The organism is Chitinophaga japonensis (assembly GCF_007830125.1).
In the GTDB taxonomy this organism is placed as follows: domain Bacteria; phylum Bacteroidota; class Bacteroidia; order Chitinophagales; family Chitinophagaceae; genus Chitinophaga; species Chitinophaga japonensis.
The window spans coordinates 288,358-346,028 of record NZ_VLLG01000005.1; the positions used below are offsets into that span (position 1 = coordinate 288,358).

A 57,671-nucleotide genomic window follows, 5' to 3' on the forward strand; every position below is an offset into this window, starting at 1 on the left:
TGTTGCTGTGGCTGCCGGGATGCCTGTTATTGTTAAACAGAATAGCCAGACATGAACCGTTTGTATAGCAATATATCCGTCATAAAGCGTATCCTCCAGATGGAGGTGCATATGCTGCAACGCACAGCTTTGCTGCCCGCGCTGCTGGGTATTCTTTTCCTCTCCGGTGCTGCTGCGCTGTTATACGGGCGCCATGTAATGGTAGCGCACAAAGCAACGCTGGACAGCATTCACCAGGATTACCAGTTGCGGTATGATGAGTTGTACGGGCAGTTGCAGGCGGATACCAGCACGCCAAAGGGCAAAACAGCATACATATCCGCCACGCACCCGGCAGTGGTGGATTACCGCCTGCACCGCACCGTGTACCACCCCCCGGCCCCGCTTTCCCTGATGGCCATAGGCGTAAGTGACATGGCCACCTGGTACTACCCGGTAAGCGTAAGGGGCGGCTACGTGCCTGCAGAGGAAAAAGTGAGCAACCCGGAGCATTTGCAGACAGGCAACTTTGATGGGGCGTTCCTGCTGGTGTACCTGCTGCCGCTGATGGCCATCTGCCTGAGCTACAACCTGCTTTCACAGGAAAAAGAGCAGGGCACTCTCTCATTGTTTGTAGTACAGAAAGGCAATATCACCGGCGCCCTGCTACTGCGCCTGCTGCTACGTTACCTGATGCTGATGGCGGCCATTGTGCTGATATCCCTGGCCGGTGTGCTGCTGGCTGTGCCACAGCAGGGCTTTCCCTGGCGGGACTTCCTGGCCTGGACAGGCGTAGCGGCGGCCTATATGGCGCTGTGGATGGGCATTATCTGGTTCATCCTTTCCTGGAATGCATCCGCGGCCGTCAACATCATCGCCATGCTGGGTGCCTGGCTGCTGTTGCTGGTAGTCATCCCCGCCGCCACCCGCCTTACGACAGACAGCCGTTATGCGGATGATACCGCCGGCAATGCCTCCCTGCAAAGATCCATTAAGTGGGAAACCTGGGACCTGCCGCAAAAACATCTGCTGGACAGTTTTTATGCCGTGTACCCGCAATACTTTAATGCTCGTGCATATGATACGGGAACTACCAACCTCCGCCACGCCATGGCCTATTACGAGTTGGTAGAAAGGCGTATGGAACGTGTCCTTTCCCGGCAGGATACGGAGCGCCGCCGCAACATGCAAGCCGTGGCCGCCTCCTGGCGTTATAACCCGGCCGTATATACGCAGGCTTTGCTGAACGGCATTGCCCGTACCGATGTAGCAGACTACGCCTGGTTCCATAACCGGGTGGCAAGCTTCCACTACGGCTGGAAACAATTCTTTTACAATATGCATTTTAACGATCTGCAGTTCACGGCCGCAGACTATAAAGCGATGCCTGTTTACCATCCGGCCTACGATCCCGCCGGCCCTGCGCGGTGGATGCAGGGCATATTGTACCTGCTGCTGCAGGCTGCTGCATGGCTGCTGGCGGGCATACTGGTATTATTATTACATACAAATCCATATACATGAACAAAACGTTACTTATACAGGTATGTTTATGCAACATAGTCCTGTGCGGCTATGCCCAGCACAAAAATGACAGCCTGCGCCGCCAGCGCCTGCAGGAGATTGTTGTGCAGGAAAAGAAAAGAGCGCTGAAGGCCGACAGCATGGCGCCGATGCTGCGCCTGCAGGGCCGGCTGCTGGAAACGCCGCAAAGCATTGTAAGCATCAGCAGCGAGCTGATACGCCAGCAGGGCGCGCTGGTAATGAAGGATATTGCGCGCAATGCCAGCGGCGTCAAGTTCGGGTATAACAGCTCTGTATTTGACGCATCTACCGTAGTAATGGTAAGAGGCTTCAGCTCCCAGACCTTTGTAAACGGCATGCCGCAGCGCAGCGCAATGGGTGGGCTGATAGACGACGCGGCCATTATGGAACGGGTGGATTTCATTAAAGGGCCTGCGGGCTTCCTGCTTTCTTCCGGGGAGCCGGGAGGCAGCATGAATATTTCCACCAAAACGCCCCGGCTACAAAAGATACGGCTGCTGGAAGTATCCGGCGGCAGTTTCGGAATGCTGCGCGGCGCTGCCGACATTGGCAGCGCCATAAAGGACAAAGGCTTCTCTTACCGCCTGAACCTTGCTTACCAGCAACAGAACAGCTTCATGGATTTTATTAAAACAAAAAAGTATGTGGCCGCACCCGTGCTGCAGTACAACTTCAGCCGCAATACCTGGCTGCTGGCAGAGTATAATATTATCCGCGCCACGGCCGACGGCGGCAGCAGTGTTGCCAAAGTAGGCAGGGAGGAAGAGGTGCTGAAAGACCGCATTGGCAATAATTATGCGGGCGATCCCGGCCTGCCGCAATCCTACACCCAGTCGCAGAGCGTGCGCATGCTGCTCTCCCACCGGTTCAATGAGCGCTGGCGCCTTTCCGTGCAGTCCAAATACACAGTAACGCCGATGGAAGTATGGTACCTGATGTCCGACAACTATTCGCCGGTGAATTTTGACAGCACCAACATCACCCGGCGCATGCCCGTGTTCAGCAATATTACCGGCCGCGTAGCCGCCGTGCAGGCCTATGTGAACGGCACGTTCCATACCGGCAGCCAGGTACAGCACAACCTGCTGGCCGGGGTGGATTACAACTACAGTAAGGACCAATTTGCCAACGCTTACGGTAAAAATACGTTCTCCTTTGACCGGACAAAACCGCAATACGGGCTGAACACAGACAGCGTGCGCATGCTGAACGACCCCCTTCTTATACTGCGGGAAAACAACTGGCTGTCTTTCTTTGCCTATAACACCACTCGCATTCGCAAAGGCTGGCTGCTGAACTACGGGGGCAGGTTTACGGTGAATACGCCGGTTACCATAGACCCCAGCAAACCCGCCCGCGATGAAACCGCTTTCTCTCCCCGCCTGGGCGTTACCCGTCTGCTGGGTGAAAACACGTCGGTATATGCCATATACGATCAGTCCTTCATACCACAAACAGGGGCTGACTTTGAAGGCACCCCCTTTGATCCGCTGCGCGGCAACAGCATTGAAGTAGGCGCCAAGCGGGAATGGTTCCAGCGCAGGCTCATTACCAGTTTGGCCGCTTATCGCATTATCAAGAACAACCTGCTGGTAACGGACCTGGAGCACCGGGGCTTCCGCAGGCAGATAGGGCAGGCTACCAGCACCGGTGTGGAGTTAGATATTACCGGGCGCATTTCCAACAGGCTTTCCGTATCGGCCAACTACGCCTATACCCATGCCATTACCAGCAAGGACGCCAGGAAGGAAAATGAAGGCGCCCGGCTGGCCTTTATACCGGAGCAAATGATCAACTCCTGGCTGCAGTATACCATTCCGCTCAACGAAATATCCCGGCTCAGCATCAGCGCAGGGCACAGCACCGTTACAAGGAGTGGCACCTACACCCGCAACGTATACCTGCCCGGCTATACGAAGTTTGACGCGGGCATTGCCTATGATGCCGGCAAATGGTATGTGCGCGTGGTGGCGGACAACCTTACCAACAAGCGCTACTTTTCCAGCGGCGATATACTGGATGTATCGACGGGCTCCATTTACCCGGGCGTAAAGGCCTACTATTACACTGAAGGCGAGCCCCTCTCCTTTAGAACTTTTGTGGGCGTAAGACTATAACCTTTGGACATAGATTGCAATCGGGGATAATGCCGAAACCCCATAATAAGTAGGCGTTAACATCTAAAAACTCTATTTTATGAAAGAAAATCAAGTAAATCAGCTCAGGCTGAGCCTCGACGACCTTAAAATTGACAGCTTCGTGACCAGCATTGACAGTGAAATGAATATGCGCCTGGCAGGTGGTCTGGCCGGACTGAGCCACGAAACGCATACCGTTCCTTCTACAGATGACGAAGGTCACCTGTGCACGACTGTTATCTGCGACTAAGCACAGACAGATTTTTAGTGCAACAATATGTGCCACACCGCTGAGGTGTGGCACATTTATTATTCGCCTTTAATAAAACATTGTTGCAGCAGCATCCTTGTTTGTGCTATAATAGCTTCCTGTACCTGTATACGCTCCTCCTCTCCCGCTTGCGCAAAATGCGCATATAATGTTTCATCCATTACTGTTTGTAGCTTTTTGCCAGTCGCCAGCGTGCTGAACAAAGTGGCCGTGAGCCGGCCGGCCGGGAAAGCGGAAATACCGGCTTCGTGGCTGTACAACAGGTAATAATAACTGCTGCTGTCCGGCGCACGGCACAGCCGTGCGTTATGCACCGGGATGAAAACGGTTTGCAGAAAATCCGTTGCCGGCAGTTGCAGCAGTTGTTGTGCGGATGCATGCAGGAGTTCCCGCCGCTTTTCATAGCACAGCCATCCTTTATGCTGCACCCACATTTCCGTAAAGGATTGCTCAAACAGAAAGCAGTCCTGTGCAATGATGCGCTGCTCCGGCGGCAGCGCCGCTATTGCCTGCGGCAGTTGTGCGGTTAATGCGTGTATATCGGCGGCTGCGCATAGGGCGGCAATATCTGCCCCATGCTGCTGTAAATGCAGGAAAGTGTTTTTGTAGTAACGGGCAAACAGTTGCCGCTTTACCTCGCCCGGGGCATACAGGGGAGCTGTATGGAACCGGCTGTCAGCACAGATAAGGGGATGCGTAACCACGTCTGCCCGGCAAGGCATTAATGCGCCCAGCAGCATATAGCCTACCCCTGCCATGCCGGAAAACAGACCGGGGTCTGCATTGTTGCCGGGGATATATTCGTTATAGACGCCATGCTGCCGGTAGTAACGCACGGCTGCCAGCGCAAGCTGCTGTGCGGCCATACGAAGCGCCGGCTGCTGCAATACGGCGGCTGCCTGTTGCAGAAAGGCAGCCACGCCGCCGTAGCCGCTGCACAGGGTAAAATCGCCGCGTTTCAACTCCCGCGCATCCCGCAGGCAGCGTTGCACGGCTGTCTGCGCCTGCTGCAAGTACGCATCTTGTTGCGTTACCTGCCAGGCGTACAATCTTGCCAGGCCGATGCCTGCCGCGCCATGCGCCCAACTGTTCACATCGCTGGCGTATTTCCTGAAATCGGATACCTGCCATTCCATTATATCCGATTCATACAGGCGGGTACTGGTAAGGCGCAGGTCCAGCCAGTTAGCGGTTGCCGGGTCGTAATACTGCATTTCATACCGGAGCGCTTCTTCAGCCAGGTAGCGCAGCCCTTCGTCCCTGAAGTACTGCGCTGTTTGCAGCAGTGCATAGGCAATGCCCGATGCGCCGTGAGAGAACCCGGCCAGGCAGTCGTAGGATTTTTTGATGTGGCCCCACCGCAGGCCCTGGGGAGCAATGCGGGCATGTTGTATCATCTTATCTATCAGCTTCCGTATCAGCTCCGGCAACCGCTCATTTTTCGTATGTGCATGCAGGTAAGTAAGTATCCATATATTGCCGGCATGACCGCTGAGAAGATCGTCCTGCGTTACATGCTCCAGTATGCCCTGCTCAAAATACGGCAGCAGGTCCAACGCCCTTCCCATATAGGCGGCATTTCCGGTGGCTTCATACATTTTTACGCAGAGGTATAGCAACCCTGTAGCGCCGGTATACAGGATAAAATATGCCGGCTGAACAATGGAGGGATGCTGCAGCAAAGCAACTGTGGCCGCTTCGCAGACCTGCAGGTATTGCGGCTCGCGATAGTGCTCATACAACCGCAGGTAGAACAGGATGATGCCCGCACTACCGTTAAAAAGGGTTGTGCTGTCGGTTTGTCCTTCCAGATTGGCATGAATGGCGGCCGGCTGTATATGGGGTAAAAGCATATCCGCTATGCGGAGCAATTCCGTTTCTACCTCCTGCTGCTGTTCATGCGTCCATGCCTGCATAAATATGCTCCATACATTTAAGGGTGAAGAACATAATATAGGCCTCGTCCAGGTTGGATATGCCCAACCGGTTATGCCCCATATGCATAAAGCTGCCAATAATGGGGCGAAGCTCCGATGCCGTAAAGCCCAGCGCCCGGTACTGGCAGAAGATCTCCCGGTTGTGTGCAATGAAAGTTTGCAGGTGCGGCTCCGCATTGTCCTGCTCCATTTCCCGCCACAACTGAAAGGTGGCAGCCGTCAACGCAGGCGCATAGACCGCAAATCGGTCGTGCAGCATCTGCATGTAATGTTGTTCCTTCGCCTGCGCATCCTTTGTATGGCCATACAGGCGGGGCAGCCATCCCTGTATGAAATGGCGGCAAATATCCAGCGCGCTTGCTTCCTCTTCCCGCAACGCATACAGCAGGGCCATATTGAGGCGGATAGCATGCAGCAACGCAACGGAGTTATCCCAGTCCGGCGTGTCATGTATGTGCTGTAATACATAACGGGATGAGGCTATAAACTGCTGCTCCGCCCAGCCTATGCTTTGCGCATTGCCGTAGCGCTCCGTTTCCGGCTGGTAAGGAATGTACTGTAATGTATCATTAGGCAGCAGGGGCCTGCTCCTATACTGCGTATCATCCCTTTGCGAAGGATGCTGCGCAAAAAAGCTGCGGGCAGCGGCTTCCTGCAATGCCTTTACGGTTTGCACCGCTGCTGCTTTTACGTGTATACGCAGGCGTATGTGCGGTCCGCCATCCCAATAGCGGATAAAAAAGGCGTTCAGGCCGGAGCTCTGCAACAGCGGCGTTACCAGTTGGTTCAGCAGCACGTGCGGATGGCCTGCATAGAACAGGTGAGCGGATAACCAAACATTTTCCATATTGTCAGCATTTATACCAGTGCAACATATACTCCGTTACAGTGCTTGCAGGGCCATGCTGCTGTAAATGAGCGGCATGCGGCAGCATTTCTTCCAGGTAACAGTACGCTCCTGCCCTGCCCAGCAATTTTTTTAACAGGATAACCAGCAGCGGCTGGGTAAAACAGATGTACTGTGGTTTGTAATCATCGCGTTGCAGCCTGCTTTGCGCGCCGGGCTGTGCCTTGATATAAGGCGATTTCAGGAAAAGGAACACGTGCTCCGGCAACCCGTGCCGCTCCCTCCAGCCTTGCAGGCGCAGGAAATACGCGGCATCTGTTTCTCCTTGCTGCTGCTCCGGTACAGCAGCGGTTTTTACAAGCCAGCCCTTTCTCCTGATCACTACCTGCTTCTCGAAAACGATGCGCGGCTTTAGCTGCACATCGTCCTGCGGGGTAAAGGCGGCAGCGTGCTGAAGATCCACCGCCGCTATCAGCCTGCGCAGCGGCAGGCGCGGCTCCGGGTTAAAATGGGCCAGCAACCGGTAAAAGTGGGAACGGCTATAGAACGATTCCAGGCAAAGGTCGTAGGCAAATATTTCCTTGCGCTCGCCTGCATGGTACAGTGAAAGCAGGTCCGTATCGCTGTTATACTGCACAGTCACATCCCGGAGGGATACCTGCCGGTTAACCGGGTAGTTATTATTGCCGCCCGGCATGCATATTTCATAAGGCAGCAAAGGCGGGTGTATGTTGGCGTTAAAGGTAGAGCCGTCGTTCAGTTCCATCATCATGCAGTCAGGTTGCAGGGAGGTGTTCCATTCCAGGAAAGCATCCGCTACGGCAGGATCAAACAGGTGGAGAAAACGCCCGGCCACTTTTCCCATACCTGGCAACAGGGCGTTGACAACGCCATGCAGCACGGGCTCGCCGTTTTGTGGCTCATTGTAAAACTGTACGAACAGCCCACGGGCAATCCCCCTGGCAGCGCTCGCGGCAGCCTGCGCGCTGATGTCTATCAGCGAAGGGTGCAGCTTAAGCTGCATGGTATCCGGTATGGGCATAGGTTCCAGTAAAGGGTTGCCCTTTCCCTGCTGCGCTGCCGCCTGTTTCTTTTCATGCAGGTAATAAGCATGATAAAAAGCGGTGACGGGCATGGTATGCGCAGCGTCAAAATGCTGCAGGAAAAAATGGCGCATGCGCTGCCGCTCCTCCTGCAGGGTATCCATTGGTTCCAGCAGCGTACACAGCTTGTCTGCCTTTTGCAGAAAGAGCTGCACGGCTGCCGCAGGTAGTTTACCGCTTTCCTGCGTACAGGCGTCTTCATAAAAAATATCCTGGGACATAAAATAGCGGGGCGCAAAGCGATCCACTTCGAATGCGGATGTGGATGATGCTGCACCGGCAGCGGCTGTTACGGTAGCAGTATCCGGCGTTGCCGTTATTACGGGCAGCCCTGCCTCCTCCTGCAGGGCGCACAGCATCTTATTCAGCGTTGCTGCAGTTTCATCCAGCAAGCGGCGGCGCTGCATCACGTCTGCGCCCGCATAAATACCTTTCCACTCCGCCAGCAGCTCCAGCAGCCGGTGCAGGGCCGCTGCCGCAGGATATTGACGGATATGCGGCATCAGGAAACGGGCCAGCGCCGCATCCCAGCCCGGATCTACGCCGGAGCAGCCAATGCCCGGCTCCAGGAAGCCGCTGGCCGATAGCTTTTGCAGAAACGCCTTGATGCTTTCCCGGTCCGTATCAGGTATGTGCTGCGCCAGTATATCCGTCAGCGCTCCACTGGCCAGCGTGCCGTGTTCCTGCAGAAAGCCAAACAGCCACAGGGGCAGATTACGGGCTGGCATGCGCTGAAAGGCCTCCACATTAAAATAATTGACCAGGAAGCACAGTTGTTCCTCTTCTTTGACGGCTGTTACATTCAGCTTTACCTCCAGTATCTCGTTCAGCACCGGGTGGTGAATCATCAATGAGCGGATGTAGGCAAACAACCCGTTATTCAGCCGTATGTGGCTGTCAATGCCCGCATGAACAGCGGGTTGCTGAAAGCCGGTCAGCTCCGGTCGCAGGGTGGCCGTACCGGTATAGGTGAACGTGCTGAAAGGCGATGTTTTACCCGCCATACGCGTAATATAACGGAGCAGGCTATACTCGTTTTTCAGCTCCCGGTTCCTGAATGCAGCGGGGTCTGCAGCAGCAAAACCGTCCAACTGACCGTACAGCACGGGGCTGGACAACAGTATGCCGCTGCGCAACAACTCCTGCTGCGCCCAGGCCTGCAACTGCCGCCGGCTACGGATAATATGCTGCTTAAAGGATTTCTCCCAGGCCCGCAAAAGGGACTGCTGCTCCTCATGCAACTGTAAGTACGCCTGCAGGGCGGCATGCAAAGCAGGATCTTTATCCTGGGCTATCCACATGGCGGTAGCGCCGGCGGGTATTTTACCGTTATAGATATTCCGTTTAAGCTGCAGCAGGCGCTGCCTTTCCTTGTGATCTTCCGCTGCCTGCACGGTGGTAAACAACTGATCGCACAGCGCATCCCGTTGTTGCTGTAATTGAGCGTTCAGTTGGGACGTTGCCGTTATATGAGTTGATATACCGGGCATGTGCAGGGTATCCAACTCTCTGAAGGGCATGGAAGCGTAGCGTACCAGTGCGTATGGAAATATTTGCAACGTCATAGGGTAGTATTTAAGAATGAATAGTGAAAGGTGAATTCACTTTTTTATTTTCCCAGCTCCAACTGGTTCCTGACCAGGTGATAGTATGCGCCGCCGCTGGCTGCGAGCGCATCGTGCGTACCGGATTCCACGATGGCGCCCCTGTCCACGACCAGTATCTGGTCCGCATGCCGTACGGTGCTAAGGCGGTGCGCTACCACCACCACCGTCTTACCCTTAAAAAACTCCTGCAGGTGGTAAATGATGGCGCGCTCATTATGCGCATCCAGGGAATTGGTGGCTTCATCCAGCAGCACGAGGGAAGGGTTGCGGTAAATGAGCCGGGCTATCAGCAGGCGCTGTGTCTGTCCTTCGCTGAGGCCGTAGCCGTCTTTGCCCACATAGGTCTCGTAGCCAAAAGGCATGGCGCTGAAAAAATCATGGATGCAGGCCATTTTACAGGCTTCCTGCAGGCGTACGTGATCCTTTTCTGCAGCGCCGGCAAAGATGTTATTGGCAATCGTGTCGCGGAACACATGGCCGTCCTGCATTACTGCGCCGCAATGGCGCCGCCAGGCTTTGGCCGGTAGTTCCTGCAGGGGCCTGTCCCCTACCCATATATCGCCCTGCGCGGGCTGGTAAAATTTCAGCAGCAGCTTCAGCAGCGTGGTCTTGCCGCTCCCGCTCAGGCCTACAATGGCGGTAACCTTGCCCGCGGGTATGGTGAAGTGGATGTTATTCAGCACCAGCGGGGAATGCCGGTGGCCGTAGCGGAAGGACACGCCGGAAAGGCGTATATCCTTTCCTGTTACCATCTCCGCCGGCAGCTCCGTTTCCGGGCCCGGGTCCTCATCCGGCTCGCCGTGCACTTCCCACATGCGGCGCATGCTGAAGCGGGTGTTCTGCACGGCGCGTATAAAATCCGTGAGCTGCGTTACCGGCGCATTCAGTTGTCCGCAGATGTAGGTAATGGCTAGCATAGCGCCCAGGGTGAGCTGCCCGTTCACCACCAGTATGGCGGACAGGCAGGTGACCACTACGTTCCGGGTCTCGGTGATGAACAGGGCGGTGCCCTGGATGAACTGGTCCAGCCGCAGGCTTTCGAGCTTCACGGCAAAGGAGCGTTCCTGCAGGGCCTCCCATTGCGCGCTTTTGGCAGCTTCACTGCCGGTGAGCTTTATTTCCTGTATGGCGGAAAATATTTCCAGCAGCGTATTCTGGTTGGCCGCCAGCACCTGGAAACGCTTCTGGTCCAGGCGGCTGCGCTTTTCCCGGAAAGCGCCCACCCACAATATGCCCGCAACTGCGCCGGCGGCAAACAGCAGGAACACCTGCCAGTTGTAGTACAGCAGCATGCTCCCCAGCACCAGCAGGGTAATGACGGACAGCACGAAGGTGACAAAAGAGGAGGTCAGGAAATCCTCCACCCGTTGGTTGTCCGTTACCCGCTGCATGTTATCCCCGGCCTGCCGGTTCTCGAAAAAAGGGAACGGCAGCCGCATCAGCTTCTGCAGGAAATCCTTCAGCATCACGATGCTTATGCGCGCGCCCAGTTTCAGCAGCAGCCTGGCACGGATAAAGTCCATCACCATGCGGCCCAGGAACAGCATCAGTTGTCCCAGGCAGATCAGCAGCAACAGGGACACCTGTTGCTGTTTAATGCCCTTGTCCACGATGGCCTGCGTGAGCAAAGGCGTGAGCAGCGAAAAAAGACTGGCCAGCAGCAGCGAGGCCATGACCGGCAGCAGGCTTTTGCGGTGCGCCTTCAGGTAAGGCAGCAATGCCCGCAGGGAGGGCGGCTGCACCGGTATTCTTTCCGCTGCATAAAAAGCATGTGTAGGCTCCAGGAATAAGGCCCGGCCATAGCCGGATGCCTCCTCCACCTGCCAGGCAGCCATGAAATCCGGTATGGAGTAGCGGCTGCGCCTGCCCAGCGCCGGGTCGGCTATATGCACTTCCTTTTCCGTGATATGGTAGAGCACCACGAAATGCTGCTTGTCCCAATGCAGGATGCAGGGCAGCGGCGCTTTTTTGGCCAGCACTTCATAGGGCAGTTCTGCCGACAGGGTCTTGAACCCCAACTGTTCCGCCGCGGCCATCATGTCTGCAAAGGTGACGCCCTGCCGGGATATCCTGCAGGCATTCCGCAGGTATTGCAACGGGTAGGCGCGCCCGTGATACGCGGCGATCATCTGCAGGCAGGTGGGCCCGCAGTCCATGGCGTCGGATTGCCGGTAAAACGGAAAGGGTTTTCGATGGGGTAGTTTTTGAAACATTGTTGCAAAAATAAATTAATAATGAATAATGAACAATTAATAATTGCCATAAGTGATGTTACACTTACATTTAGGCTTCACATCGCTGTGATTATTATTAATTCTTCATTGTTAATTATTAATTACTATGCGAAAAACACTTTTCCTCCTCCTCAGCTTATGGATCTGTGCCACCGCAGTAAGGGCGCAGCAAAAGCAAACGCCGGACCAGCTCTTCGGACCGCTCTTTAAAGCCGTGCAGTTGTCCGGTGTTTTCCCGGACAATAAGACCTTTGTGGACTGCGTGCCCAAAACAAGCCCGGACAGCATTATGGCCCGGTATGAAGCGCTGCGGCAGCAGCCGGACTTTGACCTGGCGGCTTTTGTAACGGCTTATTTCGAGGTGCCGGAACCGGTCACCCAGGCCGGCATAGCACAGGGCCAGGCCTCACCGGTAAAAACGCATATCCGGCACCTGTGGAATGTGCTGCAAAGAGACCCGAACACCACCACGCCCTACGGCTCCCTGCTGCCCCTGCCCTACCCTTACATTGTACCCGGCGGCCGCTTCCGGGAGATCTATTACTGGGACAGCTATTTCACCATGCTGGGACTGGAAGAAAGCGGGCGCATCACCATCATAGAGAACATGATCCGCAATTTCGCTTTCCTGCTGGACCGCTACGGGCATATTCCCAACGGGAACCGCACCTATTTCCTCAGCCGCTCCCAGCCCCCTTTCTTCTCCCTGATGCTGGGCATACTCGCCAAACACAAGGGAGACAGCATTTACGTATCCTACCTGCCGCAAATGGAAAAAGAATATGCCTACTGGATGGACCGCTCCGCCCCTACCCGGCACGTGGTAAAAATGCCGGACGGCAGCCTGCTGAACCGGTATTATGACCGGGACAATATTCCCCGGCAGGAATCCTATAAGGAAGATGTAGCCATAGCGGCCGCCGCGCAGCGGCCTGATGCAGAGATATACCGGGAGCTGCGCTCCGGCGCAGAAAGCGGCTGGGACTTCAGCAGCCGCTGGTTCGGCAACGGGAAGGACCTGCATACCATCCGTACCACGGCGCTGGTGCCGGTAGACCTCAACTGCCTGCTCTGGCACCTGGAAAGCACGCTGGCCAAAGCCTGCAGCCTGGCAGGGCAGCAGCAAAAAGCAGCGGAATACACGCAACTGGCAGGCAAAAGAAAGCGCAGCATAGAACGGTACTGCTGGTCTGAAAAAGCCGGCTGGTACCTGGACTATGATCTGCCCAACCGCCGCCACTCCCCGGAACAGACGCTGGCCGGCATGTTTCCCTTCTTTACCGGCATTGCCGCCAGGAACAGGATCAAACCGGTGCAGGAAAACATCCGCACGGCTTTCCTGCAGGCCGGCGGCGTGGTAACCACCTTAAAAGCTACGGGACAGCAATGGGATTACCCGAACGGCTGGGCGCCGCTGCAATGGGTGACCATTACCGGGCTGGACAACTATGGCGCCAAAGCGCTGGCTAAAAACATAGCGGAAAGATGGGTGGCCCTCAACATCAAAGTGTACCGCTCTACGGGCAAGCTGATGGAAAAATATAACGTAACGGACCTGAGCCTGACCGCCGGCGGCGGCGAATACCCCACGCAGGACGGCTTTGGATGGACCAATGGCGTACTGCTGAAGCTGATGAAGCAGTATGACATTCAGGTGGAGTAGTGTTTCCGGACAGCGCCTGCCAGGGTTTGCAGGGACGGCACCAGCTCCGGCGCATTCCACGTACTGCCCATCGCTATCCTGAAATATTCCTGGTTGCCCGTAGTGGAAAAATCCTCGCTGCTCATAATATCAATGTTCCAGGTGCGCATTTCCGCTGCAAATGCCCCGGCGCTGAGCTGTTCCGGCAGCTTTACCCAGATGTGGTAGCTGCCGGGGAACGTGCGGTAAGGAAGGTCCTGGAAAATGTTCTTTACTTTCTCATACAGCAGCTCCGCGATATGCCTTTTTTCCGCGATCACCTGTTGCAACAGGTCGCCCTGTACCAGGTACCGGGCAAAAGCGCTGAGCAGCCCCGAACTGCCGCTGGTGGTGTACCGGATAATGCTGTCCACCCCCTGGAGAATATTGCGGGGATAAACAATATGCGCCACCCTCACAAAAGGATTGAACACTTTGGAGAAGCTGCAGATATACAGGGTCTTGTCCGGCATCAACTGGAGGAAGGTAGGCGGGGGCGACGGATGCAGGAAACGGTAGGCATCGTCCTCTATCACATATACATCGCGGAACCGCTTGATCACCGTCACAATATCACGCCGCCGCTGCAGGGACATCACACTGCAGGTGGGGTTGTGAATGGTGGGCTGCAGGTATACCAGCCGGGTATTGCTGCTTTGCAGGTGCGCCTCCAGCGCCTCCGGTATCATGCCCTGCGCGTCGCAGGCAATGGTATGCAACCGGTAACCCAGCTCATGCGCGCTGGCCTTAAAGGAAGTATAGGTAAACTCTTCGATGGCGGCCGTTTCCTCCATATTGCGGAACCAGGTAAGGATGCAGTGCAGGGCGCTGTTGCCGCTGCAGGTGGTGATCACATCAGACCGGTACCGGAGGGTGTCCGGGGGCAGCTCCAGCCACTGGCCTATTTCCTGCGCCGCTGCCGGCGCCGGCCGGAAGGAAGGAGGTGTTAACATACCGTATTTCTCCTGTTCCGGTAGGCCTTTGATATACTGCTGGAAAATATCCGCCTCTTTTTTCACAGAGGGATAATTGAATCTAAGGTCGAGCATAAAATAAAAATACCATAAAAAAGGGAAACCTGACAGGTTTCTAAAGCCTGAAAGGTTTCTAAAAAAAAGTGTTAGATTGACATTTATTTTTTTTATTTTTATAGTGCATGGCATTACCACTCATGCCAGGTCGTATAGCAGCGTAGCAGCCCCGGGGTATATTTATTAACCAACGCCAAAAAATTCCCGTATGAAACCGAGCACGATAGACTTTCTCACACAGGGATAGGTTAATGCGAGGTTCCATCTGACAAATGAAAAACAAATATTTACAGATGAAACAACCAAATCATTCATGCTTTACTTAGCTGTTTATTACTAACATACCGCCGATACCCGGTACAGTAACGTATTCCCGGAAATGATCATTTTCCGGAACGGTATTGCTTTTTCCATTTACCAATAAAACCCGACGTTATGAAGTTACTATTACACTTCTTGCACAAGAAGCGTTTAATAGCATGCGCGCTTTTGCTCTCCTGTAGCTGCATGCTTCAACCCTTATTTGCACAGCAAGGCACACCCGGCACATTCAGGGGCACGGTGACCGATACGGCAGGCATGCCGCTGCCGGGCGCTTCCGTAGTATTGAAAGGCACCACGAAGGGCGCTATCACTTCGGAAGACGGCACCTTTTCATTGCAGGCCCCGGAAGGCAGCGTGGTGGTGATCAGCAGCGTAGGCTACCAGAACCGGGAGCTGACGCTGGGCGCCAACCGCGTGCTGCGCATAGCACTGGCGCAACTGGCCAGCAGCCTGACGGATATCGTGGTAGTGGGTTACGGCACCCAGAAGAAAGCCACGGTAACCGGCGCCGTCAGCGCCGTGAAATCGGAAGACCTGGTGCGTACGCCCGCCACTACCGTGTCTGCCGCGCTGGTAGGCAAGATGCCGGGCATCACGGCCCGCTCCCCGGACTCGCGGCCCGGCAGGGGCACCAACATACAGATCAGGAACCTGGGCAACCCCCTGTATGTAATAGACGGGGTGCCGTACACCGGCAGCACCACCAACACCGCGTTCGGTTTTTCGCAGGGCTCCGGGCAGGACATCTTCAACAGCCTGGGGCTGGATGATATTGAGAGCATTACCGTACTGAAAGACGCCTCCGCCTCCATCTACGGCTTGCGCGCCGCTAACGGCGTGGTGCTGGTCACCACCAAGAAAGGCCGGCGGAATGAAAAGCCCAGCATCAACATCTCCGGCTACTACGGGCTGCAGAACTTTACCCGCTACCCCCGCCCGGCCAATGCCGGCCAGTACGTGCGCGCCCTGCTGGAATCCGAGCAAAACCTGGGCCGCGACCCTTCCCTGCTGTACTCGCCGGAAGAGCTGGCCAAATGGGAAGCCGGTACGGAAAAAGGCTATAAAAGCTATGACTACTACAAGGAAGTGCTGCGCCCCAATGTGCCGCAGTACTACATCAGCGCCAATGCCTCCGGCGGCTCCGAGCGCTCCAATTACTATCTTTCCGTGAGCCGTATCAAGCAGGAAGCGATCGTGAAGGATTACAGCTTTGAGCGCACCAACCTGCAGGCCAATATTGAAAGCAGCCTGGCCAAAGGACTGAAGGTAGGCACCCAGATCAGCGCGCGCCTGGAAAAAACACATAACGTAGGCGTGCCGGGGCTGGACGATTACTTCAATCCCTTCCTCAGCATCTTCAGCATGTGGCCCACAGAAAGCCCCTATGCCAACGACAATCCCAACTACATCAACCAGACGCATAACGTGAACGTAAACCCCGCTACCTACAAGGATGACGTGACCGGTTACGTGGATGAATGGTGGCGCGGCATTAACGTGAACCTGAACGCGCAGTATGATTTTGATTTCGGGCTGACGGCAAAAGGCGTTTACTCCTACAACTACCTGAATGAAGACTTTGACGGCTTTGAGTACACCTGGGACGCCTACCGCTACGATCCCGTGACGGACACTTACAACACGGAGCCCGGCTTCGGCAACCAGAATCCCTGGCGCGAACGGCACAAGCGGAACGTGATCTCCCGCTTTGCACAGTTCCAGCTCAACTACAGCAAGCAGTTCGGTCCGCACGCGCTGTCTGCCGTAGCGGCCTACGAGCGCTCCGATTACGAGAACTCCTACTACGTGGTGCACACCATTCCTACTAACAACTACATCCCTACGCAGTACCTGTCCGAGCAGGACTACCTGGCCGATGAATGGACCACGGAAGCAAGGGCCGGCTACATTGGCAGGCTGAACTACGATTACAGGCAGAAGTACCTGCTGGAGCTGCTGGGCCGTTATGACGGGTCATACCTGTACGCCAAAGGGCGCCGCTGGGGCTTCTTCCCGGGCGTATCCCTGGGCTGGCGCGTTTCCGAAGAGCCCTTCCTGAAGGACAAGCTGGGCGCTTTCCTGAACGACCTGAAAATAAGGGCTTCCTATGGCGAGACGGGCAGCGAGATCGGCTTCCCCAACGGCAACCCGCCTGACGCCTTCAGCTACCTGGCCGGCTATAACTTTAACCAGGGCGGCGCGGTGCTGAACGGCGCTTACGTGATCGGCATCCGGCCCAGGGGCCTGCCCATTACCCAACTATCATGGGTAAAGAACCGCTCCATGAACATCGGTATAGACTTCACCATTTTGAACGGGCAGCTTTCCGGGCAGGTGGATGTGTTCCAGCGCAAACGCACCGGCCTGCCTGCCGCCCGCTATGATGTGCTGCTGCCCAGTGAAGTAGGCTACTCCCTGCCAAATGAGAACCTGAACTCCGACGCTACCCGCGGCATAGAAGGCATGGTGACCTACAGCGGGGAAGCCGGCAAGGTGAACTACTCCATCGGCGTCAATGCCACCTTCGCCAGGCTCAGGAGCCTGGATCCCTACAAGCCCCGCTATGGCAACTCCCTGGACAAATACCGGACCTCCGCAGAGGACCGCTGGTCCGGCATCACCTGGGGCTACCATGTCATCGGCCGCTTTGAATCGCAGGAGGAGATCGATAATTACCAGGTTAACAATGACGGGCAGGGTAACCGCACGCAGTTGCCCGGCGATCTCAAATTCGAGGACGTGAACGGCGACCGGATCATCAACGGCCTGGATGAAAGGCCCATCGGCTATGCACTGGAATCCGCCACCACGCCGGGTACGCCGGCACAGCCGCTGCTAAGCTACGGTATCAACGGCAGCGTGGCCTGGAACGGCTTTACCCTGCGCTTTGACTTCGCCGGCGCTGCCATGCAGTCCTACCTCCGCGACTGGGAGCTGCGGTATCCTTTCCAGAACAACGGCTCCTCTCCTGCCTACATGTTCACCGACCGCTGGCACCGGGCAGACCCTTATAATCCCAACAGTGCGTGGATACCCGGCACCTACCCGGCCATCCGCAAGGACAACACCACGCATGTAAACTACCGCCTCAGCGATTTCTGGCTCACCAACGTGCGCTACATCCGCCTGCGTAACCTGGAGCTGGGCTACAATATCCCAAAGGAGTGGCTAAAGCGCTGGCACATTGCGGGGCTACGTGTGTACGTGAACGGTACCAACCTGTTTTCCATTGACAACGTGAAGCAATATGAAATAGACCCGGAGATCAGCGCTACCAACGGGCTGGTATACCCGCAGCAAAGGCTTTACAATTTTGGTTTTAACCTGTCCCTCTAAAAACATACGATGATCATGCAAAAGATAGCTATCAACATACTGTTCGCTGCCGGACTGCTGGCTTTCACGGCCTGCGAGAAAGACTGGCTGGAGCGGCAGCCCCGCACCATCCTGCTGGAAGAGCAGGTATGGAACGATCCCAAGCAGATAGTGGCCCTGCTGGCCAATTTTTATGACCGCCTGCCCACGCAAACAGGCCTGCAGGATATTGACAATGCCGGCGCAGACGGCAGGATCGCGCAGTGGCGGGACATGGCCAACTTTGACGACGCGATGTGGTCCGGCCAGTCCAACAACGACGGGCGTAACAACATCCCCGCTTACGGGTTTGACAGTTGGCGCCTGTGGAACTATACGCTGGTGCGCGACATTAACCTGGCGCTGGAGAACATCGCACAGTACGGCGTCAGCCTGTCCGAAGGACAGAAAAGACAGTTCTCCGCGGAGCTGCGTTTCCTGCGGGCCTACAACTATTTTGAGCTGGTAAAAAGAATGGGCGGCGTACCGCTGGTAACCCGGCAGCTCATCTATGACTACAGCGGAGACGCGTCCTCCCTGCAGGTACCCCGTGCCAAAGAAGCGGAGGTGTACGATTTCATTGCCAGCGAGGTGGATGCCATCCGGGACGACCTGGGTAATGACGGCAGTGTGTCCCGCGCCAACAAATACACGGCCCTGGCGCTCAAAAGCAGGGCCATGCTGTATGCCGGCTCCATTGCCAGATACAACAACCAGATGCCCGCCCCCATCCGCACGCCCGGCGGCGAGGTAGGCATACCCGCAGACAGGGCAAACGAGTACTATGAAAAATCGCTGGCCGCCTCCAAAGAGATCATTAACAGCGGCGTATACACGTTGTACAGGACCAATCCCGATCCCGGGGAGAACTTTTACGAAGCCATCACCAAAAAATCCGGCAACCGGGAGGCCATATTTGTAAAGGATTTCCTGTCACCGCAGAAAAGGCACTGGTTCGCCTACGACAATATTGTGCGGGGCATACGGGAAGACAACCTGGGCTCTTCCTCCATTACGCCTTCCCTTAACCTGGTAGAAAGCTATGAGTACCTGGACGGCACGCCCGGCACGCTGCGAACGCGCACGGAGGATAACAGCGATTTCATTTACTATGACCACCCCCAGGATATCTTCGCCAACAAGGATGCGCGTTTATACGGCACCGTGATCTACCCCGGCACCACCTTCAAGGGCCTCCCCGTAGGCATACAGGCCGGTGTAATGGCCTGGAACGCATCCCGCAACGCTTATGACGTGGTGGAAGGCAGCGACCTGAACACTACCTACACCGATGGCAGGTTGCTCACCGGCAGCTCCGGTCCGCACCGCTCCATACAGGAGGTGTCCAACACCGGGTTTTACCTGCGCAAGTATATTGATGCCGGCGCGCGCACCAGCACCCGCGGCATCCAGAGCGATATCTGGTGGATATGGTTCCGGCTGGGAGAGGTGTATCTCAATGCAGCGGAAGCGGCCTTTGAGCTGGGACAGACCGGCGAGGCCCTCACTTACATCAACGCCGTCCGCGAAAGGGCCGGCTTTGGCCCCAACAGCCTTAGTACGCTCACGATAGCCCGTATCCAGAACGAGCGCCGGGCAGAGCTGGCCTTTGAGAGCCACCGCCTGTGGGACCTGAAGCGCTGGCGGATAGCGGATAAGCTGTGGAACGGCAGCGTGGGCAATCCCAATGCCATGGTATACGCCCTGTACCCCTACCGGGTGGTGCGCCCCGGCGATGCGGCCCGCGACGGCAAATATGTGTTTGTGAAAATGGTAGCGCCCCGTTTCAGGGCACCGCGTTTCTTCCAACTGGGGAACTATTATTCCTCCATTGATCAGGGAGTTATCAATAATAATCCTAAAATTGTGAAAAATCCATTCCATTAATCCATGATTATGCAACGAATAATGCTATCATGCCTGGTACTGGCCGTAATGACCATAACCGGGTGTTCAAAGGATAACCACGACAGCCCCCAGTCCACACTGGCGGGCCGGGTGGTATACAACGGCCATCCGCTGAGCCTGCGCTCCAACGGCGTGCAACTGGAGCTGTGGCAGGACGGTTTTGACCTGCGCACAAAAATTCCCATATACGTGACCCAGGAGGGCGCTTTTTCCGCCACGCTGTTTGACGGCAATTACAAGCTGGTGCAGTTGAACGGCAATGGCCCCTGGGTAAGCAGCACCGATACCATAGATATCACGGTAAGCGGGCATACGGAAGTGGATGTGCCGGTAACGCCGTATTTCATTATTACCAGCAGCACCATCACGCAAAACGGTACCAATATCAATGCTTCGGTGCGGCTGACGCAGGTCAATAACAGCCTGCCGCTGGACGCCGTATCGCTGTACCTGGGCTCCACCACCATCGTGGACCAGGTAAACAGCGTGGCCGGCGCTTCCGTTGCTGCAGCGGACATCACGGACATTACACAGCCTGTTTCACTGACCGCGGCCATTCCCACCTCACTCACAGCCAAAGGATACCTGTACGCCCGGGTGGGCGTGAAAACGGCCGGCGTGGCGGAGCTGTTGTACACGGTACCGGTGAAGGTGGAGCTGAAATAAATAGTTAACAATTAATAATGAATAATTAATAATTCCTGTAACAATAATGTTGTATCAAAACACCAGTGTTACGATTATTAATTATTCATTATTCATTATTAATTATTAATTTGAAAAGGTGAACACAGAAGAACTAAAAACCATCGCCAGCCAGTTAGGCAAACCCTCCGGGGAAGACGGCATTAAAACAGCCGACAGCATGCACATTAACAATGGCGGCATGATACAACGCACGATAGACCTGCTGGGCTGCCGGGAAGGGGATGCAGTGCTGGAGATCGGTCCCGGCAACGGCGGCTATGCACCCTACGTGCTTTCCCGCGCTCCCGGGCTGCGCTATTATGGCATAGATATTTCCGAAACCATGGTACAACAGGCCATGCAGCGCAATGCAGCACTGGTAAAAGCCGGAACCGCCAGCTTTACCCTGGGCAACGGGCAAGAGCTGCCTTATGAAGATGCTTTTTTCGACAAGGTATTTACCGTGAATACCCTTTATTTCTGGGAGGAACCGCTACGGCAACTGCAGGAAATACGCCGGGTGTTAAAACCGCAGGGGCGGCTGTCCATCGGTATCCGCACCCGCGCCTTCATGGAAAAGCTGCCTTTTACCCAATACGGCTTCCGGTTGTACGATGCCGATGCAGCCACCACCCTGCTGGAAAAGGCCGGTTATACCGTTCGTGATACGGTGCTGGAAAAAGAAGAAAGCATGAGCATCATGGGCATGGTGCTGGAAAAAGAGCGGGTGGTAATAGTCGCGGAGAAATAACTTACTTCTTCAGCAGCCGGTTCTTCAATATCTTTTCCATCACGGCGTCTTTCATGCTCCGGGATACCGGCACCTGGTGCTTGCCCAGCTCTATGATATTGCCTTCAATACCGGTGATGCGTGCAGCATTTACCACAAAGGACTTATGCGTTTGAATAAAGCCAGGCGCGGTAATGGTCTCTATCACTGATTTCAGGGTGGCATGGGTCACATAGCGGGTTTGCACGGTGTGGATGCTTACGTAGTTCTCCATCGCCTCTATATACACAATGTCTTCCAGGGAGATCCTGACGAGCTTTTCGCCGGCCTTGATAAAAAGATGATCGGCATTCTCCTGCTGCGGGGATGAGCGGAACAGGTCATGCGCCCGGTTCACGGCTTTCAGGAAGCGCTCAAAGGAAACAGGCTTCAGCAGATAGTCCACTGCTTCCAGCTCAAAGCCTTTCAGCGCATACTGTTCATACGCCGTGGTAAAGATCACTTTGGGCGGCTGCGGCAGGCTTTGCAGCAGCTCCAGCCCGTTGATGTACGGCATTTCTATATCCAGGAACAGCAGGTCCACCGCCTGCTCGCGCAGCAGGTTGTTCAACGCTACGGCATCTTCGCAAACGCCCACCAGCTCCAGGAAGCTCACTTTCTCCACGTAGCCCTTTATGCCCTTGCGGGCCATTGGTTCATCGTCCGTTATGACACATTTTATTTTCATCTGCTAATATTTGCCCGGTTTCACACTTCATTTTCCCGGCGGCTTACTTCTTATCTCCTACTTCCTCAATGACCAGGTCCGCCAGGAAGCTTTGCCCCTTGTCCTGTATGGTGAGGGTATGCTTTCCCGGGTAGAGCAGCGCCAGTCGCCTTTTCAGGTGCTCCAGCCCTATGCCGCCGGCTTTCCTTTGCACGGTAATGTCCGGCTTGGCATTGCTCACATGAAAATGCAGGCGGTCCTGCTCCAGCCTTGCTTCGATCCTGATCCAGTACCGGCCGCCGGCGTACTTGAAAGCATTTTCCACCAGGGGCAGCAGCAGCAGCGGGTACAACTGCTGACCGTCCAGCGCATCATCAAAACGCACGTCGAGGGAAAGGTGCTCATTCATCCGGCTTTTCTGCAACCGGATATACGATTGCAGGTATTGCAGCTCCTGCCGGACGGTAACGGTTTGCTGCTGGTCATATAACTGGTAGCGCAGCAGCTCGGACAGCTCTTCGATGGTTTGCTTGGCCCGGCCTACGTCCTCATCCATCTGGAAATATACTGTATTCAATGCATTGAACAGGAAATGCGGGTGGTACTGCGCCTTGAGAAAACGCAGCTCCGCCTGCAACTGGTCATTACTGATCTTCTCGATCTGGAGCTGCTGCTCATAGCTTTTGCGGGTAGCGGCATTGCCCCTGGCAAAAGCGTAGTATAACAGCCAGTACAACAGGGGGATCAGGTAAATGTTCACCACATCGTACCATTGTAATCCATCGTCTGTTAGAGCTGCTACCGGCATTATGATAGCGGTGCATACCAGCTCTATCCACAGCGCCACCCCGGCAAATTCCTTTACCAGCGCACGGTTGCTGATAGGCGGTTTGTACCGCTGCTGGTTCTTTTCCAGGAGCCGCAGCAGCACGGCCTCCATCACATAGCAGGCCAGGATGGACATGCAGATCTCGGCGGCATTAACCTGCCAGGGCCGCAGCCAGAAGCGGGTATCCGAGATGATATCATTCACCAGGCGGATACTGGTGTAGATGATCAACCCGTACACGACCGGGAATATAATGCGCCACCGTAAATTTTGCATGTGATCAAGTTAAGTAAAAATCGGCGATCCCCTCCCCTGTTTTGACCATCGGCGGTTTTCCGGTGACACAATGCAACGGCTACCGCCATATCAATGTCCGGTTTTGCGTTGCGTGCAAAAAAAATGTATATTGAATATTGATAACCCATATTCCACACTCAAAATCCATTAAGATGAAGAAAACCCTTCTGTTCCTGGCATTTGTAGCTGTAGCAACGCTTAGCCAGGTACCCACCGCAAGTTCCATCGGCTGCGCAGGCCCGCATCCTTTCAAGAACGGAAAATGCAAGACCGAGATCGTTGGCGGAACGTATTATTCCTACTGTGGCTCCGTACTGGCCGGTGAAACGCCTAACTGTGCCATTTATGTGGAATAGGCTGCTTCACTGGCGGGCTACCTGTGTGGTAGCCCCCTTTCTATTATTTATCGTATATGCCGGTACAACGGGCTGCGCCGGCAAAGAGGCCGCCCCGGTCAATAATTGCGCAGCGGACAGCGGCCGGCTGATATCGCTGAAAGCGGTGGTGGCCGATACCCTGCGGCTGTACCTGGACAGCCTGCTGGTAGTAGGCGTACAAACACCGGTACAATACGTTGAAAAGGAAAATGCCCTGCTGGTATACGACGGTTACAACAAGCGGTTGCTGTCCTACCCCCTGGATGCAGGTACCGCGCTGCTGCGGCCCGGGCATATACAGCCCCTGCACCTGGACGGGAAGGTCACCTACTTTCAGTACCTGCGCCCCGACAGCCTGCTGCTGTATACTTACGACAGCTTTCAACTGCTGTTCTACAACATGGCTGCAGACAGCGTGTACAAAACCCTGTCCTTTACGGGCAGGCCGTTGCCGCCCAACCTGGCCTTTAACCCGGCGCCGCCTAATGCCTGCAATGCCGCGCCGATTATTTTAAAGGATCATACGATTATAGGCGTAGGCTACCTGATTGGTGAACGGGAGCACGAGGTGCCGGAGGGCCGCACCCTTTGCACGGAGATACACCTGCCGGACGGCAAGGTGCAGCACAAAGTGCCCTATTCAAAAGTCTACCGGTCCGCCAACTGGGGAGGCGTGCACATGCGCACACCTTATGCCGCCTATAATGCCACGGAGGACAAGCTGCTGCTCAGTCTCCCGGCAGACCACCGGCTGCAGGTGATAGACAGCGCCTGGCAGGTAAAGGATATATATGCCGGCACCCGGGAGCCCTGCTGTATCAGCGCCCTGCCTTTTCCCAAAACGCATCAAAAAATGAAGGACCCTGATATGCCGCTGCGTTACTTTACCGGTACGCCCTCCTACCGGAACATTATTTTTGATCCCTATCGCCAGCGCTATTACCGCCTGCTGCAGTTGCCGCCTGCCGCCACCGCCCTGAATCACGAAGGGTTGGCTGAAAAACACGCCAAAATAATCGCTTTCGATACCGCCTTCCACTACCTGGGTGAAGCGTCTTTACCCGGGAGCCTGGCGCTTGACAATTTTTTCGTGACGGCCCGGGGCCTCTATTTCCTGGATGCCGCTAACAAAGACTCAAATATTGGCCGATATGTACAAATTAAAATGGAGCTGTAAATACATCGTATATCCTATCCTGTTATGGCTGCTAAGCGCCTGCTCGCAGCAACATGCCGGGCTGATGAAGGCCCTGCACCTGCTGGACACGGACCTCCTTTCAACCGGCTATTATGTGATCATACCCAACCAGGGTTGCGAAGGTTGCATCAGCGCGGCGGAGGATTTTGTGAAGCGGCATTGTACCTCTTCCCCACATGTGAAATACATTTTCACCCGCACGCAATCCTTAAAGCTGCTGCAGATAAAGCTGGGACGGGACATCCTGCACAGCAGCCGGGTGCTGGTAGACAGCGCCAATATTATCCGGTACCCGGATCGTGATAAGGATATTTACCCGATGATCGTAACGGTGAAGGATGGACGGATCACGGACATTGCCTATCAACGGCCGGAGGAAGATGGGTTGGGAGTGGTGTTGAGGGGGGAATCTAACAATTGATTCACAAGTCACTACAGCCGCTTCCACTGCTATCCCTCATACGGCCCGCCAGTTGCTCCCCAACCCCATTTCGGCATCGGCTCACCTTCTTTGACAGGATTTTCATCCGTATTGGAATTGATCACCGCAATACGGCTCCCCCATTCCAGGTAGCCCACCAGTGCGGAGCGAAATTCTGGATCAGCCGCCAGGCCTACTTCATCCGCGGTTTCCAGCAAAAGGTCCATCCACCTTTTTCTTTTACGCTCGTCCAGCATCTTTCCCAGGTGATGCGCCACCATGGTGGCATGACTGCCCTTATCGCCCTCCGTATACAGGCGCGGACCGCCAAAGACCTCGGCAATAAAATGCGCTACATGCCGGCTGTGCCCCGGCGCCATATCCTTAAAAACGGGATACAGCAGCTCATCCTGCAATACTTTGCTGTAAAATACTTCCGTGAGCTTTTCCAGCGCTGCCTGGCCGCCGGCCCATTCATATAGTGTAGGCACTACTTTTCCTTGTTCCATGTGATAGGTGTGAGATTGTAATGTTTCATTTCTTCAATATTACTAAAAAAGGGCTGCACCAATTGAAAGAAGCCGGTGAATTCACTGCTTTTCCTGAACCCGTTCAGGTGGTCCTCTTTGGAGGTCCAGTGAATGGTGACGATGTAGTGTGTGGGCTCCTCTTCCCCATGAATAATATGGTAGCCGAGGCAATACGGGGACGCCTGCAGGTATTTGCCGGCATCGCTGTACGCTTTTTCAAAACTGGCTTGCTGGTCTTCCGGGATGTTGTAGCGGATAATTTCTACGGAGTACTGGTCTGTTTTCATAGTTTTGTTATTGTGCTGTGCCTGGCCAATGCTTGCAAAACACAATGCGGGCAGCAGTATCAGGTAATAGATCGTCTTCATATTAATCAGATTGTCGCCAAAAATATTTGAATAACTTTAACCGGGCAATAACTTACCGGAAGGTAAGCCCGTCAAATCCTGCCGCCATATGATCACCCTGAACGATAAAACATTCACCTGCCCGATCGATGTAAGCCTCCATTTCGTAAACGGCAAATGGAAAATACTGATCCTTTCTCACCTGCACCGTTTTGAAAAAAGGAGCTTCAGCGATATCCGGAACAACCTGCCGGGCGTATCGGAAAAAATGCTCACACAACAACTAAAGCAACTGGAAAGTGATCGGTTGATCAGCAAAACAGTGCTGTCATTAAAACCTTTGCGGGTGGAATATGCATTGACGGACCTGGGCCGTTCTTTTACGCCCCTGTATGAATTCCTGAGCCAATGGGGTATCCGTTACCTGAAAGAAAACGGTATTGACTACCTGAAAGACCAGGCATTGTATAAATGACAAAGGGGAAACTTTTCTGCATACTGTAGCCGGGCATACCCAGCTTAAAAATTAAGATAGACCTTGCCGTTATGCTCCGTCACCGCGTAGGTAACAATACCTTCCTTCGCGGGACCGGCCTTTACCTGGCCGGTAGTAGCCTCAAACTGGGAACCATGCCAGGGACATTGCACTGTACCGTATATCATCGCCCCTCCCGCCAGCGATCCGCCTTTGTGGGTACAGCGGTCGTCAAAAGCCACATACCCCTTTTCTGTTTTGGCCAGCACGATCCGCTTATTATGCACATGTACCAGCTTCATCTGGTCGGTTTGCAGCTCATCGGCTGTAGCTACCTCCACTTTTTCGGGGCGGCCGTCAATATGCATTTCCTTCCATTTACCGGCGCCGGCATAACGGGGATTTACCCCTATCTGGTTGCGGTATACCAGCGTACCGCCCATCCATCCTGAAATTCCCAGTCCCACTACCCCTGCCAGCTCCAGCAGGATGATCCAGAAGGCGGGCAGGTAAGGGTCCCGCTTCAGCAGCCAGGCCACAAAAAAGAGAACTACCACAAAAATGTTCAGCAACCCGTGCTGTGTGCCCCGCTTTTTTGCGGAACTTTTGGGCGGCACGGTAAACAGGTAGTCAATTATACCGGGCACAGCCGCCAGCAGGGCGCTTACAACGCCAGCTATCTGCAGGCAAATGGCCACAAAAGCAAAATCGTACCGGTTGCCGGCCAGCGCCAGGATATCAAACAACAGGGTGCCGATGAAGAAAGCGATAGGAAAGACGATCAGGATGGGGTGAATGGGGTGCCCCTTGATATGTGCCGTGCTTTTCATAATGTGAATGGTTTGCTCCAGGATAACCCTATCAAAAACTTTACCTGTCAATCATTATTTTTGCGCTCTCATCTAATTTTTTCATGAAGGCAACTGCTACTGTTCTGTTACTGCTGCTGGCCGCCACCGCAAAATGCCAGACCATTACCGGCTATATCACCGGCGCTGATAAAAAACCGTTGGAAGGCGCTACCATCTATCATCTCCGCACCGGCCACCATACGCACAGCAACGAGTTTGGCGCGTTCCAACTGGCGGGCGCCGGTAAAGGAGATTCCCTGAAGGTCACGCATGTAGCCTATACAACAAAAGTAGTGGTAGCGGAAACCGCACCCTTCCGCATTGTGCTGACTCCTTCCCCGCTGGAGCTGAACGAGGTGGCGGTTATCTCTACCGTCAAACACCTGAACATCATCTCCGATATAGACCTGCAGACCAACCCGGTGAACTCTTCCCAGGAGCTGCTGCGCACCGTGCCCGGCCTGTTCATCGGGCAGCATGCGGGCGGCGGCAAGGCGGAACAAATGTTCCTCCGCGGCTTTGACCTGGACCATGGTACGGATATCAACATCACCGTAGACGGTATGCCGGTGAACATGGTGTCCCATGCACACGGGCAGGGCTACGCAGACCTGCATTTCCTGGTACCGGAAACCGTGGAGCAGATAGATTTTGACAAAGGCCCTTATCATGCCGGCAAAGGCAATATGGCCACTGCCGGTTATGTGGCCTTTGAGACCAAAGAAAGACTGGACAACAGCGCGGTTACCCTGCAGGCGGGCCGCTTCAATACGGTGAAAACACTGGGGCTTTTTAACCTGGTGAACAACGAAAAACAGTCCGCTTACCTGGCTACGGAATACCTGGTGACGGACGGACCGTTTATATCCCCGCAAAATTTCAACCGCCTCAACCTCATGGGCAAGTACACCGCTTACCTGGCGGATCATGATAAAGTATCCATTGCAGTATCACATTTTTCCAGCAAATGGGACGCTTCGGGCCAGATACCACAGCGCGCCGTGGATGCGGGCCTGATCACCCGCTTTGGCGCTATTGACGATACGGAGGGCGGCAACACGCAGCGTACCAATATCAACCTGCAGTTCACGAAACAACTGGACGCTTCCTCCTACGTGAAGAATACAGCCTATTTCAGCCGCTATGATTTTGAGCTGTACTCCAATTTTACCTTTTTCCTCAACGACCCGGAGAACGGGGACCAGATCCGGCAAAAGGAAAAAAGGAATATCATGGGCTTTGAATCACAACTGAATAAAGTGTTGAACACCGGCCGTTCCGGTATCCACCTGCAGGCAGCGCTGGGCCTGCGGAACGATGCGGTGAAGGATGTGGAGCTGTCGCATACGGCCAACCGGAAAACCACCCTGGAAACCGTCCAGTTGGGCGATGTGAACGAGGCTAACCTGTACGGTTATGTGAATGCCGATATCCGTATCGGGAAATGGCTGATCAACCCCGGTCTGCGGGCGGATTATATGAAATTTGATTACGTGGACAAGCTGGCGGGCACCTATCGCACGCAGGCGGAAAGCAAGGCCATCCTCAGCCCCAAGCTCAATTTCCTGTACACGCAAAACAACAACCTGCAATATTTCATCAAGCTGGGCAAGGGCTTCCACAGCAACGACACCCGGGTGGTAGTGGCGGAAAAAGGCCGGGAGATACTGCCGGCTGCCTACGGCGCGGATGCGGGCCTCACCTGGAAACCGCTGCCCCGCCTGATCGTGAATACGGCTTTATGGTACCTGTACCTGCAGCAGGAATTTGTGTACGTAGGCGACGAGGGCGTAGTAGAGCCGGGCGGGCGCACGCAGCGGCAGGGCGCAGACCTGGGTATCCGCTACCAGTTGCTGCACTGGCTGTTCTTTAACACGGACCTCACCTACACCTATGCCCGCAGCATGGACGAGCCGAAGGATGCGGATTATATACCGCTGGCGCCGGACTTCACCTTCAGCGGAGGCTTTAGCTGGCAGCACCGTTCCGGTATTACCGGCAGCATTAAAAGCCGGTACATGGGCAGCCGCCCTGCCAATGAAGACAATTCCATTGTAGCCAAAGGATACTTCATCACCGATATGAACCTGGGCTACCAGTGGAAGCAATTCACGCTGGGCGTGATCATGGAGAATATCTTTAACACGGAGTGGAACGAGACCCAGTTTGCCACGGAATCCCGCCTGCAGACAGAAACGGCGCCGGTAACGGAGATCCATTTCACGCCCGGCGTACCGTTCAATATCAGGGGATCGCTTACCTTCCGGTTTTAGTGATGCCGGTTATGGCAATACCTCTGCCAGTTTCTTTTCCAGCTCCTCGCCGCGCAGGTTACGGGCCACTACCCTGCCTTCCTTGTCCAGCAGGAAATTGGCGGGCACGCTCTTCACGCCATAGGCGGCGGCGGCGTCATTGGCCCAGCCTTTGAGGTCAGATACATGCAGCCAGGTCAACTTGTCAGCGCGGATCGCTTTCAGCCAGCGCTCCTTTTTGTCATCCAGTGAAACGCCGATAATATCAAATCCCTTTTCGTGAAACTTATTATAGGCCGCTACCACATTCGGGTTTTCCTTGCGGCAGGGACCACACCAACTGGCCCAGAAATCCACCAGCACATACCGGCCCCTAAGAGCAGACAGGGTAACCGTCTTACCGGAAGTATCCTGCATGGTAAAGTCCGGCGCTATTTTGCCCGGAGCTGTTCTGCCATCGATCTCCAGCGCTTTGGCGACCTGCCGGCCGTAATAGGACTGCTGCACGTCTTTACTTAGCGTGGCAAACAGTTGCCGGGCCTTCGCAGTTTGCTGGTAAGTAATGTAGCGCTCCAGTATAATGTTGGCAGCGGCCGGCGATTGCGCATGCTGTTTTACATAAGCGCTCACAATGCTGTCATTGAACTTATCCAGGCTGGCAAAGTCCGCATCAAATGCTTTGCGCGTAACGGGATCCAGCTCTTTCTTACCACCCTGGTTGGCGATATCCAGGCGTTTGTATATGCGCCCGGCGCTGTCCACTACAGGCTTCCAGGCTATGTTGTAAAAGCCGGTATATACTTCCTGGGAAGGGCCGCCCTTTACCACCGCCTGATGCAGGGAGTCTTTATGTCCTGCAAAGGTGGTAAGGCCGCTTTCCAGGTAGAATATCTTTCCGTATTTAGCGCCGGACGGTTTCAGGAGGTACAGCAAAGGCTCCCGGATGCTGCCGGTAAAGCTGAAGGCCCCATCCTGTATGATCGCGGAATCCGGGGCCACGCTGTTGTTGTCCGCGCGGGAAAGGTATATGACCCCGCTGTCCATACCTTCCAATTTCCCATTGAGGGTGTAGCGGCAGCCGGCTTTTTCCTGGGCGGCAGCCGGCCGGAGGGATGCAGCAGCCAGCAATGCTATCGTTAATGGTTGTACGATCTTCATCCTGATTTGATTTTAATGGTGTATTAATGATCACCAACCCGGGTTATTCGGCTGCAGGTTGGGGTTTTTATCCATCTCTGTCTGGTAAATGGGAAACAGGTACATCTTATCGCTGAAGGCCCGGCTCAGCACCGGTACCGTAGTATACACGCGTTGCCCGGCATCGGTCTGGGTAATGCTGACGCCCAGCATGTCTGTTCCCAGCTTTTCCTGCCCCAGTTTCCAGCGGCGTATGTCCCAGAGCCGCGTGCCTTCAAAAGCCAGCTCTATGGTACGTTCGTGCCTTATCTTTTCCCGGGTCAATGCGCCTGCCGGCACTTCAGGCATATGCGCCCGGGCGCGGACCATGTTAATATACGTGCGCGCCTCCTCCGTTCTGCCCAGCTCAAAAGCCGCCTCTGCGCAGTTCAGCAATATTTCGGCATAGCGCAGCAGGATATAGTTTTGCCCGCCGCCATAGCTTTTGGAAAGATCAAAGGGGTTGAAAGAGGGCTCCTGCATCTTTCTCAGCGCATAGCCGGTTGTAAGCGCCGCATAGCTGGGATTATAAGCGGAACCAGGCAGCAGGTCCAGGGTAATGCCATTCCAGGTAGCGCCGTCGTAAAAAATGCTGGCGTAAAAGCGGGAGTCCCGGTTGGCATAAGGCTGCGCAGGATCATAGCCGGAGCCGGCCGCTCCGGGCATTGTTCCATTGGCCATTTCATATTCGTCCACGATGTTCTGCGTTGGCTGGTTCAGCGCGCTGGGGCCAGGCGGCACCAGCCCCCAGGGCAGGTTGTAATGATGCACATGGTAGCCTTTGAAATTAGTGGTATACTGGTGATCAAAGATCACTTCCATGTTATTATCATTCGCTTCGTGAAACAGCGTTTCGTAGTCCGGGAACAGGCCATAGCCGGCCTGCCCGGCAATATCGATCACCGCTTTGGCAGCGTCATAGGCTTTTTGCCAGTTATTGTCATAGCTGGCGGCATACAGCAGCACCCTGGATTTAAGCGCCAGCGCGGCCCCCCTGGTTACGCGACCCACATTGGCCGTTCCGTATTTGAACGGCAGGTTGCCCGCCTGGTAAATACTGTCCAGTTGCCCGGTGATAAATTCCACCACCGCCGCATAGGGTGCGCGGGATACATTGAGGTCGCCGTCCAGGTGCTGCGAGGCCGTGATCAGCGGCACTGCGCCAAAATAGTTGGCCAGGTAGGCATAGTGCAGCGCCCGCAGGAAGCGGGCTTCGTCCGCAGTCCTTCTTTTGAAGGCATCGCTGGCCGGCAACCGGCCTATGTTCTCCAGGAAAAGGTTGCAGCGCCGGATCTTAGACCAGGAATTATCCCACATGCTGGTAATGCCGTAAGGCAGGCTGGAGGGCAGGAAGGTGCCCTGGTAAATGCTGACATTACCGCTATAATACAGCTCGTCGCTGAGGCCATCCGTCATGACCCCGGCAAATTCCGTGGGAATGCCGGCATACAGGTTGTTCAGGAATAAACCGGCCAGCGTGGAATCCTGCCACACGTCCGCATCGCTGTACCGGTCCATTGGTTTGCTGTCCAGGAAATCTTTCTTACAGGCGCCTGCCAGCAGCAGCAGGACGGCGGACAGGGAAAGCAGTTTGATATATGTTTGCATGTTGGCCGGTATTAAAATTTAACGTTAAACCCAATATTGTACAGTCGCTGCAACAGGTAGCTGGTAGCGCCGAAAGAGCTGACAGCCGATTCGGGGTCCACATCTTTCATGTTTGTGAAGGTGAGCAGGTTGGCGCCGCTCACATATACCCGGGCGCTGTTGATCCGCAGCCCGTTCAGCACATGGTCGGGAATGGTATAGCCTATCTCCAGGTTCTTGAGGCGCAGGTAAGCCGCGTTCCTCAGCCAGTAGGATGACAGGGCCTGGTTGTTCAGGTTGTCCTTGAACAGGCGCGGATAGGAGGCGTCCGTATTCTCGGGCGTCCAGCGGTCCAGGTGCTGCTCCATCGGCACGCTGCTGCCTGAGCCGGCAAAGGCCCAGGCACCCAGGCCCACCATGTATTTCCGGATATTGCCCGCGCCCTGGAACAGGGCGTTCAGGTCAAAGCCTTTAAAGCTGGCGCCTAACGTTATCCCATATATGATCTCCGGGTAGTCGCCCTTGGTGATGATGGTACGGTCATCCGGGGTAACGGCCCCGTCCCCGTTCAGGTCTGCGTAGCGGATATCCCCGGGCGCTACATTGCTATACAAGGGAGTGGGGCCTTTCTCAATCTCTTCAGTGGACTGGTACAGGCCGGTAGCCACATATCCCAGGTTGCTGAGATTAGCCGGGTTCAGGGCAATAGGATGCCCGATGGCGCTTTGCCAGGGCAGCAGTCCTGCCGGCTGCGGCGCATACACGACCTTGTTCCTGTTAAAAGTGATATTGGGCCTGACGGAATAGCGCAACTGCCCGATGGTATGCTGGTGCGACAGCGCCACCTCGATGCCTTTATTGTCCACTACGGAAAGGTTCTCATTAGGCAGCGTACCGCCAATGGTAGCCGGTACGGAGGCCGCCCGGCTGCCCAGTATATCCCTGGTACGCTTGTAGAAATAATCCGCTTCTACGCCCAGCAGGTCGTCAAAGAAACGGGCCTCTACCCCGATGTTGGTCATTTCCGCCTTCTCCCAGGTAAAGGAAGCATTCGGGATCACGCCAGGCACCAATGCCTGCAGGTCCGCATTATTAAAAGTATAGTAGCCCTCCAGGCCGGTTCCCAGCGTATAGGCATTCAGGTAGTCAAACCGGCCGATACGGTCATTCCCCAGCCGCCCCCAGGAACCTCTTACTTTCAGGAAGGTAATAGCCGGTATGCTGCGGATGAACGGTTCCTCCGACAGTATCCATCCTGCTGCCAGGGAGGGAAAGAAGCCAAAACGCTCGCCCGGCGGGAACACGTCCGATCCGTCGTAGCGGAAACTGTACTCAAACAGGTAGCGGTCATGAAAAGTGTAGCCCAGGCGGCCTACCACGCTCTGCCGGGCATCCCGGAAGCCGCCGCCGGTGGTCGTAGCGGTAGCCGGGTCGCCGGCAAAAAGCTGGTCTATCTGTGCGGAAGGAAAGTTGCCGCGGTTGGCAGAAAGGTTATCTCCTTTGTTCTCCGTTTGCGTGTACAATACCATTGCATTCACCGCATGCCTGCCAAAGCTGCGCTGGTAGCGCAGGGAGGCTTCAGCCAGCACGGTCTGCCGCTGGCGGTAGTCTTCTCTCAGCGAAGCGCGGGTATTCCCGGTGGTACGGGAAGTATAGGTACCATCATCATTACGTATATAGCTGACATAAGGCTTTACAAAGTACTTGAAAAAAGTGCTGTACTTGTTGTACGAAAAAGTCCCCCTGGCAGACAGGCCGGTGATGAACGGAATGGAATAGGTCAGCGAGCCGACTGTTTCCAGCACGTTCAGATCAGTATTGGAATAGCCCCCCTCTCCTCTTGAAACCAGGTAGGGGCTGCCGTTTACCAGGGAGCTGAATCCATTGGGGATGGAGATGTAATTATAGTAGCCGTTCGAAAACCGGCTGGGTATCAGCGGGGATATCTGCCGGTAATAGCTTTCCACCGCAGAACCGGCCACCTGGTCCACTGTTTTTTCCAGCCGGCCGTTGATGTTGAGCGATACCATCAGCCGGTTGGTGATCACGGCATCCAGGTTGGAGCGCAGGGAATATTGCTTGTACCCGGCAGCGGGATAGGCGCCGTCCTGGTCCAGGTAGCCGCCGGAAATAAAATATTTGGCTTTGTCGCTGCCACCGTTCACAGTCATGTTATGGCGCTGCTGGAAAGCGGAAGGTTTCATCAGCTCACGGTACCAATCCGTATTCGCATAGCGGTCAGGGTCGGACCCGGTGCGGATCATTTCCAGTTGTTCATCGGTATACCCCTTGTTAGTGGCGGGATTGAAGGTGCCCTCGTTCCGGTAGGTTTCATTCAGCAGCGTGGCGTATTGGTAGCCATCCACCATGTCCGCCAGTTGCGTGGGCTTTTGCCAACTGCCGTTGAAGGTGTAGCTCAGCACGGGTTTACCGCTCCTGCCCCGTTTAGTGGTGATCAGTATTACGCCGTTGGCCGCCCGTGCGCCGTATACGGCTGCTGTGCCGGCGTCTTTCAATACGGAAATGCTTTCAATATCATTCGGATCAATGTGCGGCAATACGGCATTCACCTGCGCGCCACTGGCATCCACGGATTCCTGCGGAATACCGTCAATAACGATCAGCGGCGAAGAATTGGTGGGAGAACTGATGCCGCGCACCAGCAGGCGGGAATCGTCCCGGCCCGGCTGCCCGGAGCCCTGGAAAGCGATCAGTCCCGGCAGGTGCCCGGCCAGCGTATTGCTGATATTGCCGGAGGGGTTCTGCCTGATCTCATCCCCGCTTACCGTCACCACGGAACCGGTGATGCTGCTCTTCTTCTGCGAAGTGTAGCCCAGCACCACCACCTGTTTCAGGCTGCCGGCAGCCGGGCGGAGTATGAGCTGCACGGAAGTATCCTTCGTTACCCGCAGTTCCTGCGTTTCAAAACCGATGTGGCTGAATATCACCACATGGTCGCCTGCGGCAGGCAGGCGCAGGCCGAAATGCCCTGCTTCATCCGTAGCAGTATGCGCTGTACGGCTGTCTTTCAGCCGCACGGTCACCCCGGGCAAGGGCTGGTAGTCTTCATCGATCACCATCCCGCTGATAGTTATTTCCTGCACCTGCTGTCCTTTGGGCGTAATGGCGATCAGGTTGTTCTCCAGCAGGGTAAAAGAAAGCCCGGTATTCTGCAGGATACCCGTGAGCACATCCGCTACCGGCTCATTGTCCGCATGCACGCTTACCCGCAACTGCGCGGGCAGCACGCTGGTATTGTACACGAACTTGTAGGGAGAGCTTTTCTGGATGGCCTGCAGCACCTGGCGCAGCGGGCTGTTGTCCATGTTCAGCGTGATCCGGGCCGTTTGGCTGTAGGTGGCGGCGGATACCGATAATCCGCATAGCAGTAAAAGCAGTGCCACCAGCTTCAATTTGCATAGCATTCTTACAGCCCCTGGTACAGGGGCTGTCGTTTGTTTGTTTAGCATCACTACTAAAGGTTTAATTTTGGTTGACTTTTTATTGGTTGGTTGTTGGCTGTCAGTATAGTATAATTGTATCTTGTGCTCTCCTGTAATGAAAACTGCTGGTGGCCTGTAATGCGCGTAACACCTGGTCTATATTCTCCTTGTCAAAAGTGGCCACAAAGCGGTACTGCTTCAACTGTTCCTGCTCAAACCTGATCTGCACCCCATACCAGCGCTCCAGCTCACGTGCAATGACATCAAACGGCTGATCATTGAAAGTAAGCCGTCCCCGTGTCCAGTCTGTTTCCATTGGCTTATCCAGTGTCGTATCGCCGCTGAGGAGCATCACCCTGTATTGCGGTGCCGGTAAATAGCCGGCAGAAGACCGCCCGGCCTTTGCTTCCGGGTTCGCCACCTGCAGTTTGCAGCGGGAAGACAGCAGCACTCCTTTCTCCGGCAGCACGTGCCGGCCCGCACTGCTGTTGGCATACACCTGTATGGCCCCTTCCAGCAGGGAGGTTTCCGTCACGGTATCCTCCGGGTAGGCTTTTACATTGAACGCCGTGCCCAGCACCTTAATGAGGATGGCGGGCGTATGTACCAGGAATGGCCGGCGGGCATCGGGTGCTACTTCAAAATAAGCTTCGCCGCTCAGGTACACATTACGGTTATGTTGATTGAAATCCGCTGCCAGGGTAAGGGTACTGCCACCGTTCAGTTGGAGGGCGCTGCCATCCGGTAGCTGCAGTTTTTTTCTTTCTCCTGCTTTGGCATGGTATACAGTAGCTTTTGCTGCAGGATCAATACGGAATGCGGACCGGTAATGCCAGACCAATGCAGCCGTTACGAACAGTGCTAATACGGTCATCACCGCCCATATCCTCCTCCGCGGCCGGCGGCGCGTGACCGGCCCGCTCAGCGGCGTAAAGAGCTCCGGCGCTTCCCGGCGCTGCCGCCACTGTTGCAGAAAATGGTCGCGGTCCTGCTCAAATTGCGCGGCGGTGGTGCCTCCGTTCAGGAAAAAATACAGTTCCCTGGCTTTGTCTATCGCTGCTTTTTGCCGGGGATGCTCATTTGCCCGGCGCGTCCAGTAAGCCACGGCCCCGGAGTCTGTGCCCAGGCAATACTGCAGGAAAGATTCATCCGCCAGCAGGTCCTCTATGTTAAACCCGGAAGTGTCCATTACTCCTTTGATCTTTCTGTATGGAGGAACGGGTTCCCGTTTTTTACCATGGATCTTTCAACTTTTTTTTTGAGACTCACTGCGCCAGGTAATGCATCAATATAAAAACGAGCAGAACCGGCAAGGGGGGCAACTGCTCCCTGGCGCCGCTGGCATCCAGGTCCTGGCGCAGGCTTTTGAGCGCGTTGTGTATAATATTATAGGTGGTGCGTATGGATATATTGCATTTTTCAGCGATCGCTTCGTAGGAGAGATTATCGAAATAACGCAGTTTCAGCAGCTCCTGCTGCCGGGGAGTTAACTTTTCAAAGCTGTCCAGGAGCCTGCGCTTCCGGGCTTCGTCCATCTGTACAGCCTGCAGGCGCTCTTCGTAGGAAGCTTCATAGGTGGCTTCCATATGGGAAAGCTGCTGCTCCTTTTCCTGCCGGCGCTGTGCAGATTTGATCTTGTGCAGGATGGCTCTCCGCATGCAGGACAACAGGTAGGAACGTACATTTTCCACCATGGGCAGCCGGTCCCTTTTATCCCAGAGATCGATCAGCAGCTCCGTAAAACATTCTACTGCCAGCTCCCGGTCATGTACCAGTTGCGTGCCGTAGTTAACGAGACCGATATAATGTTCATTGTACAGCTTCAGCAAGGCTTCCTCACCGCCACTTTTCAGCGCCCACCATGTTTCATTGCCCGTTGTACCTGCTGTCATGGCCTAAACATACAAGAATTCGGCAACACATGCAACCACTACCATCCCACGTACTTCGGCGGTTGTATGCCGTTCAGGCGCAGGTATACCACCAGTTGCCCGCGGTGATGCACCTGGTGATCGTTCATCAGGTTGATGATCTGCCGCCTGCTCATCGGGCCGGCAAAGAATTTTACCTGCTCATCCAGTTGAGCTGCATCCATGCCTTTCACCGCTGCAATCGCGTAATCGAATGCCTTTTCTACTGTAGCGATGATCAGTTCTTTGCTCTTTCCCTTGGCGTCCAGGTCCGCTTTGGTGAAGGGGTTGGGCGTATCCGTAATATAGGCGGAAGCCAGCCAGCTAATGTTCTGCGCCATGTGCAGCAACTGTGCGGCAAAGGTCATTTCATCCGCTACGGGCTTATACGTATACTTATCTTCCGGCATGGACGCCGCCATGGCCAGTGTAGTGGTTTTGGCCCGCTCCAGTTGAGCAGCGGCTTCCTGTAGCAGCGGACTTGGTTGCGCTACGGCGGTGGCCATGATCAGCAGCCCGGCTAACAGGCAATACATTCGCTTCATGCTATATCTGTTTGAATGGTTTTATTGGATGGTCAAAAGCGTAAATATAAGCAACCTTTCCTTAGCTTTGACCGTAGTTAAACATATGCCTGTATGGAAACGGCAGTACAATATTGGCACCTGCGCAGGCACCGGCTCTTCTCAAAGCTGTCTGCAGCAGATATAAAAGAACTGTGCATCCTGAGCGGCTATAAAAAAGCAGCGAAGGATGAGGTGATCTATATCTCCGACCACGTGCGGCGCATTTACGTGCTCAAGAAAGGCGTGATCCGGATCAGCACCATCGATGCCGCGGGCAATGAAGTACTGAAGGACGTAGTGCAGGAAGGAGACCTGTTCGGGGAGATCACCCTTTCGCCCGGGCACAACGGCCAGCAGGGCCCAGAAATAGCGCGGGCTGTCAGCCAGGAAGTATCGCTGTGCTCTTTCCTGCTGCAGGATTTTGAAAAGCTCCTGCTGCGCAAGCCCGGCCTTTCACTGGAATATACCAGGTGGATCGGCATGAAGCTCACGAGGATGCATACACGCTATGCGGACCTGGTCTGCAAGGATGCGCGCACACGGCTGATCGAATTCCTGAAGGGCTTTTCCATCCAGCGCGGCAAAGTAAAGGGCCGGGAAGTAAGGATACGGAACTATCTCACCCAAAAGGACATTGCCGGCATCATCGGCGCTACCCGCCAGACCGTGGCCACCCTCATAGGAGAACTGGAGCAACAGGGACTGCTCCGCTACTCCCGCAGCGAGATCATTATACCGGATATGGCTTTATTTCAATAGCACCACTATTTGCTTCCGTATGTCGCCTGCACGACATTTGGCTACCCCGGGATAACGGAAATTGCGATCACATCAAACCTACAGCTATGTGGTTAAAACGCCGCCTCCTGCTTTTGACAGTGGCCCTGTTCCCGGCCGCTATAGCCGCTGCACAGGGTTGCAGCGACGCCGGTTTCTGCTCCATCGGCAGCATTAAAACAGACAGCCGCCCTTTCCGGCATAAACACCTGGTGACCATCAACCCGGCCTACGGCAATGGAGAACATGGGGTAGGCGTGTATACCCTGGCCCTGCAATATGACTACATGGCCGGCAGCCGTACCACCCTGCAGGCGCGCATTACCGGCAATTATGCCACCGGTGACCTTGGCAATGTAGCCGGCCCGGGCGATGTCTGGCTGAATGTCATACAATCCCTCTACAGTAAAAAAGAACTGGATATTTCCCTGAACCTGGGCGTTAAGCTTCCGCTCAACGGCGCCAAGCGGGAAAAAGACGGCCGGGCGCTGCCCATGGGCTACCAGCCCAGCCTGGGTACCACGGACCTGGTGACCGGCATCGCGCTTTTCTGGAAACAATGGCAACTGGCGGCCGCCTGGCAGCAACCCCTCAGCGGGCGTAACAAGAACACCTTCTTTGCGGAAGACTGGCCCGGGAATGCGCATGCCATGCAATTCCGGTCCACCAACCGTTTCCTGCGCAAAGGAGATGTGCTGCTCCGCCTCAACCGGCACCTCCGGGTAGGAGACGCCTGGGTGCTGAATGCCGGCCTGCTGCCCGTATACCACCTGGCTAATGACAGCTATATTGATAAGTCGGGCAACAGCATTTCCATTGAAGGCTCCCGCGGCCTGACCCTGAACGCCAATATAGCGGCGCTTTTCAAGGCCAGCCAGCGACTGGACATCGGCTTTACCGCGGGCTGGCCCCTGGTATCGCGGGACGCGCGCCCCGAAGGGCTCACACGGACCATGGTACTGTCACCGGAACTGAAATGGAAATTTTAAACGCTCCTACTTCGCTGCGGCCAGGGCTTTGGCATTGGCCAATAGCATTGCCCCGCTGATCCTTTTCCTGAAATCCGGGTTCACATACTCATACAGGATCTCTCCTTCCATGTTCAGCAGGAATACGGCCGGCACGGGCAGGAAAGAGGTATTCCTCCCGTCAGAGCCTTCCCGGATCACTTTTTCATAATGCGCAGGCACCTGGTAAGCAATGCCCATGGCTTTTGTCAGCGCGCCCTCGCTATCGGAAAAAAGGCGGTAGCCCAGCTTATCCTTCTCCATCGTGGCGCGCAGTTTGTCCGGTGCATCCGGGCTGATGGCCACCACCTGGTAGCCCAGGGCTTTGAGGGAGGCTTCCGTTTCCGCCAGCTCGCTCAGGTGCCGGTTACAGTAAGGGCACCATCCGCCGCGGTAAAATACCAGCACGGTAGGCTGTTTGCTGAAGATACGGGTAGTGGGCACCTGCTTGCCATCCGTGTCCTGCACGGTTACAGCGGGCACTTTTGTTCCTACCAGCAGGGGGTGTACGTCATTTGCCGTGGCGGGCAACTGCGCCAGTGCAGCGGAACCGGCGCCCGCCAGCATGATGGCTGCCAGCAGCAGTGTTTTAGCTATTTTCATCATCCTGGAAAGATTTTCCAGGGCAAGATAGGCAATATGGGGTACGGGAAATGTCCGGTGGCGGACATTTCCCGTGTATTTACGTGATAACTTAAGCTTCCACGGTTTCCAGCTTTTCCTTCAGCTCTTTCACGGTCATGTTGTACAGCACGCTGTTGCGGTTATTGACCCGCTGCACCAGGTGCACGTGGGCAATAAAATCCTGCACGATCTGGATCTTGTCGCTGGGCGTAACCACCAGTAACTGCAGGTGCAGTTGTTTGCACAGTTCCATAAGGTAGGTGGCCTTTTCCTCGTCCTGGTTGCTGAAACTCTCATCCACGGCAATAAAGCGCAGGCTGCGGCTGTTCTTGCCTTCCCGGGTAATGCCGAACTGGTAGGCAATGGCGCTGCAAAGAATGGTATAGGTCAGTTGCGCCTTTTCTCCGCCGGACAACTGGCCCATTTGCCGGTAGGTCTTTTTCAGCTCGTTGGTGCTGCGGTATCTTTCATCTGTCCAGAACTCAAACCAGTTGCGCACATCCAGCACTTTGCTGCGGTAATTTTCATTGCGGTCCAGGTCATCTATCAGCGGCCGCACCTTTTGCGTGAAGTGCTGCGATTTGGCCTCAAAGCTGTCCTGCTGCCAGTTGGCCGCCTGGGGCAGCGCTTCCAGCAGCAACTGGCGGAACTCCCGGATGTCGGTGCCGGCGGGCATGGGCCGCTTGCCCAGTTGTATGTAGGTATCGGGCAGGCGGTTAAAATTAATGCCGGCCAGGGATTCGTTCAGGCGCTTTACGCTGGTATCGATATCGCGCTCCCATTTATCCAGCGTTTCTTTCAGGCCGGCTATCTTATGGGTGATGGTCACGTTGATGAAGTTCTCAAAATCCAGCTTGTAGCGGGGCAGGTTGTCTTTGGCGAGCTTGTCCAGCCACTCCATGTACTCGGCGGCATAGCGCGGATCATCCGGCAGGTGCTGCACTTCTCCCGGCCAGTCCGGGAAGCGGGTGGTGAGCTCATGCCCCGGGTTCTTGATGCGGGACAACTGCAGGGCGATCTGTTTTTCCGCTTTGTTCAGGTCTTCCTGCAGGGTGCTGCGGCGGCTGTCCGCCTCTTCCTTGAACTGCTGGTATTTTTCATCGAGGTTATCCAGGGTGGCACCGGCCAGCTTTTCTGCATGTTGCTGCTGAAACTGCAGCAGCACTTCCTTGTCGGCATCCGTAAAGTTCTGCAGCAGGGGCAGCAGGGCTTCCATGGCGTTGCGGTAAGCTTCCTGCCGGTCCCTGTGCCGGGTCTCTTCCCGCAGGAGATCTTCCCGCCGGGCTTCTGCGGCCGTTTTCCGCTGCTGGATATCCACTAGCTGGTTTTTCAGCGTATCCAGCGAAGCGTTGCCCCGGCGCAGCGCTTCCGCCTGCTGCTGCAGCTTTTGCACTGCTTTGGCGGCCGCGCCGGCGTTCAGCTCCTCAAAGCCCTTATGCTCTTTAATGCGGGTATGCGCGTAATACTGCTCTTCCAGCCGCCTGGTTTTGGCGGCGCAGCGGGCCAGGGTTTCCTCCGCTTTGGATATCCGCTCTACCAGCGCGGCCCTTTTTTGCAGCAGCGCCTCCTTCTTCTTTTCGTTGTTCCAGCCCAGCGCGTAGCGCCCGGGATCATTGCGGTCCGGGCGGTCGTCCTTTTCATGCCGCCGGCCGTTCTTTATCAACCCGTTGATGGTAATGGCCCGCTCGTAGCGCGGCAGTTGCTTCTCGTCTTCCAGGCAGTGATAGCCGAACAGGCGAATGGCTTCCTGCTCCGCCCATTTGCTCAGCGGATGGTCCGGGTGGAACTGCAGTTTATCCGGCACCGTATTTTCCTCCGGGTGCTGGATGATGGCAGGCTCCGTTACATGCTCGTACACCAGCCGGGTGCGCAGGTTCTGCGTGTTGATATATTTATTGACGCGCTTGTAGTGTTTATCCGGCACCAGCAGGCGCAGGGCAAAGGGGCGCAGGAGCTTTTCCAGGGCCGGCTGCCAGTCCATTTCTTCGTTCTTCACCGCTATCAGCTCGCCGGCAAAGGGCAGTTGCGCCGCATCTATGTTTAACGTTTCGCAGAGCTGGCGGCGCAGGTTCACCAGGTGATGGTCGATATTGTTCCGGCGCTGCTGCAGGCTGTTGAGCTGCTGCTCCAGGGTATCGCGGCCCGCGGTGGCGGTTTTCAACTGGTTCCTGGCCTCAAATTCATCTTCTTCGTTCAGTCTTTTGTCGTTATCCAGCGCATGCAGCTTGCGGTCATTCTCTTTCTTCACCTGCTGGTAGCCTTGCTCATCTGCAGGATGGGTAAGGCTAAGCTTCAAAAGCCCGCACCAGGCGGCAAATTCTTCCAGGGCGCGCCGGGCCTGCTGCTGCTGCGCTTCTTTTTCCTGCACCTGGCTTTCCAGGTCTTTCAGGCGCTGGCCCGCCTTATCGTGCTGTACCTGGTAGCTGGCATTCAGCGCTTCTTCGTTCAGCCGTTCTATTTCGTCGCGGGTGTGCTGTAATTGCTCCTGCAGCGTTTGCAACTGCCAGTCATTATCCGCGATGGCGGTTTGCAGCAGGGTATGCCGGGTAAAATGCTTCCACAGCAGGGCGGTTTCCTGCGTGTCCTTATGCTGCGCCACGGCCGTTTGCAGGGCCAGGAAACGTTCAAACTGCTCCTGCAGGGGCTGCAGCAGGCGGATCTGCTCTTCTGCTTTCTCGATATTACGCTGGGCTTCCAGCAGGGTGGACAACTGTTTTTTCAGGTCCTGGAACTCGTCCTCCATATTACGCGGCTCCAGCATGTGGGTGCGGATAAATTCATCCAGGTTGCCCAGCACCTTGATGCCTACGGTCTGGTTGAAAAGCTGCAGGGCCTGTATGCTTTGCATGCCCAGCACTTCCACCATACGCTGCGCATAGCGGCTGGCCGCGTCAAACCACTCTACCTGCCGGCGCGCGCCTTTGTTGTAGCGCTGGTCCAACTGGCGCTTCCAGTTACCGGCCAGGTCAAAGGGCTTGAAATCTTCTTCTATCTGCAGGGCCTTATGGGCAATGCCAAAATATTTCTTCATGTCGCCATGCACAAAATGCCGCACCTGGAACAGCGTGACCAGTTGGCCGGCCTCGTTGGCAAAATGGGCCAGCAGGATGCTGTAAGCGGTTTCCCTGTCTTCCCGCAGGTATTCCGTTTTGGAAACGCCGGTGGCTTCATTGTTGATGGTGCCGAAGCCGCCCAGTACGTAGCTGTCCTCCGTACGGTCGCCCTTCTTCTCGCTGCCGCTGCTCTGGTTGTAGAAGCGGTAGCGTTTTTCCGGTACGATCAGGGTGAGCAGCGCATCCACGAAGGTGGTTTTCCCGCTGCCGTTGGCGCCGGTCAGCAGGCTGGTCTCCCCCATCGGCCGGATGGCGTGTATCTTTTCATCAAAGGTGCCCCAGTTCAGCACTTCCATGTACTGCAAACGGAAGCCGCTCTTCTGGCTATCGGTACTAAAAACATTTAGCTGCATGAATGATCTTGGATTTAGGATTCTTGAGGAACGGCCTGCTGCAACTGCCGGTAAAAGTCGTCCAGCACTTCGGTGCTGATGCGCGCTTTAATGATCTTGCAGATCCTGAAACGTTGCTCATCCGGTATTTCATGGGGCTCTTCCCGGTACAGGAAGCCGGATTCCTCCGCTTTATCTATCAGCCGGTCTATTTCCTTCATGAACTTTACCCGGCTGGCGTTTTCCTTGAAAAAAAGCTCCGCATGCTCCTTGATCTCCCGGCGTTTGCGGATCAGCTCGCGGGTGGTAGCCTCGCCGGTCTCGAACTCGGCCATCATTTCGCGCAGCAGCACCAGTAGAATGCTTTCTTCATAGGTGAGCGTTCTGCGTTGCACCCAGCTAATATTCGCCTCCTCTTCCTCGGGCAGCGCATGTTTTACGAAGGCATAGCCGTCCTCCTCATCGAGCACCAGGGTGAGGCCCAGCGGCAGCAGGAAGGCCTGCAGCTCGTTCTTGTAGCGCAGCAGCTTTTCCCAGTTGCCCTTTTCAAAATACTCCACTGGTCCTTTCAGCAATTTTATCAATACCGCCGTGTAAGGCAGCAGCTTGGTCGTTGTTGTCATCCGTATGTTATGCATTGAATAATAAATAGGGCACTTCCACGAACCTGGTCTGGTCCGCGTTCAGCGGTATCAGCTCCGTAGCGGTGCCCACCACGCTCACCTTGCTGGGCTTTTCGCGCAGGAAACGGAAGTAGCCTACTACTTCCGCCAGCCCGTGCTCCGGCGGGTCCAGTTCCAGTATTTCTTTGAGAGAGGCGGCTTTCTGTTTTTGCAGCACCTGCTCCACTTTGTCCCACAATTTCTTTTTGTCGATAAAAGGCATGGTCAGCGCGCGGCTCAGGCGCTCCGGGTCTGCGATCTGCTCCGTGGCGGCCACGGGCTGTATCACAGCGGCGGGAGCCTTGCGGGGCGCCATCTGCAGCTTGCGGTCCATCACCATTTTTATTTCCACGCCTTCCTCTATGGTGATGCCGCAGGGCACTTCCTGCACATCCATCAGGTCCAGCGCCATTTCCTTGATAGCGCTGATCTGCCGGCGCAGGCGGCGGTGCCGCGCGATCTCCTTTTCGGCAATGATGCGGCTCAGCTTCTCCGCCATCTTATCATTGGCATCGTACACGGTACGCCCCTGCTGCAGGAGCATGGACTTTACATCCCGGATAAAGGCCTCGTCGGCGCTGATGCCCCGCTCCTGCACCAATGCCAGCAACTGTTCCGTCATTTCCTTCCAGGCGGACTGCCCTTCGCGGGAGATCAGGAAATCCCAGAAAGCATAGAAGCTTTTGCCCTGGCTGCTGTTGCGCAGCGCATCATAGGCTTCAAAAGCATAGCCTACAATGGCGCCCTTGTGCTGCTCCGTGCGGGTATGGTGCTCTACGATGGAGCGGTGTATCTGCTTGAAGTTATCCTCCACTTCCCGGAAATCGCCTATCAGCTCGTAGCACAGGCGGGTGAACAGCTCCAGTCTTTCCTGCACCTGCGCATTGTTATAGCTGTCCGGCGCAATGCCCAGCTCTATGGCCTTTATTTCCTTGTCTATTTCCGCGCGCTTGTCCTTCAGCATCTGCAGGCGTTTGCGGGCATCATCCTCCGTGTGCTCCACAATGTCCTGCAGGGAATTGAAGAGGAGCTTGAAACGGCTTTCCGTGCCTACGTGGTGGCGATGCTGCAGGCCGGTCAGCCACTGGAACACGCGCTCCGTGTAGGCGCTAAGCTGGTATTGTATCACGCCTTCCGCATCTGTAAAGTCCTGCAGCAGACGCTTCTGCACCCAGTTCAGGATGTATTTGCGGCTCCTGGCCTCTTCATTCTCCCCGAAGAGGATATTGGCTTCCTCCAGGTCCTCGGTGCCTTCCGTGTGGCTGGCCAGGGTTTCCGCCACCAGTTGTATCAGCACCCGTTCCTCCACCAGGAAGCGGTTGTCTTCCTTGAACACCTTGTACAGCATCGGCAGCACCCACCTGGCATTCTGCAGGCGCAGCATCTGCAACGCGGGATGCGTGTTCAATATATATGCAATGTCTTCACTGTGCATGGTCTGTTGTTTATTAAAATAGCGGGTGCTTTGCCTGTGGCAATTACGGGAAAGGCTATACTGCCGGCCCGGTGCATGCCGGTAACCGGGATAGTGATATGGATGGAGCGCTGATGGTCATGGCGGCAAATATAAATGAAAGTATCCTGTAAGCGAAGAATTGGCGGGGATATTTATTAACAATTGTGGATATTTACAAGCAAAACAATATCAAATACTTAGCAATACAAAAAAGCCTGCAAACCACCAAGGTTTGCAGGCATGCACTGTTTCCGTTTCCTTCCTGGGCAGCGTCCTTCTTCCTTGCTGCTGTTAAAATGCCAGGCTGTTGATCCTTTATTTTTGCTGTTGTTCCCTGTAAAATATATACCCGCCGTGGTACAGGGTATCGTTTCCCTTAAAATCGCCGTCAGCGGTAAAGCCGGTATCGTCCCAGTATTTAATATGGTCGCCGGTTATTTCATACCGCCCGGTATAGGCGCTTTGGCGGTTGCCGCGCGCTTCATCATAGCGGCCATTGGGGAGCAGCTCCTGCCGGATGTACCCGTCGTCAGTTACCCACATGCCCACGTATTTGTTTGACTGTTCCATTTGTTTTTGTTTTACAATGCCCCGCGACGCTACCAGCGCGATAACAAGCGGGTACATCAAGACCAGGTGTTTAACTGTCATAACCCATGGTTTTACGGGATACGCTTAATTATCAAAACCGGTGGCCGTAGCCAGCGCCTGTACGGCTGACATGTCCTGCTGCACCGCATGGATCTTCTGTACTGCCAGGTTGTAAGCGTCCTGTCCCAGGAACAGTTGCAGGGGCGCCTCCGGCCGTTCTACCACCTCGATCATAGCGGCAGCCGCCTTATCGGGATCACCCGGCTGATTGCCCCTGATGCCGTTCTGATGCGTAGCCACAGCTTCCCGCACATTCACATAATCCGCTATCGGGTTGGCAGGCACGTTCAGGGAGTCCGTTTCCAGGAAATTGGTCCGGAAGTAGCCGGGCGATACAATGATCACTTTAATATTGAACGGCTGCGCCTCTGCCGCCAGGGATTCTGACAAACCCGTGAGGGCAAACTTGGTAGCGCAATAGATGCCGAAGCCGGGAAAGCCGCCGGTGAAGCCGGCAATAGAGGAAACATTCAGGATATGCCCGGACTGCTGTGCGCGCAGGTAAGGCATTACTTTGCGGATCACGTTCAGGGCCCCGAAAACGTTCACTTCAAAATTCTCCCTGGCTTCCGCATCGGTGAGCTCTTCCAGGGCGCCTGCCAGCCCGTAACCGGCGTTGTTCACTACTACGTCTATACGGCCAAAATGATCTACAGCAGCCTGTATACCTTTGGCTACATCCTGCTCATCCTTCAGGTTCATGCCCAGTGGCAGGAATGTTCCGGAGGCGGCGCCTACAGCCTGTTCCAATGCCTTTGCGTTGCGGGAGGTAGCTGCTACGGCATAGCCTTCCTGTAATAATTTTTTTACGAGTGAGAGCCCCAGTCCTTTGGAGGCGCCGGTAATAAACCAAACTTTCTTTTTCATTTGTAGATATTTTATTTTTTAAAGGTCTCATGGAACCTCGCATTAACATGCCTCTGTATGAGAAAATGTATCATGCTCGGTTTCATGTGTCAGTATTTTTTTAGTTGGTAATGTTTGTTTTGACAGTACAAAGGTATTGGCAGGAAAGGCCCCGGCTGTTACGGGATTGAAACAGATACTTGTATAATTCAAACAAGGTCGTACAGTTCGTATATATGAACGAATTATTAAAAAGTTCGGTTATTTATACGAATTAATTAAAAATTCGTATATTTGAACTAACCAAGTATTGATGTGATGAAGGCTGTTCTGACAGGGGATATTGTCAATTCTACCCAACTGGGCGCGGCCCGGGAAAAGAAACTGCTCCGGCTGATAGCACAGGTGCTGTCTCCATATAAATATGAATTCTACCGGGGAGACAGTTTCCAGGCATATGTAACGGCGGCCGACAAAGGGTTAAGGCTGGCCCTGCAATGCCGTATGGCTGCCATCAGCCTGGCAGACGAGCTGGCTCCTCCCCTGTTTGATGTTCGTGTAAGCATTGGCATAGGGCCGGTACCCCTTCCTGTAAGAACGCTGAGCACCGCTAAGGGCGAGGCCTTTGTACTGTCCGGCCGTGCTTTTGACAACCTTGAGCAACAAGGTGAAAGGCTGGCCATCATAACGGGAAACCCGCTTGCCAATGAAGGGTTACAGGTCATTGCCGACTATATTAACGCGATCCTTAACAACATGACGGTAAAGCAGGCGGCGGTCATTTTCGAGCTGCTGAACGGCCATACGCAGCAAACCGTGGCTGAAAAAATGAAGCGGTCAAAAAGCACTATCCATCAGCATGTAACAGCCGGCCGCTGGCCGGAAATTGAAAAACTGCTGCAGCAATACGAGCATATCATCCACCAAATAATGTAATTTGTAATGATGGCATCCACCTGGTTAATCAAGCTTATACTATCCCATCTTATTACTGATTTTATCCTGCAGCCCAGGTCCTGGGTAGATGAAAGAAATGCCAGGCACTTTGCTTCCGCGAAGCTCTACCTGCATGGGCTGGTAACCGCCCTGCTGGCCTGGGTGATGACAGGCTGGCAATACTGGGACATTGCGCTGGTGATCGGCGCAACGCATATCCTGATAGACGGCTGGAAATCGTTCCGGAAGCAAACAGCCACCTACTTCCTGGTGGACCAGTTGCTGCATCTCCTGGTTATCCTGGGCTGCTGGACCTTTACCTTCCGGCAATGGAGCGCCCTACAGCCGGCCTGGCAGCAGCTCAACGCACAACCTTACACCTGGAAGATCATCACGGCCTTTGTTTTCCTGACCCTGCCGGCCGGTATACTGATCGGGCAGTTCACCCAGCAATGGCGCGATCAAATAGCAGATGCCGCCAGCCTGGCCAATGCCGGCAAATGGATCGGTATTATAGAACGCATTATCATCCTGGCGCTGGTGCTGAAAGGCCAATATGCCGCCATCGGCCTGCTGGTGGCTGCCAAGGGGATCATCCGGTTCAATGAGAAAGACCGCCCCGAAATAAAGACCGAGTACCTGGTGATCGGAACCTTAATGAGCATCGGGATCGCCATCATTACCGGCCTGCTGGTCCGGTAGCGGATAATATCCAACTTTTAGCTGACCACGATTATGAACAAACGCCTGTACTTCGTATCCTGCCTGATTGCGCTGTGTATGCTCACCCTTTCCTATTGCATCGGCAAAAGGCCGCCGGCACAGGACCTGCGCGGCCCGGCATTTGCCGGATCGGCGGCTTGTATCAACTGCCACCGGCAGCTCTATGATGCCTATGTGCAGACGGCGCATTATCATACTTCAGGCCCCGCCACTCCCGCTACGGTTAAAGGCAGCTTTAGCTCCCCTGACAATGTTTTCCGGTACCGTAACGGCGTGCAGGTGGTCATGGAAGCCCGTGACAGCGGCCTTTTCCAGGCGGCGTATCAAGACGGCGTACTACAGGAGGCCCATCGTTTTGACATTACCGTAGGGTCTGGCAGGAAAGCGCAAACCTACCTGTACTGGCAGGACGGCCGGTACTTTCAACTCCCCCTCTCCTATTTTGTACCGGCGCACAGTTGGGCCAACAGCCCGGGTTTTCCACCCACTCAGCCCAAGTTTGACCGGGTAATACCCAGCACCTGCTTTGGCTGCCACAGCTCCATGGTGGCCGTGAGCGGCACTAAAATGGCGGGCACCCGGCTTTCTGAAACATTTGACAGGAACCGCCTGGTATACGGTATTGACTGTGAGCGCTGCCATGGCCCGGCCGCGGAGCATGTGGCCTTCCATACCGCCCACCCGCAGGAAAGCCAGGCCAGGCACATGACCCGGATCGGGGCTTTAAACAACCGGCAACAACTGGATCTTTGCGCCGTATGCCATTCGGGCCTGAAGACCCCGAAAAAGTCCATCTTCGGCTTCCGGCCCGGGCATGCCTATACTGATTACTTTTACCCGGATATAGCCGGCCCCGGCAAGCCCGGCGAGTTGGATGTACATGGCACCCAGTACCAGTTGTTCACCGCCAGCCAGTGCTTTCAGCACAGCGCCGACATGAACTGTTCCTCCTGCCATAGCCCGCATACCGCTGAAAGCAATAAGCCCGCACTGTTCTCCCAGCGCTGTATGAGCTGCCATAACACTGCCAGCCACCGCTTTTGTAAGCTCGATACCCTCCCCTCCTCCGTGCTGTCCGCCAATTGTATAGACTGCCATATGCCGGCGCTACCTTCCGGTAATATTACGCTGCTGACCCGGGGCCGGGAAAGCCCGACGCCGGATTCCATCCGCACCCACCTGATCACCGTGTACCGGGAAGCTACCCGGGCCATGCTGGTCCGCCTGCAAAAGGAAAAGGCAGCGGCAAAGCAGTAGCAGCGGGCGCTGTTTGCCGCTTTCCGTTGCCGCGGTGCCCCTGGGCGCCGGAACAGTAAGGCTCCCTGCCGCCCTGTTCCATCCGGCCGTTGCCCATGGCTGGCCGCAGGAACTTATTATCCGTGTAGGCAGGCCAGGAGCGGCTTACAGCCCCCAAGACGGGATAGAGAAAAAAAATTTTTTAAATTAAATTCCTTTTATACTTTTGCGCCCGGAGAGATGGCAGAGCGGTCGATTGCGGCGGTCTTGAAAACCGTTGACTGTAAAAGGTCCGGGGGTTCGAATCCCTCTCTCTCCGCTAACTGATATCTAAAGCCTGTTAAATCATTGATTTTAAACAGGTTTTTCTGTTTTGAGCCTATCCTTTTATTTTACTACTACATTAACAGTTTGGCGTAAATAGTTCAAAATGAACATTTCTCCGTATTTTAGGAGTTCGAATCCCTCTTTCCTGTCAGAACAATTCAGTTTTCATGTCAAGAGTTAAAATAGAAAGAAACCAAGAAGACTTGGATCAAAGAATAAATACTTTCCATACTCAAAATGAGGAAGAAAGGGAAGAAGCTCTTCTAAATCTTATTGTAGAAATCATTGTTGAAGCAACGCTTAAAGAATATTATGAAATAAAGCGATAGCGTTGAAAGTGAATGTAAAATCGTGTATACTGAATCTCTTTGCTTATAGTTGCATTTAAAGATTCGCGATCAGATACAAATAATGCTAGGGTTATAGATTCTCTGCTCGAAAAGATTAGTATAAGCAAGATAATATTATTGCAGGTGGCAACTTTTGGTGACGGAAAGTCATAACCGATATATCTGAGATCAACAAATAAGGCTGCTCAAAAACCTTACATATTAGTAAATTTTGCCATTAAAATCTAAAGCGAGAAGAGAGAAATAATAGCAGCGTTTTGTTATTTTGTCTTTCAATACTGAATTTCACATTTCATTCATTATAAATTATTTAGTTTAAAATCCGCTCCGTTCAATAATGATTATATGCGAGTCCCAATCTGTTCACGATAAAAAGGTAATTTTGAAATTATACATTCTGGTATATGAAAGAAATAAAGGAGAAGTGGATATACTTGGACAATAACGCCACAACACCAATTGACAAAAGAGTGTTGGAGAGTATGATGCCGTTCCTCACTCATAATTTTGCTAATGCAAATAGCACTCATCAATTTGGCCGCCACGTATCTAGTGTTGTTAGGAACGTACGTAAGCAAATAGGCGAATTAATTTACGCTGAACCGGATGAGATTATCTTCACCAGTGGCGCTACTGAAGCTATTAATTTGGCCATTAAAGGTGTTGCAGCTAGTTATAGTCACAAAGGCAACCATATAGTTACTGCTTCGACAGAACATGCTGCCGTGTTAGACACCTGTCGTTACCTGGAAAGTAAAGGTTATGAAATAACTTATCTCTCTGTCATGCCAAATGGGTTGATTGATCTAAATGAACTAAAATCTTCATTAAGAAATGATACCATTTTAGTATCGGTGATGTATGTGAATAACGAGACTGGAGTTATACAACCAATAAAAGAAATATCTCAGCTTTCCCATGAAGTTGGAGCTTTGTTTATGTGCGATGGTACACAAGCTGTTGGTAAGCTGCCTGTTAATGTAGATGAATTGGATATCGACCTAATGTCCTTTAGCGGCCATAAATTCTATGCGCCCAAAGGTATAGGTGGTTTATTCTTGCGGAAAAGAGGTAATCGTGTAAAATTGGAAGCATTGTTGCATGGCGGAGGCCACGAAGGCGGAAGTAGAAGTGGTACTTTGAACGTTCCCGGTATTGTCGCCCTCGGCAAAGCAAGTAGTATTGCCAAAGAAGAAATGTTACAGGATGCCGAAAGAATTAAGGCTTTACGCGACGAGTTGGAAAGCCGGCTACTTAAGTTTCCAGGAGCCTACGTGAATGGTGATGTCCGGAACAGACTTTATAATGTGACCAATATTTGCTTTCCTTGTCAAGATGCTAATGTGATTATAGGTAGGCTAAAAAATATTTCGGTATCCAACGGGTCGGCTTGTACTGCTGCCATTATAGAACCTTCTCATGTGTTGCGGGCAATGGGTTTAACTGACGAAGATGCTTTTGCATCTATTCGATTTTCGGCGGGTAAATTTAATACAAAAGAGGATATTACAGCAACGATAGAAGCGATCAATACTATTATTATGCCCATCCTAATATGATTAAAACAATACTCCCTTTACATGAATTTAAAAACGTTATTCGAACAGTTGTATGCAGCGGGTACAGAAGCTGGGGTTGAAAGAATTATTGGTGCTAATCCTGCAATTTTCAAACAGGAGAACTGGTATCCAATAGGTGGAAATGAGTCTAATTTTAGTATTATAGAGAATCAGCAGTCCAACCCGATAGCAGCTTTAGTAGAGAAAGTGACGAATTCAATTGATGCTATTTTAATGAAACAATGTCTGGAAAGGGGGATTGATCCAAAGTCAAAAGAAGCTCCTAAATCAATGGAAGAGGCTATTGATTTATTTTTTCCCAAGCATAAAAATTGGGATCTAAATACGGCGAGAAGACAACAGGCAGAAGATATCCAAATTATTGCCGACGGCCCTACAAAAGAAAGTTCTATTATCATTTACGATAATGGAGAGGGACAACATCCCGAAAATTTTGAAAATACGTTTTTGTCTTTAATGAGAGGGAATAAAAATGAGATTCATTTTGTCCAAGGAAAGTATAATATGGGTGGTAGCGGTGCTATTGTTTTTTGCGGGGAAAAAGGCTACCAACTTATTGGTTCCAAAAAATCCGATGGTTCAGGACATTTTGGGTTCACGTTAACAAGAGAACATCCATTATCGCGAGAGGAGCAAGATACGAAGAAGAATACCTGGTATGAATATCTGAAAATTGACGGTAAGATACCAGCTTTCGATGTTTCAGAGATAGATTTAAAGTTGCTAAACAGGAAGTTTAAGACGGGCACCATCATTAAGATGTTCTCCTATCAAATGAAAGGGATTTCTGGTTTTGCTCAAGATTTAAATCAGAGCTTAAACGAATTCCTTTTTAAGCCTGTTCTGCCTATTTTCACAATTGATACAAAGGAGCGCTACCCTAATAATAAGGTGCTTGAGACAACTGTGTATGGCCTCCAACGGCGACTGGAGGAGGAAGAAGATTATGTGGAAGATTGGTTTTCGGAGGAATATGAAGATGCACTTTTCGGGAAAATGAAGGTGACCTGTTACGTATTCAAAGCAAAGCAAGACGGAAAAACGGCAAAGGAAAGCAAAGGCGATATTCAACGACGGTATTTTAAGAACAATATGTCCGTTCTTTTCTCTATGAATGGGCAAGTACATGGACATTATACTTCCGAATTTATTACCCGTAGCTTAAAATATAATCTATTAAAGGATTACTTGCTCATTAATGTGGACTGCAGCAAGATGAGGTATGAGTTTAGAAAAGGCCTTTTTATGGCTTCGCGTGACCGCTTGAAAAATGGCGGTAAGGCAGAAGAATTGCGGGATTTTATAAGGAAGAAGTTAGTGAAATCCAAATTGGATGATATCAATAAACGACGCAAGGATACTATTGGCTTGGAAAGTGAAGATACTGCAGAATTGATTAAGAGCTTTGCTAAGAATCTTTCGAAGGACAGTGAATTGTTTAATCTACTACAGAACACGCTAAAGTTGGAGGAAAGAGCGAAAGAAAAGCCAAAGGAGAAAGAAAGTAAAGGTAGTAAGCCAGAAAGGGAAGAGAAGCCATTCAAACCAGAACGCTTTCCTAGTTTCTTCAGACTTCAACACAAGCCAAATAATCCAATCCCTGTGCCGATTGGCGGTGAAAAGACATTAAGATTTGAAACGGATGTAGAGGATCATTATTTTGACAGAACGGAAGAGCCTGGCGATTTGCAAGTGAGTGTTTTGAAAGTAAAGCGTACGGATAGCAATGGGGGAACCGAGAAAGGTAGTGATAAAGAACCTGGCGAGCTGTTGAATATCATTAAGTCGAGCCCTGATAAAGGCACGATTAAAATAACGTTTAATCCAGATACGGACTTGCGTCAAGGCGATGAAGTTGAGGTAGAGGCAACTTTAAATGGAGCCGGCGAGGAATCGTTTGTGGAAGTTGTCTTCTTGAAAATTGTAGACCCAGAGCAGAAGAGAGAAACAGCGCCCAAAGAAGAGGAGGATTATAATAGAATTGGCTTGCCAGAACTGGTCAAAGTAAAGCAGGAGCAATGGGAAGGATTGGAAGCGCATGGTATTACTATGGATTACAAAACGGTAATGAGCCTTCAGGCTTCCGGCGACATTTTGGAAAAGATTTATGTGAACCTGGATAGCCATGTGTATTTGAATCATCGCAAAAAGCTAAAGAACGAGGAGCAAATTATGGCAGCGCAAAAAAGATACATTGCTTCTGTATATTTTCATTCCTTGTTTCTTTATATGATTACCAAAAAGAAAAATTATAAGTTGTCTTTACTGAAAGAAGAAGGCGAAGACGAGATTACCATCGACGATTATATCCGCGATGTATTTGACAGTTACTATTCCGATTTTCTTTTGAATTTTGGTATGGAGCAGTTAATGGGGGCATTGGAGGATTAAGGATGTTTAGGCAATGTAAGTTTCATAAAAAAATATATATTTAACTGCCATATAAATAGAAAGTGTTATTTTAGAAGCTATTTTGGCTGAAGTAGTTTATTGTAATATCTAACGTAATGTCAACAAAAGAAGAATTATTAAAATTAAGAGATGAAATTAATCAGCAATTGGCTGAGCTAAATAACAATTCTGTTGCTTTTACTGTAGATGCGAATATTATTAATAGACTTGGGAAAGAGCTAATTGGACGTGCTGAAACAGGAGTGTCCGAATTAATAAAAAACACATATGATGCAGATGCAACATTTGTAACTGTCGATTTTGTTGATTCAAATCTAACTGGAGGCACCTTGATCATAGATGATGATGGCCACGGTATGACAAAAGAAAATCTTGTAAAGGGGTTTATGACCTTATCCTCAACCAGTAAAATACATGAACCTATATCTCCTAGGTTTAGAAGACAGCGAGCAGGAAGAAAAGGCATTGGCCGTTTTGCGACTCAGTTCTTAGGAGAGAAATTGGTAGTTATTACTCAAGTTGAATCCGAAGAGTTCGCAACAAAAATTACCATCGACTGGAACTCCTATGAAATGGATAAAGAGCTTTCCTCCATTGAAAACCATATTGAGATTGTTGCAAAGCAAAAAAAGAAAGGCACTACGCTTTACATTGAGCAACTTCGCCATTCTTGGACAGATGCACAAATACGAAGGGTGTTTAGATATATATCCGATTTATTGCAGCCGACTTTTTTATCTAACCGCAGTAACGAGTTGAATCTTGCTAAGCAGGGGGACGAATCATTTTTAGTAGAATGTTATCGAACAGAAAACGGGTTAAGAACTATAATTGCAGATATTAATAAGCTGCTTTACGAAAAATGCCTTGCAGAAATAGATGGATATGTTACTGAAGAAGGAGATGCTTACGTGAAAGTAAAGAGTACAAGTTTTCAATTGAATGATGCAGACCTAGAAATTAGTTCATCAAAACTAAACAATGATATTGCATTACCATATCCGGTTTTGCGCAATGTAAATTTCAAGGTCTATTATTTTATTTACGATAGATATGAATATTACCAAAATGGCATTACCAAACAAGAACTAGGAAGGGTAGAAAGTTTGGCTGCAGAACAATCCGGTATACGAGTTTATAGGAACGGATTTCGCGTTTTACCTTATGGCGAGGTAGGAGATGATTGGTTGAAACTAGATAGGCAAACTAGTCGTATGCAGTTCGAATTAAATGAGTCTACTGTTAGTTTCAACATCCCTTATACAAACAAGAATTTTTTTGGTTTCGTTGAGTTGATTGATAATGAAGGACTTTTATTTGAAGAGACGGCTAGTCGTGAGGGCCTAATCGAAAATCAAGCGTTAGAAGAGCTTCGAGATTTTGTTAGAAAGGCCGTGACTGCGGGAGTTAGAAGAATCGCGCCTTTCATTTATAATGAAAAACAGAAACGCGACCAAAAGAAAACGGAAGCGAAAACCTTGAAAGCAAAAGTTGAAGGTCTGCAGGCAAAAATCGAAGAGTTCACGAACGAAGATCAGCAAGAAGATGACGATGATGATCACGATACAAATTCCAACTCTCAACAACATCAAAATCATAAAGACAAGAAAAAGGAAGAAATAAAAGGGCTCCTGTCGGAGTTAAATTCTGATCTGAAAGTCATTTTGGATGAGATCGCCATGCTACGAATTCTTGCAACGCTGGGGATTACAATAGGAGAGTTTACTCATGAAATAATTCAATTCCCTATATTCTTTAATAGCAAATTACAAAGCCTCTTTATTACGGAAGCCGATCCCAAAAAGCGCGAAGACCTAGAGCAAGTGATTGATAAGGTGAATCATTTAGATACCTATACCTCTTATTTTAATGATGCTGTGAGTCGAAATTCTAAACGTGAATTGGAGTTTATTGAGTTACGGCGTGTCATTAGACCATTTTTAGCGAGTACGAAGTGGGATTTTGAACATGAAGGTATAAATGTGCAAGAAGAAATTAGAGGATACGAAATATATACAATTCAAATGCACCCATCTGAATGGCATTCTATTCTATTAAATTTGTATACTAATTCAAAAAAAGCGCTTAGAAGGGCAAAACCACCTATCAAGAAAATTAGAATAATCGCCGGGAAAGACGACCGGAATGTTTATCTGGAATTTTTAGACAACGGAGATGGCATTCCAGAAGAAAACAAAGATAGAGTATTTGATGCCTTTTTTACGACATCGTCGCCAGCCGGTATAAATGCATCATTAAACGAACAACTCATTGGCTCTGGATTAGGATTGAAAATAC

Annotated in this window: 45 protein-coding genes and 1 tRNA gene (2 of these 46 only partly in view); 24 read left to right on the forward strand and 22 right to left on the reverse strand. The window is 53.1% G+C overall.

Annotated features, from left to right (window positions below):
- From LX66_RS22530 to LX66_RS22545, 4 genes are all read left to right on the forward strand, one after another.
- Nucleotides 1–68, forward strand: the 3' portion of a protein-coding gene (locus LX66_RS22530; protein ID WP_145717725.1) for a DUF3526 domain-containing protein. It extends 1,336 nt beyond the left edge of the window; only the last 68 of its 1,404 coding nucleotides appear in the window; its start codon lies beyond the left edge, outside the window; the stop codon is at nt 66–68.
- Nucleotides 52–1,503 carry a DUF3526 domain-containing protein gene (locus LX66_RS22535; RefSeq protein ID WP_145717726.1) on the forward strand — a complete coding sequence of 484 codons (1,452 nt, stop codon included), beginning with the start codon at nt 52–54 and terminating at the stop codon, nt 1,501–1,503. The genes LX66_RS22530 and LX66_RS22535 overlap by 17 nt, the downstream gene beginning before the upstream one ends.
- Nucleotides 1,500–3,641 carry a TonB-dependent siderophore receptor gene (locus LX66_RS22540; RefSeq protein ID WP_158642715.1) on the forward strand — a complete coding sequence of 714 codons (2,142 nt, stop codon included), beginning with the start codon at nt 1,500–1,502 and terminating at the stop codon, nt 3,639–3,641. Before LX66_RS22535 ends, LX66_RS22540 begins: the two co-directional genes overlap by 4 nt.
- Before the next feature lie 79 nt (nt 3,642–3,720).
- Nucleotides 3,721–3,912, forward strand: coding sequence for a pinensin family lanthipeptide (locus LX66_RS22545; protein ID WP_145717728.1), 192 nt, complete (start codon nt 3,721–3,723; stop codon nt 3,910–3,912).
- 59 nt (nt 3,913–3,971) lie between these two features.
- Here the strand turns inward: LX66_RS22545 and LX66_RS22550 are convergent, their stop codons facing one another.
- Genes LX66_RS22550 through LX66_RS22565 form a run of 4 tightly spaced genes read right to left on the reverse strand, consistent with a single transcriptional unit; the run spans nt 3,972 to nt 11,640 of the window.
- Complete coding sequence (locus LX66_RS22550) at nt 3,972–5,849, reverse strand: lanthionine synthetase LanC family protein (RefSeq protein ID WP_145717729.1); 1,878 nt, start codon at nt 5,847–5,849, stop codon at nt 3,972–3,974.
- Nucleotides 5,830–6,717 carry a thiopeptide-type bacteriocin biosynthesis protein gene (locus tag LX66_RS22555; protein ID WP_145717731.1) on the reverse strand — a complete coding sequence of 296 codons (888 nt, stop codon included), beginning with the start codon at nt 6,715–6,717 and terminating at the stop codon, nt 5,830–5,832. Before LX66_RS22555 ends, LX66_RS22550 begins: the two co-directional genes overlap by 20 nt.
- 4 nt (nt 6,718–6,721) lie before the next feature.
- Entirely contained in the window at nt 6,722–9,385 is a 2,664-nt protein-coding gene (locus tag LX66_RS22560; protein WP_145717732.1) for a lantibiotic dehydratase, read from the reverse strand.
- Nucleotides 9,386–9,429: 44 nt separating this feature from the next.
- The gene (locus LX66_RS22565; protein WP_145717733.1) at nt 9,430–11,640 is read right to left on the reverse strand and encodes a peptidase domain-containing ABC transporter; all 2,211 of its coding nucleotides are present in this window, start codon (nt 11,638–11,640) and stop codon (nt 9,430–9,432) included.
- 127 nt (nt 11,641–11,767) lie between these two features.
- On the opposite strand from LX66_RS22565, the gene treA reads away from it, so the two are divergent.
- On the forward strand, nt 11,768–13,324 hold the full coding sequence (treA, locus tag LX66_RS22570) for an alpha,alpha-trehalase TreA (protein ID WP_145717734.1): 1,557 nt from the start codon (nt 11,768–11,770) through the stop codon (nt 13,322–13,324).
- Here the strand turns inward: treA and LX66_RS22575 are convergent.
- A complete protein-coding gene (locus LX66_RS22575; protein WP_158642716.1) occupies nt 13,312–14,391 on the reverse strand; it encodes an aminotransferase class I/II-fold pyridoxal phosphate-dependent enzyme in 1,080 nt (359 codons plus the stop codon). The two genes, treA and LX66_RS22575, sit on opposite strands and share 13 nt — an antisense overlap.
- 417 nt (nt 14,392–14,808) lie before the next feature.
- Here LX66_RS22575 and LX66_RS22580 point away from each other — a divergent pair, with 417 nt between their 5' ends.
- The 4 genes from LX66_RS22580 to LX66_RS22595 all read left to right on the forward strand — a co-directional run bounded on the left by LX66_RS22580 (nt 14,809) and on the right by LX66_RS22595 (nt 21,397).
- Entirely contained in the window at nt 14,809–18,033 is a 3,225-nt protein-coding gene (locus LX66_RS22580) for a SusC/RagA family TonB-linked outer membrane protein (RefSeq protein WP_170232406.1), read from the forward strand.
- Between the two features lie 15 nt (nt 18,034–18,048).
- Nucleotides 18,049–19,938 carry a RagB/SusD family nutrient uptake outer membrane protein gene (locus LX66_RS22585; protein ID WP_244620488.1) on the forward strand — a complete coding sequence of 630 codons (1,890 nt, stop codon included), beginning with the start codon at nt 18,049–18,051 and terminating at the stop codon, nt 19,936–19,938.
- Between the two features lie 9 nt (nt 19,939–19,947).
- A complete protein-coding gene (locus LX66_RS22590; protein ID WP_145717739.1) occupies nt 19,948–20,625 on the forward strand; it encodes a DUF3823 domain-containing protein in 678 nt (225 codons plus the stop codon).
- Between the two features lie 118 nt (nt 20,626–20,743).
- Complete coding sequence (locus tag LX66_RS22595; RefSeq protein ID WP_145717740.1) at nt 20,744–21,397, forward strand: class I SAM-dependent methyltransferase; 654 nt, start codon at nt 20,744–20,746, stop codon at nt 21,395–21,397.
- A 1-nt stretch (nt 21,398) separates the two neighbouring features.
- On the opposite strand, the gene LX66_RS22600 is transcribed toward LX66_RS22595, so the two are convergent.
- Nucleotides 21,399–22,103, reverse strand: coding sequence for a LytR/AlgR family response regulator transcription factor (locus LX66_RS22600; protein ID WP_145717741.1), 705 nt, complete (start codon nt 22,101–22,103; stop codon nt 21,399–21,401).
- Between the two features lie 43 nt (nt 22,104–22,146).
- On the reverse strand, nt 22,147–23,187 hold the full coding sequence (locus tag LX66_RS22605) for a sensor histidine kinase (RefSeq protein WP_145717742.1): 1,041 nt from the start codon (nt 23,185–23,187) through the stop codon (nt 22,147–22,149).
- 173 nt (nt 23,188–23,360) lie between these two features.
- Here LX66_RS22605 and LX66_RS22610 point away from each other — a divergent pair, with 173 nt between their 5' ends.
- The 3 genes from LX66_RS22610 to LX66_RS22620 are packed head-to-tail and all read left to right on the forward strand — an operon-like array spanning nt 23,361 to nt 25,204.
- A complete protein-coding gene (locus LX66_RS22610; RefSeq protein WP_145717743.1) occupies nt 23,361–23,564 on the forward strand; it encodes a hypothetical protein in 204 nt (67 codons plus the stop codon).
- Nucleotides 23,554–24,762, forward strand: a complete 1,209-nt coding sequence (locus LX66_RS22615) for a DUF4221 family protein (RefSeq protein WP_145717745.1) — start codon at nt 23,554–23,556, stop codon at nt 24,760–24,762. Before LX66_RS22610 ends, LX66_RS22615 begins: the two co-directional genes overlap by 11 nt.
- Nucleotides 24,737–25,204, forward strand: a complete 468-nt coding sequence (locus LX66_RS22620; RefSeq protein WP_145717746.1) for a hypothetical protein — start codon at nt 24,737–24,739, stop codon at nt 25,202–25,204. The genes LX66_RS22615 and LX66_RS22620 overlap by 26 nt, the downstream gene beginning before the upstream one ends.
- Before the next feature lie 29 nt (nt 25,205–25,233).
- Here the strand turns inward: LX66_RS22620 and LX66_RS22625 are convergent, their stop codons facing one another.
- Complete coding sequence (locus LX66_RS22625; RefSeq protein ID WP_145717747.1) at nt 25,234–25,713, reverse strand: group II truncated hemoglobin; 480 nt, start codon at nt 25,711–25,713, stop codon at nt 25,234–25,236.
- Entirely contained in the window at nt 25,695–26,102 is a 408-nt protein-coding gene (locus tag LX66_RS22630; protein WP_211366477.1) for an antibiotic biosynthesis monooxygenase family protein, read from the reverse strand. The genes LX66_RS22625 and LX66_RS22630 overlap by 19 nt, the downstream gene beginning before the upstream one ends.
- A gap of 88 nt (nt 26,103–26,190) precedes the next feature.
- Between LX66_RS22630 and LX66_RS22635 the strand changes: the two genes are divergently transcribed.
- Nucleotides 26,191–26,556 carry a winged helix-turn-helix transcriptional regulator gene (locus LX66_RS22635; protein WP_145717748.1) on the forward strand — a complete coding sequence of 122 codons (366 nt, stop codon included), beginning with the start codon at nt 26,191–26,193 and terminating at the stop codon, nt 26,554–26,556.
- A 44-nt stretch (nt 26,557–26,600) separates the two neighbouring features.
- On the opposite strand, the gene LX66_RS22640 is transcribed toward LX66_RS22635, so the two are convergent.
- Entirely contained in the window at nt 26,601–27,386 is a 786-nt protein-coding gene (locus LX66_RS22640) for a DUF2231 domain-containing protein (protein ID WP_145717749.1), read from the reverse strand.
- An 83-nt stretch (nt 27,387–27,469) separates the two neighbouring features.
- Between LX66_RS22640 and LX66_RS22645 the strand changes: the two genes are divergently transcribed.
- Entirely contained in the window at nt 27,470–29,680 is a 2,211-nt protein-coding gene (locus LX66_RS22645; protein WP_145717750.1) for a TonB-dependent receptor, read from the forward strand.
- 9 nt (nt 29,681–29,689) lie between these two features.
- On the opposite strand, the gene LX66_RS22650 is transcribed toward LX66_RS22645, so the two are convergent.
- The 6 genes from LX66_RS22650 to LX66_RS22675 form a co-directional block, all read right to left on the reverse strand.
- Nucleotides 29,690–30,817 carry a TlpA disulfide reductase family protein gene (locus LX66_RS22650; protein WP_145717751.1) on the reverse strand — a complete coding sequence of 376 codons (1,128 nt, stop codon included), beginning with the start codon at nt 30,815–30,817 and terminating at the stop codon, nt 29,690–29,692.
- Between the two features lie 30 nt (nt 30,818–30,847).
- Nucleotides 30,848–32,443, reverse strand: coding sequence for a RagB/SusD family nutrient uptake outer membrane protein (locus LX66_RS22655; RefSeq protein ID WP_145717753.1), 1,596 nt, complete (start codon nt 32,441–32,443; stop codon nt 30,848–30,850).
- Between the two features lie 11 nt (nt 32,444–32,454).
- Nucleotides 32,455–35,826, reverse strand: coding sequence for a TonB-dependent receptor (locus LX66_RS22660; protein ID WP_158642717.1), 3,372 nt, complete (start codon nt 35,824–35,826; stop codon nt 32,455–32,457).
- A gap of 118 nt (nt 35,827–35,944) precedes the next feature.
- A complete protein-coding gene (locus tag LX66_RS22665; RefSeq protein ID WP_407643615.1) occupies nt 35,945–36,676 on the reverse strand; it encodes a FecR family protein in 732 nt (243 codons plus the stop codon).
- Between the two features lie 454 nt (nt 36,677–37,130).
- The gene (locus LX66_RS22670) at nt 37,131–37,757 is read right to left on the reverse strand and encodes an RNA polymerase sigma factor (RefSeq protein ID WP_145717756.1); all 627 of its coding nucleotides are present in this window, start codon (nt 37,755–37,757) and stop codon (nt 37,131–37,133) included.
- A 38-nt stretch (nt 37,758–37,795) separates the two neighbouring features.
- On the reverse strand, nt 37,796–38,320 hold the full coding sequence (locus tag LX66_RS22675) for a DinB family protein (RefSeq protein ID WP_145717757.1): 525 nt from the start codon (nt 38,318–38,320) through the stop codon (nt 37,796–37,798).
- A 93-nt stretch (nt 38,321–38,413) separates the two neighbouring features.
- Between LX66_RS22675 and LX66_RS22680 the strand changes: the two genes are divergently transcribed.
- Both LX66_RS22680 and LX66_RS22685 read left to right on the forward strand, forming a co-directional pair.
- On the forward strand, nt 38,414–39,100 hold the full coding sequence (locus LX66_RS22680; protein WP_145717758.1) for a Crp/Fnr family transcriptional regulator: 687 nt from the start codon (nt 38,414–38,416) through the stop codon (nt 39,098–39,100).
- 86 nt (nt 39,101–39,186) lie between these two features.
- Nucleotides 39,187–40,107 carry a hypothetical protein gene (locus LX66_RS22685; RefSeq protein ID WP_145717759.1) on the forward strand — a complete coding sequence of 307 codons (921 nt, stop codon included), beginning with the start codon at nt 39,187–39,189 and terminating at the stop codon, nt 40,105–40,107.
- A gap of 6 nt (nt 40,108–40,113) precedes the next feature.
- Here the strand turns inward: LX66_RS22685 and LX66_RS22690 are convergent, their stop codons facing one another.
- The 6 genes from LX66_RS22690 to LX66_RS22715 all read right to left on the reverse strand — a co-directional run bounded on the left by LX66_RS22690 (nt 40,114) and on the right by LX66_RS22715 (nt 47,830).
- On the reverse strand, nt 40,114–40,731 hold the full coding sequence (locus LX66_RS22690; protein ID WP_211366480.1) for a peroxiredoxin-like family protein: 618 nt from the start codon (nt 40,729–40,731) through the stop codon (nt 40,114–40,116).
- Nucleotides 40,732–40,819: 88 nt separating this feature from the next.
- Complete coding sequence (locus tag LX66_RS22695) at nt 40,820–44,215, reverse strand: ATP-binding protein (protein ID WP_145717760.1); 3,396 nt, start codon at nt 44,213–44,215, stop codon at nt 40,820–40,822.
- A 14-nt stretch (nt 44,216–44,229) separates the two neighbouring features.
- Nucleotides 44,230–44,817, reverse strand: a complete 588-nt coding sequence (locus LX66_RS22700; protein WP_145717762.1) for a DUF4194 domain-containing protein — start codon at nt 44,815–44,817, stop codon at nt 44,230–44,232.
- A 7-nt stretch (nt 44,818–44,824) separates the two neighbouring features.
- Nucleotides 44,825–46,291 carry a DUF3375 domain-containing protein gene (locus LX66_RS22705; protein WP_145717763.1) on the reverse strand — a complete coding sequence of 489 codons (1,467 nt, stop codon included), beginning with the start codon at nt 46,289–46,291 and terminating at the stop codon, nt 44,825–44,827.
- A 336-nt stretch (nt 46,292–46,627) separates the two neighbouring features.
- A complete protein-coding gene (locus LX66_RS22710; protein WP_145717764.1) occupies nt 46,628–46,963 on the reverse strand; it encodes an Atu4866 domain-containing protein in 336 nt (111 codons plus the stop codon).
- Between the two features lie 24 nt (nt 46,964–46,987).
- Nucleotides 46,988–47,830 (reverse strand): SDR family oxidoreductase, encoded by an 843-nt coding sequence (locus LX66_RS22715; protein ID WP_145717765.1) that lies wholly within the window; start codon nt 47,828–47,830, stop codon nt 46,988–46,990.
- A gap of 294 nt (nt 47,831–48,124) precedes the next feature.
- Between LX66_RS22715 and LX66_RS22720 the strand changes: the two genes are divergently transcribed.
- The 8 genes from LX66_RS22720 to LX66_RS22750 all read left to right on the forward strand — a co-directional run.
- The gene (locus LX66_RS22720) at nt 48,125–48,745 is read left to right on the forward strand and encodes a nucleotidyl cyclase domain-containing protein (protein ID WP_145717766.1); all 621 of its coding nucleotides are present in this window, start codon (nt 48,125–48,127) and stop codon (nt 48,743–48,745) included.
- Nucleotides 48,746–48,751: 6 nt separating this feature from the next.
- Nucleotides 48,752–49,447: a DUF3307 domain-containing protein gene (locus LX66_RS22725; RefSeq protein WP_145717767.1), complete on the forward strand. Its 696-nt coding sequence runs from the start codon at nt 48,752–48,754 to the stop codon at nt 49,445–49,447.
- 33 nt (nt 49,448–49,480) lie between these two features.
- Nucleotides 49,481–50,725: a multiheme c-type cytochrome gene (locus LX66_RS22730; protein WP_145717769.1), complete on the forward strand. Its 1,245-nt coding sequence runs from the start codon at nt 49,481–49,483 to the stop codon at nt 50,723–50,725.
- Nucleotides 50,726–50,938: 213 nt separating this feature from the next.
- Nucleotides 50,939–51,023 (forward strand) — tRNA-Ser (locus LX66_RS22735).
- Between the two features lie 175 nt (nt 51,024–51,198).
- A complete protein-coding gene (locus tag LX66_RS28220; RefSeq protein ID WP_158642718.1) occupies nt 51,199–51,360 on the forward strand; it encodes a hypothetical protein in 162 nt (53 codons plus the stop codon).
- Nucleotides 51,361–51,785: 425 nt separating this feature from the next.
- Nucleotides 51,786–52,940, forward strand: coding sequence for a cysteine desulfurase family protein (locus tag LX66_RS22740; protein WP_145717770.1), 1,155 nt, complete (start codon nt 51,786–51,788; stop codon nt 52,938–52,940).
- Nucleotides 52,941–52,961: 21 nt separating this feature from the next.
- Entirely contained in the window at nt 52,962–55,352 is a 2,391-nt protein-coding gene (locus LX66_RS22745) for an ATP-binding protein (RefSeq protein ID WP_145717771.1), read from the forward strand.
- Nucleotides 55,353–55,468: 116 nt separating this feature from the next.
- Nucleotides 55,469–57,671, forward strand: partial view of a sensor histidine kinase gene (locus LX66_RS22750; RefSeq protein WP_145717772.1) — the 5' portion only. The gene runs 128 nt beyond the window's last position; the window shows 2,203 of its 2,331 coding nt (coding positions 1–2,203); the start codon lies at nt 55,469–55,471; its stop codon lies beyond the right edge, outside the window.

What these genes read in the sequence shown, in the direction of transcription:
- LX66_RS22535 (WP_145717726.1), top strand. Translation starts at nt 52, where the DNA reads ATGAACCGTTTGTATAGCAATATATCCGTCATAAAGCGTATCCTCCAG.
- LX66_RS22540 (WP_158642715.1), top strand. Translation starts at nt 1,500, where the DNA reads ATGAACAAAACGTTACTTATACAGGTATGTTTATGCAACATAGTCCTG.
- LX66_RS22545 (WP_145717728.1), top strand. Translation starts at nt 3,721, where the DNA reads ATGAAAGAAAATCAAGTAAATCAGCTCAGGCTGAGCCTCGACGACCTT.
- LX66_RS22550 (WP_145717729.1), bottom strand. Translation starts at nt 5,849, where the DNA reads ATGCAGGCATGGACGCATGAACAGCAGCAGGAGGTAGAAACGGAATTG.
- LX66_RS22555 (WP_145717731.1), bottom strand. Translation starts at nt 6,717, where the DNA reads ATGGAAAATGTTTGGTTATCCGCTCACCTGTTCTATGCAGGCCATCCG.
- LX66_RS22560 (WP_145717732.1), bottom strand. Translation starts at nt 9,385, where the DNA reads ATGACGTTGCAAATATTTCCATACGCACTGGTACGCTACGCTTCCATG.
- LX66_RS22565 (WP_145717733.1), bottom strand. Translation starts at nt 11,640, where the DNA reads ATGTTTCAAAAACTACCCCATCGAAAACCCTTTCCGTTTTACCGGCAA.
- treA (WP_145717734.1), top strand. Translation starts at nt 11,768, where the DNA reads ATGCGAAAAACACTTTTCCTCCTCCTCAGCTTATGGATCTGTGCCACC.
- LX66_RS22575 (WP_158642716.1), bottom strand. Translation starts at nt 14,391, where the DNA reads ATGCTCGACCTTAGATTCAATTATCCCTCTGTGAAAAAAGAGGCGGAT.
- LX66_RS22580 (WP_170232406.1), top strand. Translation starts at nt 14,809, where the DNA reads ATGAAGTTACTATTACACTTCTTGCACAAGAAGCGTTTAATAGCATGC.
- LX66_RS22585 (WP_244620488.1), top strand. Translation starts at nt 18,049, where the DNA reads ATGCAAAAGATAGCTATCAACATACTGTTCGCTGCCGGACTGCTGGCT.
- LX66_RS22590 (WP_145717739.1), top strand. Translation starts at nt 19,948, where the DNA reads ATGCAACGAATAATGCTATCATGCCTGGTACTGGCCGTAATGACCATA.
- LX66_RS22600 (WP_145717741.1), bottom strand. Translation starts at nt 22,103, where the DNA reads ATGAAAATAAAATGTGTCATAACGGACGATGAACCAATGGCCCGCAAG.
- LX66_RS22605 (WP_145717742.1), bottom strand. Translation starts at nt 23,187, where the DNA reads ATGCAAAATTTACGGTGGCGCATTATATTCCCGGTCGTGTACGGGTTG.
- LX66_RS22610 (WP_145717743.1), top strand. Translation starts at nt 23,361, where the DNA reads ATGAAGAAAACCCTTCTGTTCCTGGCATTTGTAGCTGTAGCAACGCTT.
- LX66_RS22615 (WP_145717745.1), top strand. Translation starts at nt 23,554, where the DNA reads ATGTGGAATAGGCTGCTTCACTGGCGGGCTACCTGTGTGGTAGCCCCC.
- LX66_RS22620 (WP_145717746.1), top strand. Translation starts at nt 24,737, where the DNA reads ATGTACAAATTAAAATGGAGCTGTAAATACATCGTATATCCTATCCTG.
- LX66_RS22625 (WP_145717747.1), bottom strand. Translation starts at nt 25,713, where the DNA reads ATGGAACAAGGAAAAGTAGTGCCTACACTATATGAATGGGCCGGCGGC.
- LX66_RS22630 (WP_211366477.1), bottom strand. Translation starts at nt 26,102, where the DNA reads ATGAAGACGATCTATTACCTGATACTGCTGCCCGCATTGTGTTTTGCA.
- LX66_RS22635 (WP_145717748.1), top strand. Translation starts at nt 26,191, where the DNA reads ATGATCACCCTGAACGATAAAACATTCACCTGCCCGATCGATGTAAGC.
- LX66_RS22640 (WP_145717749.1), bottom strand. Translation starts at nt 27,386, where the DNA reads ATGAAAAGCACGGCACATATCAAGGGGCACCCCATTCACCCCATCCTG.
- LX66_RS22645 (WP_145717750.1), top strand. Translation starts at nt 27,470, where the DNA reads ATGAAGGCAACTGCTACTGTTCTGTTACTGCTGCTGGCCGCCACCGCA.
- LX66_RS22650 (WP_145717751.1), bottom strand. Translation starts at nt 30,817, where the DNA reads ATGAAGATCGTACAACCATTAACGATAGCATTGCTGGCTGCTGCATCC.
- LX66_RS22655 (WP_145717753.1), bottom strand. Translation starts at nt 32,443, where the DNA reads ATGCAAACATATATCAAACTGCTTTCCCTGTCCGCCGTCCTGCTGCTG.
- LX66_RS22670 (WP_145717756.1), bottom strand. Translation starts at nt 37,757, where the DNA reads ATGACAGCAGGTACAACGGGCAATGAAACATGGTGGGCGCTGAAAAGT.
- LX66_RS22675 (WP_145717757.1), bottom strand. Translation starts at nt 38,320, where the DNA reads ATGAAGCGAATGTATTGCCTGTTAGCCGGGCTGCTGATCATGGCCACC.
- LX66_RS22680 (WP_145717758.1), top strand. Translation starts at nt 38,414, where the DNA reads ATGGAAACGGCAGTACAATATTGGCACCTGCGCAGGCACCGGCTCTTC.
- LX66_RS22685 (WP_145717759.1), top strand. Translation starts at nt 39,187, where the DNA reads ATGTGGTTAAAACGCCGCCTCCTGCTTTTGACAGTGGCCCTGTTCCCG.
- LX66_RS22690 (WP_211366480.1), bottom strand. Translation starts at nt 40,731, where the DNA reads ATGATGAAAATAGCTAAAACACTGCTGCTGGCAGCCATCATGCTGGCG.
- LX66_RS22695 (WP_145717760.1), bottom strand. Translation starts at nt 44,215, where the DNA reads ATGCAGCTAAATGTTTTTAGTACCGATAGCCAGAAGAGCGGCTTCCGT.
- LX66_RS22700 (WP_145717762.1), bottom strand. Translation starts at nt 44,817, where the DNA reads ATGACAACAACGACCAAGCTGCTGCCTTACACGGCGGTATTGATAAAA.
- LX66_RS22705 (WP_145717763.1), bottom strand. Translation starts at nt 46,291, where the DNA reads ATGCACAGTGAAGACATTGCATATATATTGAACACGCATCCCGCGTTG.
- LX66_RS22710 (WP_145717764.1), bottom strand. Translation starts at nt 46,963, where the DNA reads ATGACAGTTAAACACCTGGTCTTGATGTACCCGCTTGTTATCGCGCTG.
- LX66_RS22715 (WP_145717765.1), bottom strand. Translation starts at nt 47,830, where the DNA reads ATGAAAAAGAAAGTTTGGTTTATTACCGGCGCCTCCAAAGGACTGGGG.
- LX66_RS22725 (WP_145717767.1), top strand. Translation starts at nt 48,752, where the DNA reads ATGATGGCATCCACCTGGTTAATCAAGCTTATACTATCCCATCTTATT.
- LX66_RS22730 (WP_145717769.1), top strand. Translation starts at nt 49,481, where the DNA reads ATGAACAAACGCCTGTACTTCGTATCCTGCCTGATTGCGCTGTGTATG.
- LX66_RS28220 (WP_158642718.1), top strand. Translation starts at nt 51,199, where the DNA reads ATGTCAAGAGTTAAAATAGAAAGAAACCAAGAAGACTTGGATCAAAGA.
- LX66_RS22740 (WP_145717770.1), top strand. Translation starts at nt 51,786, where the DNA reads ATGAAAGAAATAAAGGAGAAGTGGATATACTTGGACAATAACGCCACA.
- LX66_RS22745 (WP_145717771.1), top strand. Translation starts at nt 52,962, where the DNA reads ATGAATTTAAAAACGTTATTCGAACAGTTGTATGCAGCGGGTACAGAA.